Origin of the sequence: Haematobacter missouriensis (assembly GCF_000740775.1) — a bacterium.
GTDB lineage: Bacteria > Pseudomonadota > Alphaproteobacteria > Rhodobacterales > Rhodobacteraceae > Haematobacter > Haematobacter missouriensis.
Window position 1 is genome coordinate 56,598 of the sequence record NZ_JFGS01000004.1, and the last position, 56,150, is coordinate 112,747.

Consider the following 56,150-nt stretch of genomic DNA (forward strand, 5'->3'; position numbering starts at 1 on the left):
CATGGTCGCGCTGACCCGCAACATTGCGCGGAAGCAGGCATTCGAGATGCTGACCACGGGCGAATTCATCGACGCCCCCCGCGCGAGGGAGCTGGGCCTTGTCAACCGGGTCGTCCCGGCCGAACGGCTGTCGGAGGAGACAGCACGGCTTGCCGCCACGGTTGCCGGCAAGCTCGGCGCTGCGGTGCGGATCGGCAAACGGACCTTCTACGACCAAATCGGTCTGCCTCTGGAGGAAGCCTACGCCCTTGCAGGCGGCGTCATGGTGGAGAACATGCTCCACGCCGACACGAACGAGGGTATCTGCGCCTTTCTGGACAAGCGCAAACCAGACTGGGCGGTCTAGCAGGCTGATAAAGAGCTCTAAAATCCGGAAATCAGCCCCGGAACTACCGATAATGCGCGGACTTCCCCCGATTGCGGAGGATTTCCGCTCCCGCGCAGACTCGGCGGCCTTTCCACCCTGCTAGGCGGCGCCCCGAAGCCGGGCGAGGCTTTCCGCCAGCAGCGTCGCCGCGGCCACCCCGTCCACCAGCGGCATGGAAAGCCGCGCGGCGAGCCGCGGGCGCAGCGCGCTCATCCCTGCGCAGCCCAGTACGACCGGATCCTCTCCCCCGGCGCCCCGGATCGCGGCGGCGAGGCGATCCACCACCTCCTCCGTGCCGCTGTCGAGGTCCAGCACCGGGATCCCGCTGGCATGCAGACCCGCGCAACGCGGCGCGAACCCATAGGCAGAGATGTTCTGCCCGATCACCGGCAGCGCCGCCTCTACCGAGGTCATCACGCGGAAGCGGGGCGCCATCAGGGCCGCCATGTGAAACGCAGCCTCGCCGATGCCGATCACCGGGCAATGGGCACTGGCGCGGATCCGCTCAAGCCCGGTATCGTCGAAACAGGCGATGATGATCGCATCCGCCCGCCACTCCCGTGCCTCCTCCAGCCGGGAGAGAACGCCCGGAACCGCGCGTTCCCCGTCCTCTGCTCCCTCGATGGCCGGAGGTCCGTCGTGGTTGGTCCAGCCGGCGACCTCTGCCGTCGTCAGCGCGCGGGCGGTCGCCACTACCGCCTCCGTCATGCTGACCGTGGCGTTCGGATTGATGAACAGCAGTCGCAAACCCTAGACCCCTTGCCCCGCATCGGAGAGAAGCTTTGCCCGCCGTTTCGCGGCAATGGCAAGGGCCAGGACGAAAACGCCGATCACGAGGAAGGAAAACAGTGTCGTCAGCGTCCCCAGCGCAAAGATCACCGGCGTCGTGACATTGGTCGTCATCCCGTAGATCTCCAGCGGCAGCGTGTTGTAGCTGCCCGCCGTCAGCAGCGTCCGCGCGAATTCGTCATAGGAGAGCGTGAAGCCGAACAGCGCCACCCCGATCAGCGACGGCGCGATGATCGGGATGACCACATGCCAGAGCGTCTGCCATGCCGTCGCTCCCTGATCGCGCGCCGCTTCCTCATAGGCCGGGTTGAAGCGGTTGAAGATGGCGAACATGATCAGCAGCCCGAAGGGCAGCGTCCATGTCAGCTGCGCGCCGAAGCCCGACGTCGCCCAATGCACCGTCAGCCCCGATTGGGAGAAGATCAGCCCGACCCCGAGCGAGACGAGGATGGAGGGAATGACGAGGCTGGTGATGATGAGATAGAATACCAGCCCGGACCCGGTGAACCGCTTGCGGAACGCCAGACCGCCCATGACGGAGATCACCACCGTCGCCACCATCACCATGAGGCCGAGCACCAGGCTCCGCCGGAAAGCACCCCAGATGTCGCCGACCGCCTGCTGCTCGAACAGGTCGCGGAACCAGTGGAGCGAGACGCCGCGCATCGGAAAGGTGAGCCCGCCCTCCGGCCCCTGAAAGGACAGGATGGCGATGGTGATGGTCGGCCCGTATAGAAACAGCAGGAACAGCGCAAAGAACGCCGCCAACGCATAGAAGGACCACGGACGCCGTTCCATCACAGCTCCTTCCTGATATCGACGAAGCGCAGCATGATGCCGATCACGATCAGCACCGTGCAGAGCAGCACCACCGCCGTCGCCGCGGCCGACGGATATTGTAGCAGGGCGATATCGTTGGATATGAGCCGCCCTACATTGGCCGATTGCGAGCCGGACATGAACCGGACGGTGATGAAATCGCCCATCACCAGCGTCACGACAAAGATCGTGCCGATCATGATGCCGGGCTTGCAGAGTGGAATGATGACATTCCACAGGATCTGCCAGCCGGAGGCGCCCGCATCGTTCGCCGCCTCGATCAGGCTACGGTCAATCCGCATCATCGTGTTGAAGATCGGCACGACCATGAACAGCGTGTACAGATGCACGAAGGCGAGGATCACCGAAAAGTCGGAGAACAGCAGCCATTCCAACGGCTCGTCGATCACCCCCCAGGAGATCAACGCCGAATTGGCCAGCCCGTTGCGTCCCAGAAACGGGATCCAGGAGATCATGCGGATGATGTTCGATGTCCAGAACGGTATCGTGCAAAGCAGGAACAGCACGGTCTGCCATCCCTGGCTGCGCACGTGGAAAGCCAGGAAATAGGCAACGGTGAATCCGATGAGCAGCGTTGCCGCCCAAGTGATGAGCGCATATTTGAACGTATTGAGAAAGACCCGGTAGGTTACCGGGGAACCCAACAGGAATTCATAGTTTTCAAAGGAAAAATCGGGAACGATGGTAAATTCGGTGGCACTCCAGAAGCTCACCGCCACGATCATCGCGATGGGCAGGATCAGAAAGGCCAGCAGCACCACCGCCAGCGGAGAGGCCAGCAGCCAGCCGGTGAAATTGGCCGACCGCGCCCTCCGCACGGGGGCCGTCAGACTGCCCCTGTCCGGCCCGGAAGGGGAGACGGCCTGCCGGGCCGCCTCCGCCGCCATCGCCTGAAGGGGAGAGACCTCAGGCCGCGATGAACTCATTCCATTTCCTTACCATGTACTGGTTTTCATCCATGACGGAGTTCCAGCAGGCGACATGGCCCATGCGTTCGTAGAACGAACCGCCATCACGGCTTTCGCCCGCCTTGGCCATGACCTGACCATAGGGATTGGCGATGTCGGCCGTCGCTGGCTTGCCCTCGAACCAGTAGCCCCACTCGTTGGCGTCCATGTGCTCCTTCGAGGTTTCCGGCACGGCGGAATAGTAGCCCTGCCGCATCAGGAAGCCGCCGACCCAGCCGGAGAGATACCAGTTGATATATTCATAGGCCGCGTCCAGCTTGGCCCCTTCCAGCGCCTTGGACAGCCCGATCCCGCCGCCCCAGCTGCGGTAGCCTTCCTCCAGCGGCTGATACACGCAAGGTATGCCGCGCGTCTTGACCGCCGTGATCGCCGGCGACCACATGGACTGGATGACCACCTCTCCCGAGGCCATCAGGTTCACGCTTTCATCGAAGGTCTTCCAGAAGGAGCGGAACTGTCCCGCGCGCTTGGCCTCCGTGAAGATCGCAAGGGTCTTGTCGATCTCCTCGCGCGTCATGTTGCCCTTGTCGCCGTATTTGATCGCTCCCATCGACTCACATACCATCGCGGCGTCCATGATCCCGATGGCGGAGATGTCCAGGATGGAGGTCTTGCCCTTGAACTCCGGGTTCAGCAACTCTTTCCACTGGGTGATGGGGCGGTTGATGATGTCCGGCCGGATGCCCAGCGTGTCTGCGTTGTAGATCGTGGGGATGAGTGTCATCCACTGCGTCGGTTCCTTGGCAAAGGTCTTGGACCCCTGCGCCTCCACGAAGCCGACCGTATGCGGCGCGGTGCCCTGCGCGATCACCGAATCCGGCGTGAGCTTGCCGGTCGTGAACAGCGGCACGATCTTGTCGTAGAGCTTGATCTTCGTCGTATCCATCGCCTGAAGGTTGCCGGTCGGCCAGACCTTCTTGCAGATCCAGTATTCGATATCGGCGATGTCGAAGCTGTTGGGCTGGGTCGCGGCGCGCTGCGTCACCGCGTCGCTGTCGAGCGCGGTCATTTCCAGCGTGAATCCCAGATCCTCCTTCACCTTCTGAGCCACTTCGTTGATGTTGGACACACCCGTGCCAAACTGGCGCAGCGTGATGTTCCTGATCTCCTGCGCCCAGATCATCGGCGCGGGAAAGGCGGAGGCCGCAGCCGCAGCCGCCCCCGCCTTCAACACGCCGCGCCGGCTGTAACCGATCTTGCTCATGTTCCTTGTCCTCTCCGTTGGATCAGGCCAGAAGGCGGTGCTGCCGCCCTTCGTCCCAGGCAAGACGCACGGCGTCGCCCGGTTGCTTCGGATCTCTGTAAAAGACGCCCTCGGGGATCAGCGCGAGGATCTCCTGCTCACCTGCCGCCATGCTGGTGACGGCGACATGCGCGCCCTGATATTCGACGCTGCGCACGACGGCATCCGTCCCCGATGGCGCGATCCGCACCTCGTCCGCGCGGACGGCGAACCGCCCCTGCGGCAACGACACCACGTTGTGCCCGCCCATGAAGCGCGCGACGAATTCCGTGCGCGGGGCGTTGAACATCTCCTGCGGGGTGCCGGACTGTTCGATGACGGCATTGTTCATCAGCACCATCTCGTCGGCCAGCGCCATCGCCTCGTCCTGGCCGTGAGTGACATGGATGAAGGTGATGCCCAGCTCCCGCTGAAGCCGCTTCAGCTCCGCCCTCACCTTCAGGCGCAGGAACGGGTCCAGCGCCGAAAGCGGCTCGTCCAGCAAAAGAACCTGCGGATCGGTGATGAGCGCGCGCGCCAGGGCCACGCGCTGCTGCTGCCCGCCCGAAAGCTGCGCCGGCCTGCGCTCCGCAAAGCGCGACATGTCCACAAGCTCCAGCATCTCGCCCGCGCGCTTGCGCCGCGCCGCCTGATCGACGCCCTTCATCTTCAGGCTGAATGCCACATTGTCGGTCACGCTCAGATGGGGGAACAGCGCATAGCTCTGGAACATCATCGCCGTGCCGCGCCGCGCGGGGGGCAGATGCGAGATGTCGGCGCCCGCAAGGACGATCGCCCCGTCCGACACGCTCTCATGACCCGCAATCATGCGCAGCGTGGTGGATTTCCCGCAGCCGGAGGGGCCCAGCAGGCAGACATAGGTTCCCGCCGGAAACAGGTGGCTCACCCGGTTGACGGCGGTGGTCTGGCCGTATCGCTTGGTGAGGCTGACGAGTTCCAGATCCTGTCCGCTGCGCATGGCCTTGCTCCCGATGTCGGTCTCTGGATCATGCGTGACTCTTCCGGCCCCGCGAACGGATTTCGCTCCCGCGGCAGGCCGAGACAGGAATTGCGGCAAATTTGGGCAGGTGGCTGGCAGCGGCGCGCAAAGCCGCGTCGGAAATCGTATACAATCCTGTTGCCAATCTTCGCCTCTTGCCGAGTCCCCGCAGAACCTGTGGAGTCGGAAAAGTGGAACAGTCGTCACCCCTCTCCTCCCTCTCCACAGCGAGCAGCGACGCCATCGCCGCCCGCTTGGCGGAGGCCATCCATCAACACCGCGTCCTGCCCGGCACGAAACTGTCGGAGGACGAAGTGGGAGAGGTTTATGGAGTAAGCCGGACGGTGGTCCGCGCGGCCTTTCAGCGGCTGGCGCATGACCATCTCATCGTACTGAAACGCAACCGCGGCGCGTTTGTGGCTCAGCCCTCCGCCTCCGAGGCGCAAGAGGTGTTCGATGCCCGGCAGATCCTCGAACCCCGAACCGCCTGCCTCGCCGCCGAACGGGCCACACGGGCAGATATCGACCGGCTGGCGGGCCATATCGCCATGGAACAGGCGGCGCTCGCGGCAGGCGATACGGGTCGGGCGCTGTACCTCTCCGGCGGGTTCCACGTGGAGGTCGCGCGGCTCGCCGGCCAGTCGATCATCTGCGAATTCGTGGCCTCGCTTGTGTCGCGCTCATCACTTATCATCGCGCTCTACTGGCAGCGGCGACAGGCCATCTGCGACAGCCACGCACATGGTGACCTCCTGCACGCCATGGCGGCAGGCGATGGTGCGCGGGCGGAGATCGCAATGGCGCATCACCTGTCGGACCTGCTCTCCTCGCTCGATCTCAGTCGCCCCGCACTGCCTGCGGGATCGCTGCGCGAGGCGCTAACCAGTCACAGGTCGTAAAGCCGCCCGAACTTGGCTTCCAGATAATCGAGCAGCGGCCCCTCCGACGGCGGCTCTCCGGTGGCGCGGGCGATGAGGTCGCGCGGCTCGTAAAGACCGCCATGCCGCTGAACCGCCTCCTTGAGCCAGTGCAGCGCCGCCGCAAGATCCCCGCGCTCGAGGTCGCCGTCCAGTTGCGGCAGATCGCGGCGCATCGCCGAATGAAGGCAGCCCGCATAGACGTTGCCAAGCGCGTAGGTCGGGAAATAGCCGAACAGCCCCACCGGCCAGTGAACGTCCTGAAGTACCCCCTGACTCGGACGGGTGATCTGCTGGCCGAAGTCGCGGGCGAAGCGTGCGTTCCACGCCTCCTCCAGATCGGCGGCCTCCATCTCCCCCCGGATCAGCGCGCGTTCCAGATCGAAGCGCAGCATGATGTGCAGGTTGTAGTGCACCTCGTCCGCCTCCGTGCGGATGAAGCCGGGATGGACACGATTGACGGCGCGGTCGAACTCCGCCGGATCGGAAGGCGCGTTATCTCCGAACAGTTCCACCATGCGGCCGGACAGCCAGCCGGTGAAGGCGCTGCTGCGGCCAAGCTGGTTCTCGAAGATGCGACTCTGGCTCTCATGCACGCCCATCGAGGCGCCGTGGCCGATGGCGGTGAGCAGGTAGGCCGGATCGACCGTTTGCTCATAGACCGCATGGCCCGTCTCGTGGATAGTCGAATAGATGCAGTTCAGCGGATCGGCGGGATCGGTGCGGGTGGTGATCCGCACATCCTGACCGGAGCCGGAGGAGAAGGGATGCACGGCCTTGTCCAACCGCCCGCGCCCCCAGTCATAGCCGAAAACACCTGCCAGTTCGGCGGCGAGCGTCATCTGCGTCGCCTCATCGAACCGCCCCGACAGGGTGGGCGCGCTCCGGTCCGATGCAAGGATCGCCTCACGCAACGCGACGAGGCGGGGCCGCATCCGCCCGAACAGGGCGGCGGTCTCCTCCCCCGTTGCGCCGGGCTCGTAATCCTCCATCAGCGCATCGTAAGGGTCGCCGCCCGCTGCCAGCGCCTGCCCCTCCTCACGCTTCAGTGCGACCACTTCGGAGAGCGTGGGCAGGAAGCCCGCCACATCCTCCCGCGCGCGCGCATCGGCCCAGAGCCCCTGCGCCATGCTCGTGGTCCGCGCCAGCGCCGTGGCCAGCCGCAGCGGCACGCGCATCTGCCGCTCATGCGCGCGCCGGATCCGCTGAACCTGCGCCGCCTCAGCCGGAGCAAGCCGGGCGGTATCGAGCGCCGCCAGCCATTCGCCGATACGGGGATCGGTGCGGCGCGCGTGCAGCACCCCCTCCAGCGCCGCCGTCTCCTCCCCCCGCTGGGCATAGGCGCCGCGGGGCATGACGGTCTCCTGATCCCAGCCCAGCCGCTCCGCCACCTGGGCCAGCGCCTCCGTCTCCCGCTGGAAGGCGAGCAGATCGGCCAGCGCGCTCATGCCCGCGCCCCCCGAATGGAAGTCTGGATAGGATACTGCGACAGATACCGCGCCCGGATGATCATCACCCAGAGCAGGATTGCGCCGAGCTGATGGGTGATCGCCGCGTGAAGCTGCGCGCCCGTCAGCACCGCGACGATGCCCAACACCACCTGCAGGAGCAATGCCGCCAGCACCATGTTGAAGGCGGTACGGGTCGCGGCATGGCTGCTCCGCCGCCCGCGGACCCAGACCACCACACCGAAGACGAACAGCAGATAGGCCACCATGCGGTGCATGAACTGCACTATGCCCGGATTCTCGAAGAAATTCCGCCAGAACGGCTCGATATAGAACCCGCCAGGCGGAAAGAACCCGCCGTCCATCAGGGGCCAGTCGGTGAAGCTGCGGCCCGCGTCGATCCCCGCGACCAACGCGCCGACGAGGATCTGGAGGAAGGCGAAATGCATCAGGCCGGTGGACATGGAGAACAACTTCGGCTCCCGCGCACGGCGCGCCTGAAGCAGATCGGCCTCCGACCGCCCCAGAAGCAGCGCATACCACCACAGGAAGCCGAGAATCACGAAGGCAAGGCCAAGATGGATCGCCAGCCGGTAGGAGGCGACCGAGGTCATCTCTCCCGTCAGGCCGGAGGCGACCATCCACCAGCCGATCGCGCCCTGCACCCCGCCCAGCACGCCGGGAAGCAGCAGCCTGCCCGTCCAGCCCGCGGGGATCTTGCGCGCGATCAGGAAGCCGAAGAAGCCGAGCGCCCAGACCACCCCCACCAGCCGGCCCAGCAGGCGGTGCCCCCATTCCCACCAGTAGATCTGCTTGAACGCCTCAAGGCTCATGCCCGCGTTCATGTATTGATACTGGGGACTTGCACGATACTTCTCGAACTCCCCAAGCCAGGCTGCATCGTTCATCGGCGGCAATGCACCCGTGACGGGGCGCCATTCGGTAATAGACAGTCCCGCGTCGGACAGGCGCGTCAGCCCGCCCACGATGATCATCGCCGCGACGAGCGCAAAGAGGATCAGCAGCCAGATGCGGATGGCGCCGCGCGCACCGCTGCGGCCCTCTCCGATGCGGCCGGGGCGCGCGGCCTCGATCCGGGTTTCGGTCGCGACCTCTTCGAAGATGGCGCGGGTTGGGGTCTTGCGCTTCTCGGCCATGATGTCTCCGGACCCTGACTTGCGGCGGCGAACCTAGTTTCCACACTTCTCCGCCGCAAGCCCCGAAGGACGGCGCGGCACCTTGGGAAGCGCGGGGGACGCCCCCCGCGACCCCCGACGTCAAACGGCCTGCCCTAGCCCGAAGTCTCAGCCGCTTCGGCGAGTTCACGCACGAGCCGCGCCTCCTCCTCCGCCTTCGCGGGCGAGAATCCGGCAAGAAGCAGATACACCACCGGAGTGAGATAAAGCGTCGTCACCATGGCAAGCCCCAACCCGCCCACGATGATCCAGCCGAGCGCGGCCCGAGCCTCCGCCCCCGCGCCGGAGGCGAGCACCAGCGGCACGCCGCCCAGCACGGTCGCGGCCATGGTCATCACCACCGGCCGGAGGCGTATGGAGCAGGCCTCCTCCACGGCGGAGCGCACGCTCTGCCCCTTGTCGCGCAGACTATTGGCGAATTCGACGATGAGAATTCCATTCTTCGCCATGATCCCCACCAGCAGGACCAGGCCGATCTGGCTATAGACGTTGAGCGACGTGCCGCTAAGCAGCATGGCAAACACGGCACAGGCCAGCCCGAGCGGCACGGTCGCCATCACGATCACGGCCGAGACAAAGCTCTCGAACTGGGCGGCGAGCACCAGAAGCACGATCAGCAGGGCGAAGCCGAAAGTGGTGATGAGCCCGGCGGAGGTCTCTCCCAGCGTCGCGGCCTCGGCGAGCGGAATGACCCGCATCGTCTCGGGCAGGGTCTCGGCAGAGAGGGTGCGCACGTCTTCCCACGCAGCTCCGAGGCTCTTGTCCGGCGTCAGGTTCGCGGCAATCTCCACCGAGCGGAGCCGGTCCTCCCGCCCGAGATTGGGGGCAACGGCCCGCTCCGTCATGGTGACGAACGTCGATACAGGAACCATGTCGCCGTTGGAGGTCCGCACAAAGATCCGCTCCAGGTCGGAGGGATCATCGACGGGATCGGCCGTGGACACGAGCTTGATGTCGAAGCTCCGGTCGGCGACGAAGACGGTGCCGACCGTCCGACCGTCCAGCATGGCCTGCAACGCTTCACCCAAACCGTCTATCGGCACGCCAAGATCGCTTGCCCTGTCGCGGTCCACCTCGATGAACAGTTGCGGATCTGTCGTCTCGTAGCCCAGTCGCACCTGGCCGAAGCCGGGATCCTGCTCCATGCGCTCCACAAGCTGTGCGGCGACTTTGGCCAGTTCCTCGTACGTCGGCCCCAGCAGGGCGAAGCGCAGTCCCTGACCCGCGCCACGGATGCCGAGCGAGTTCGGCTGGTTGGTGAAGATGCGCACGCCGATGATGGCGCGCATCCGCTCCGTCAGATCGGCGAGGATCTCCGACTGGCTCCGTTGCCGCTCGCCCCAGGGCGCGAGCGTCAGCACCATGAAGGCCCGGTTCTGTGAACTGGCCGCGCCGATGATGCCGTAGCTGTGAAGCACCTCGCCTGCAGCGCGCAGCGGGGCCAGCGCCTCCTCGATCTCGCCCACTTTCGCGGCGGTGAAGTCGAGCGAGACACCCTGCGGCGCCCAGACGGAAAGGATCACCGTCGCGCGATCCTCATCCGGCGTGAGTTCCTGCCGCAACTGCCCCCAGAGGAGGAAGGCCAGAAAGCCGAACAGCGCCGCCACCGTCAAGACGACGAGCGGCGCATTCAGGCATGACTTCAATGTCCGATCGTAAGTGCCTTGGAATACATTCCATATTCTCCCACCTTCCGCCTCCTTCACGTCGGTCTGCGGAAGGCGGCTCGCCATGACCGGACACAATGTCAGCGCAACGATGGAGGACAGGAGGATGGAGACGGCAAGGGTGAAGCCAAACTCCCGGAACAGCCCGCCGGTCTGACCCGGCAGGAAGGAAATCGGCACGAACACGGCGGCCAGCGTCAGCGTCGTCGCGATCACGGCGAAGAACACCTGCCGCGTACCAAGCACGGCCGCCGCCCGGGGGCCAAGCCCCCCCTGCCGCCGGCGGACGATGTTCTCCAGCACCACGATGGCATCATCCACCACCAGACCCGTCGCCAGCACGATGGCGAGCAATGTCAGGATGTTGATGGAGAACCCCATGATCCAGATCGCCGCAACCGTGCCGATCAGCGCCACGGGCATGGCGATGGCGGGGATCATCGTCGCGCGCCAGTCCCCGAGGAACAGGTAGATGATCCCGACCACGATCAGCACCGTCAGGATCAGGGCGATCTGCACCTCATGGATCGCGCCCTGGATGAAGGAGGCGCTGTCCTGCGTGATGACGATGCGCACATCGGGCGGCAGGGTCCGGTTCAGCCCCGCGACGATGCGGGTGATCTCCTCCGAAATGATGAGCGTGTTGCTCTGAGCCTGCCGGATGATGCCGATGCCGATGCCCCGCTGGCCATCGACACGAAGCTCCGAATTGGCGATGTCGGGGCCAAGCGTCACCCGCGCCACATCGCCCAGCCGCACATTCCCCTTCAGCTCCAGAGCCTCGAACTCCTCCGGTGTGGTCACCGGGGCGGTGGTGCGCACGACCAGCGTCTGGGCCGCGGCGCGCAGTGTGCCCGCGGGCGCATCGAGCGACGCATTGCCGACCGCGTTGCGTATGTCGGCCAGCGTCAGGCCCCGGGCGGAAAGCTGCATCTGGTCAATGTCGATGCGGAACACCTGATCCCGGTCGCCGCTGATCTGCAGGTCGGCCACACCGGGCGCGGAGATGAGCTGATCCTCCACCGCGTCATCGACAAGCCGCGTCAAGTCGTCGATCTGGCGGGTGTCGGAGAGCACGGCCAGCCGCATCACCGGATCCGAATCCGCATCCGCCTTGACGATCTGCGGCTCCTCCACATCATCGGGCAGTCTATTGCGGATGCGGGAGATCGCGTCCCGCGTATCGGAAGCCGCCACGTCGATGTTGACGTCCTGATTGAACTCGACCGTCACGCGGCTCTGTCCGAAACGCGAGGTGGAGGAGATGGAGGAGACGCCGGGCACCCGGCCCGCCGCGCCCTCGATCTCCGCCGTCACCTCCCGGTCGATGGTCTGGGCGGAGGCGGAAGGAAAGCGCGTTGTGACGGTCAGCACGGGACGGTCCACGGAGGGTAGCTCCCGCACCTCCACGGCAAAAAGCGCGGCCAGCCCCGCCAGCACGATCAGCGCATTCAGGACGAAGGCGAGAACCGGGCGCCGGATGAACAGCGCGACGCCGGAATGGGCCTCAGATGTCGCGTCCGCCATCGGCCCTCCGCGTCTCGGTTGCGGGCGTCGTGCCCGCCGGAACGCGGGAGGCCGCCGTGGTCGGTGCATCGGGCGGCGCAACATGCACCTGCTGGCCGGGGCGCAGGGTCTGCGAGCCCTCGCTCACCACCAGATCGCCGGGAACGAGCGCGGCCTGCACCAGCACCCTGTCCGCATCGCGCTGCAGGATGCGGATGGCCACGCGCTCCACCACGTTGCTGCGCACTACCCAGACATAAGAGCCCGCCGCGTTCCATTGCACCGCGAGCGGGGGCACGGCGGGCAGGCTTTCCCCCGGAAAGCGCATGTCTATTCGGAAGGCCATGCCGGAGCGGAAACGGTCATCCGCATTGCCGATCTCCCCCTGTACCCGGAAGCTGCGAGAGGCGGGATCGACCCGGTTGTCGATGGCGTGGACCTTTCCCTCCGCTGCCTCGGCCTCCATGACGGAGAGCGTGGTCGTGGTCAGCGCATCCCCCACCCGCACACGGCCCGCAAAACGCTCCGGCATACGGAACTCCACCAGGATCCTGCTCCGGTCGTCGATCACGGTAATGTCCGTGTTGGAGGTGACCTGATCGCCGACGTCAAGATCCAGCAGACCCACATGACCGGCGATCGGCGCCCGGATCGTGCGCTGCTCCAGCGCATGTGCCGCATCCCGCAACTCAAGTTCCGCCGTCTCCACAGTCAGCCGGGCGGCGATGAGCTGTATTTCATTGGTCGTGCCGCTGGCATGCAGCCGCTCGATCCGCTCCAGTGCGGTCTGCGCATCCGCCCGCACCAACCGCGCCCGTTCCAGCGCGATCCGCTGCACCTCATCATCCAGTGACACGATGATCTCTCCCGCCGCGACGAGCGCGCCGGAGGCGACGGGCACCGCGACCACACGGCCCGATACTTCTGGCCGGAGCGTGACCGAGCGGAAGGCGCGGCCATCACCGATGGCGGTCATCTGGTCGGCGACAGCAGCCAGCCGCACCGGCTCCGCCACCACCGTAGGGATGCCCACGGGCAGTTCGGCCTGATGTTGCGCCGCTGGCGCTCCGGCAAGCCAACCCAATCCCAGTGGCTCCAGCCGCGCATACGCCCCCGGATCCAGCCGCACCCACGCCGCAGCACCCACAACGGCAAGCGCAAGCGCGGTGGCGATCTGACGGCTCGTTTTCATGCGCGCTTTCCTGATGGCGGGAAGAAGTATCTGACCCTTCCCTGTCTCCCCGATTCTTCGCACAGAGTGCAATCTCGCGCGACATAAACTAATGGTGTGCCGGGACATTTGCCTCAGGATGAGGCACCGGTCTCAGGAAACCGGCCTCAGGAAAGCTGCGCGATCCGGGTCGCGAGGATCTGGATGGCGCGCGCCTGCGCCGCCGCGATCGCGGCCGGCCCCTCGCCGGCGAGCGGAACGGCGATGTCGAAACTGCGCTGCTGATCGCTGCCGGAGAACCCGGCGGGCGAGACGAAATACTGCCCCGACAGATGGAACAGCCCGTCCGCTCCCGCCAGCATCCGCGACACCCGAACCTCCAGACGCCGGGCGGGCGGTTCGGCGAATGGCCATGGCTCGGCGATGGCGGTGGCGCCGCTGGCTGCCTCTATCTGCCGGGCGAGCGTGCGTGTCACGGCGCGCTGCGGCGTATCGGCCCAGATGTTCCGCGGATTGCTGCGCACCGCACCATCCGCCGTCTGCCAGCCGATTTCCTGCCCGGAAGCATAGTCGGGAAGCTGCACGTCCCGCACCTCCACCCGGCCGATACGGTTCGGAACCGTGGCCGTCAGCGGGGGCGGTTCCAGCGTGAATCGCGCCGTATCCTCAGGTTTGGAACAGGCGGCGAGCGCGGCAAGCCCCACCAGCAGAACGGGTTTCAGGCGCATGATACCTCCTTAGCGGCCGGTGAGGATGGAGCTGGGATTGCGTTCGATGGTCTGCGCCAGCGAACCGACGGCGGAGGCTGCACGGCGAAGTTCGCGCAGTGCGCTCAGCGTCTCGGTGCTGAAGCTGGAGCGGGCACCATAAGTCTGGATCAACCCGTCGAGATTGCGCACCACCGTGTCGAGCCGCTGGCTGATCGCGGGCAGCTGATCGGAGGCCCGTGCTACACCGTCGGCAGCGGCCTGCGCGCTTTGCAGCGTACGGTTCAGCGTCTCCGCGGCGCCACCGTCCCGCAACGTCTGCAGAAGGCTGGCGAGCTCATTCAGCGTTGCGCCGAGCTGCGCGGGCAACGCTTGTGTGCCCTCCTGCCCCGCAACCTCCTCCAGTCTTGCGAGCAAGCCGCTCATACGGTCGCCCAACTCCCGGTAGTTGAGCGCGGCCACCTGATCGGTCAGCGTCTGAAGCCGGGTGACCAGATCCGGCAACCCCTCGCCCACCTCCGCCACGGTGGCGGCGGCGCGCGCGGTCTCGTCGAGCGCAATGCCGACCTTGCCGCCGATCTCCTGGCTGCGCAGGTCGGACACCAGCCCCTGCACTTCACCGACCAGTTCCCGGACGGCGGCTGGAGCGCTGCGCATCTCCTCCGAACCGAGCAGCGCCCGCGCCTGATCCAGCAGGTCGCGGGCAGCAGCCGGCGTCTGGCGGAGATCATCGCTCATCATGAAGGCGGTGGCGGAATTCATCAGGCCGGTAGCGGCCTCGATCAGTTGCTCGATCGGCAGATTGCCGAGCCGGGTGAGAAGCCCCTCCGCAGTGGTGGTCACGTCGCTCAGATCGGCGGGCGCGCTGGGGATCGCCGGGAACGGCTGCGCCGCCCTGTCCAGCGCACCGCCCTGGGCACCCTCCACCCGCGCCAGTTCCATGATCATGGTATTGCCGAGGAAGCCTGTGCCGACGGCCCGTGCGCGCAGCCCCTGTGCGATCTGCTCATCCAGAAACTCGTACATTCCCTCCGGCGTGGTATCGGGCGGCAGGCCCATGCGCTCCGGCACCAGTGAAAGAATGACGCGCTGGCGCACCTCCTCCGATCCGTCCGGCGCGCGGTCGATCTGCACGGCAAGGTTGGTGACCTCTCCAACGGGAAGGGCCTCGTAATGCACTGCCGCCCCCTGCGTCAGCCCCCGGACAGAACTGTCGAGCAGGACGGAGACCTCGATCCGTGTCCCTTCGGACTTGGTGAACAGGCTGTCACGCGCCGCACTTTCGCTGGGGAACAGCCGGTATTCCTCCCCCGAACGGCTTACCCCCCCGCCAGAGATCGGTGTGGTGAACTCCACACCTCCCTGCACGAGCGCGGCAAGGCTGGAGACATTCAGGTTCACACCGCTCGGCCCGACGGACACGGAAAAGCCGGAGGTGTCCCAGAAGACGCTGGCCGTTGTAAGAAGCTTGTCATGCGGCTCGGAAACGAAGGCATCCACCAGAACCGTGTCCCCCGTCGGGGCGAGGCGGATGTTCTGCAGATGCCCGACCGTGATGCCGCGGTAGAGTACCGGAGCCCCTTCGGCCAGTCCGCGCGGGTCCGCGACGCGGAGAGTGACGGTCGTGCCCGGCCCGTTCAGAATGCCGGGCGGCATCTGCTCGAGCCCTGTGAATTCATAGACGGGTGGCCCATCGGGATGCGCGTTCCAGAAGCCTTCGACGAACACCCCGGAAATCACCGTATCGAGCCGCGAAATACCCTGCGCTGAAACCTCGGGCCGCACGATCCAGAACCGCGCGTCCTTGTCAACGAAAGGCGCGATGTCCCGATGCACCCGGATACGGAGCACGACGTGCGAAAGATCTTCGCTGAAGCCGATGGACTCCACCACCCCGACATCCACATCCCGGAAGCGGAGCGCGGTCTGTCCGGGCGTCACCCCGGTGGCATTGGCAAAGGTCACCTCGATCAAGACGCCCCGCTCGCTGTATGCACGCCAGGCGATCCCCAGCGTTACGAGCAGCGCTACGAGCGGTACGATCCAGATCCAGGCGATACGCCGCCAGAACGGCTCCCGCGTGGGGCGTTGGTCAAGGGGCGCGGGGCCGTCGGAGCCATTGCCCCGGCCGGTGCCGTGATCAGTCATGGAGAAACACCTGTTCGGTCGTTCCGGGAGGCTGGCCCTTGGGGCCGATCGTGGAATTCCTGCCAGATTTCCGCGCCTTGCGCCAGACAAGTCGGCTGTCAAAACTATGCGCGGACACCATGGTGAACGCAACGCTCAAGGCAAAGGCCGCCGCCGCCGTTCCGGGATGTATGGAGGCGACGAAACCCAGTTGCACGAGCGCCGACAGGATGGCCACAACGAAGACGTCGATCATCGACCAGCGCCCGATGAAATCCACTACCTCATAGACATGCTGATATCGCACGCCCCCTGCCTGTCCGCGTTGCACGCTGATGGCAAGAAAGGCGATGACCGCGAATTTGCAGATCGGAATCAGGACGCTTGCGATGAAGATCACCGAGGCGACGAAATAATCGCCGTACTGGAAAAACTCTATCACACCGCCCAGGATCGTCGCGCCGGAACTGTAGATCAGCGTGTCGGTGTAAAGCATCGGAAACATGTTTGCGGGGATGTAGAAGATCAGCCCGGTAATCAGCCAGGCCCAGACCCATTGCAGGCTTGCCGTGTCCGGGCTGTAGAGGCGACTGCCGCACAGACCGCAGTGCTCCTGCCCCTTTGGCCAGGCGCGGCAGCACATCCTGCAGCCAACCAACCCTGCCTCATCGGCAGTCAGGATCTGTTCCGTGTTTCCAGCGCCGACCATATGGACCATCTGTTGATATAGCCATCGGCGATGGCCACGGTGAAGATCATCGCGGCAAAAGCCCAGAAGGCAGGCCCGAGTGTGATATTGGCCAGCCCGGCGACCTTGACGAGTGCCACAGCGGTGCCGATCACGAAAACCTCCACCATGGACCAGGGGCGCAGCCGCTCCGCAATGCGGAACACCCGCACGGCGTGGCGGAGCGGCGGGCGGCCGAGCGTCAGGGGGAGCAGCGTATAGATGAGCGCGATGCAGCGGGTGACCGGCAGCAGGACAATCATCAGAAGCACGGCAAAGGACAGCGGCCGAAGATCGCCGTGAAAGGCCAGCGCCGCCCCGAAGACCGAGCTTTCATTGCTCATCCCGTAGCTGGATACGCCCAGAAACGGAAAAAATACGCCGCCACTCATGAGGATGAGGGACGTGATGGACAGAACGGAGACCAGAAGCGGTGCATTCGGCCGGTTGCGGATCAACGTGGAGCCGCAACGCCGGCACAGCGCCCGCCCGCCCGGCTCGACGGGCGCCAGCTCGTGCAGCGCGTCGCAATAGGGGCAGACGATGAAACTGGAGGCCGGGTTCAACGGGGCGGAGGTCATGCGGCGAGCATGTAGCGGAGTACACCGTCTTTCAATGGCGTAACGCGTCTCTTCTCCCAGAGTGGAGCGAATGCGGCACGGTCACCCCCCGCAAGGTCACCGCCGATATCACGTTCGCTTGTCAGTTAGCACGCGAGCGGAGCGCGCCGAACACCATGCCTGCGAGCATTCCGAGAAAGCCGAAACCGAAATACGACAGTGCCGCAACGAGCAATCCATATCCCCCGGCGAGCGACGCTCCCGCGGAGAGAACGCCCATCGAACAGCCCAGAATCACGAAGATTGGCATTGGCCTATTCCTTGCTTCGACATCCTCATAAAAAAGTCACGAGCATTTGCCCGCATCGGCGATAACCTGCCTAATTCTATTTAATGTACAAACTGACCCTGCTCAATCAACCTAAAGAGGAGAAATTTACACGTTTTGTTCAGGCTGCCCCGTTCAACGTGCCAATTCCTTGATTCCGCGCGACAATCCTTCAAGGGTCAGCGGGAACATCCGATCATCGAAAATTTTACGGATCAGCGTGGTCGAGTGCGCGTGCCGCCAATGCGCCTCCGGCACCGGATTCAACCAGATGTTGGACGGCCACTGCAGGCGGGCACGATGCAGCCAGACTTCTCCCGGCTCCGCGTTCCAGTGCTCATTGGCGCCACCCGGGTGAGTGACCTCATAGGGCGACATCGCGGCGTCGCCCACGAAGATGCACCTGTAGTCCGCACCGTAGGTCCGCAGAACCTCCTCAGTCGGGATCTGCTCGTCCCACCGGCGGCGGTTTTCCCGCCAGACGCCTTCGTAAAGGCAGTTGTGGAAGTAATAATATTCGAGATGCTTGAATTCTGCCCGCGCGGCGGAGAACAACTCCTCCACCAGCTTCACATGGGGGTCCATGGAGCCACCGACGTCGAAGAAAAGCAAAAGCTTCACGGCATTGCGGCGCTCCGGGCGGGTCTGTACGTCGAGATAGCCGTGTTCCGCCGTGGCGCGGATGGTTCCATCCAGGTCCAGTTCCTCCTGCGCGCCATCCCGCGCCCATCGGCGGAGCCGCTTCAAGGCGACCTTGATGTTGCGGGTGCCGATCTCCACCGTGTCGTCAAGATTTCGGAATTCCCGCTTGTCCCAGACCTTCACGGCGCGTTGATGGCGGCTCTCATCCTGCCCGATGCGAACACCCTCGGGGTTGTAGCCATAGGCGCCGAACGGCGAGGTACCCGCCGTTCCAACCCATTTGGAGCCACCCTGATGGCGGCCTTCCTGCTCCTTCAACCGCTGGCGGAGTGTCTCCATCAGCTTCTCGAACCCGCCCATCGCCTCGATCTGGGCGCGTTCCTCGGGCGTCAGGAACTTCTCTGCACGTTTCTCCAGCCAGTCGGGCGGCAGTGACAGCGCCTCCAGCACCTGGCCCACCGAAATCTGCTCCAGCCCCGCAAAGGTCTGGGCAAAGGCGCGGTCGAAACGGTCCAGATGCCGCTCGTCCTTCACCATCACCGTCCGGGCGAGGTAATAGAAGCCCTCCACATCATAGATCACCAGATCGGCGCGCAGTCCTTCCAGAAAGGCCAGATATTCCCTGAGACTTACCGGAATGCCCGCGCCGCGCAGTTTCTCGAAGAAGGGCAGGAACATCAGCCGGCACCGTGCCGCAGCAGCCAGATAGTGACGAACACCATCAGCACTCCGCCGATCAGCGCGTGAACCGCAGCGTATTGCGCGATGTCGAAGCCGTTGCCTCCCCGCGCCCTCGCGCGAAAACCGCCGACGACGGCGCCAACCACCGCCCCGAGCAGAACGTAGAGCATCCTCACCCCTTCTTGCGCCCGTTCACCGGGCCGAGCGCCGAGATCTCGGACAGGCGCTCCCTGACCGCCTGATCGGCACCGAAGCCGTAACGCGCCCAAGCGAGGCTGTCGAGCCGCACAACTCCCGCCTCTTCGCCGCGCCCGAGCCTGTCGAGCGCCTCCGCCTTCATCATAAGCAGGGTGGAGAGCAGCGCGGCATTTTGCCACTTCTTCGCCTCCTGCAACTCCGGCTCCACCAGCCGCAGTGTCTCCTGCGGATCGCCGGAGGTCAGGGCAAACGCGGCGAGCTGCATATCCACATGCGCCTTGTGCGTGGCGCAGGACGGCAATCCCTCATAAAGCCTGCGCGCGGACATCAGACTGGTGACCGCCGCCTCCGGATCGACCGCCATGGCGGTCCGCGCATAGGTGAAATGGCTGAAGGCCAGCCGCGCATCCACCCAGCCGTTGCGCTGCGCGATGGTGACAGCCCGGCGCGCGGCATTGGCCCGCGTTTCCGCCGAACCGCTGCTCAGCGCCGTATTGATCGCGTCGCGCCAGTCGGGTGTGGTGGGGCCGGCGGGCTTGCGGGCCACGTTCCGTCCCGGCGGGTTCAGCCGGTCGAGGATGTTCGGCAGCCGCTCCGCCACCTCCGCCCGCGTCATGCCGCTGGCCAGCTCGGGTGAATAGTAGGCGCGCAGCATCAGCATGTCGAACCCGGTCAGCGCGCCGTGGAAGTTATCGTCGTTGAATACGCTGTCCGGCAGACGGTAGAGGTCGTTCAGCGGCCCCATGGCCTGCGCCGTTTCTTCGTGCAGGCAGTCGCGGATCTCCTGCGGGCTGGCATCGGCGGGGATGAACACCCCTGCCCGCGTACGCGTGGTGAGCTTTGTCCAGTCCACCCGGTCGGTGCGGCGGGCGCTCAGATAATCGCTCCAGCTCGTCACATTGGGAGCCACGAAACAGGCCGCGTCGGGGGCGGCGTTGCGGAGCCTGCTTTGCGGGACGAACTCGACCACGATCCGCGCGGCGGCGGGATCCGCAACGCGGGTGATGTCGATATGCGCCTCGCGCCGGAACCGGGTCAGGAGCTTGTCCACCTCGCCGGACGCGCTCGGCGGAACCGGGCCTGTCAGGGCCAGCGTCACCGGGACTTCGAACCGGGTCAGCACCGGCAGCGCCCGCCCGCTTTCCATCTCGAACGAGAGTTCCAGAAAATCGTCCACCATATCCGCATTGGCGCGGCGTGGCGGATCGATCCGTTCCACCCCGAACGCTTTCATGGCGGGAAGCGCTGTCACAGGCGCGGCAAGGCGGGTGGGCTGATCCCTGACCTGCCCGCAGGCGGAAAGCGCCAGCCCCATCGCGAGCGCGATGGAACCGGGACGGAAGGGAAAGTGTTTGAACATGCGGCCTCCGGGCTGTTGGTCGAGGGCCGCTTGCGGCCCCGCGACACTTTGCCCGGGTTTTGTGGGTTCTCCGTGTCGCTTAGTTCAAAATCTATTGTATTTGATGAACGGCGTCACCTTGCCAATTCGGTCATAAAGCTGTCGCGCAGTCGTGTTGAACTCCTGCGTCAGCCAATAGACTTGGGGCGCCCCTTCCCGGTCCGCCGCAGCATAGACTGCCTCGATGAGCACGCGGCCCAGCCCGGTTCCCCGCGCAGCCTTGTCCACAAACAGGTCCTGAAGGTAGCAAACCTGCTCGACCCGCCAGCAATGCGGGTGAAAGACATAGTGCACAAGCCCCAGCAGCCCATCGCCCCGGTCCGCGACCAAGGCCCGGAACGTGGTGGCCTCATCGCTGAGAAGCCGCTTGAAGGTCGTCTCGTAAACCTCCTCGGATACTGAGCTTTCATAGAATTCCAGATAGAGCGTCCACAGCCTGCGCCATTCAGCCTCGTCCGAGGCGCGAAGCGGTCGAACCGCCACCGTCTGATCCACCTTTGTCATGATCTCGTCATTTTCCAGTCAAGCCCATCGCTCAGCGTTGCCCGCGGGCCATGAAGGCCAGCCTCTCGAACAGGTGAACATCCTGCTCGTTCTTCAGAAGCGCGCCGTGAAGCTTTGGCAACAGGCTGCGCGACTCCTTGCGCAGATCCTCCGCGGTCATGTCCTCCGCCAGCAACAGCTTCAGCCAGTCCAGCACCTCGGAGGTGGAGGGCTTCTTCTTCAGGCCGGGCTGTTCGCGGATTTCGTAGAATCGGGTCAGCGCGGCGGCGAGCAGATCTTCCTTCAGATCGGGAAAATGCACGGCCACGATTCGCCGCATCGTCTCCGCATCCGGGAAACGGATGTAGTGGAAGAAGCACCGTCGCAGGAAAGCGTCCGGCAATTCCTTTTCGTTATTGGATGTGATGATCACAATTGGGCGATGGATGGCCCGCACCGTCTCCCCCGTCTCGTAGACGTGGAACTCCATCCGGTCGAGCTCCTGGAGCAGATCGTTCGGGAATTCGATGTCGGCTTTGTCGATCTCGTCGATCAGCAGGACGACCTTTCCGGGGGCGTCGAACGCCTGCCACAGCTTCCCCTTGCGGATGTAGTTGCCCACGTCCCGCACCCGTTCGTCGCCAAGCTGGCTGTCTCGCAGCCGGCTCACCGCATCATATTCGTATAGGCCCTGCTGCGCGCGGGTGGTGGATTTGATGTTCCATTCGATCATCGGCAGGCCAAGGCCCGTCGCCACCTGACGGGCCAGTTCGGTCTTGCCCGTCCCAGGCTCCCCCTTCACCAGCAACGGCCGTTCGAGCGCCACTGCCGCGTTCACGGCGATCGTCAGATCCTCCGTCGCAACGTAATCCTGAGTACCGAGAAACTTCATCCTGCCCGCCGATCTCCCTGATGCTGGCATGAGGGTAACACGCACCTTCTTCGCTGCAAGTGCAGGATCAAAGCTAGTGACAGGTGCTACATCTTGCGGTAATGCACCCTCCCAAGGAGTGCCTGTATGCCGATAAGCGAACCCAGTGCACGGCCCGGTCTGACCAAGGGGGCTGACATGAAGGCAGAAGTCTTTCTACCCGAAGACTATCGACCCGCCGAAGACGAACCATTCATGAATGAGCGACAGCTCGAATATTTTCGCAGAAAATTGATTGCGTGGAAGAATGACCTGCTCTCGGAAAGCCGGGAAACGATCGAAGGTCTTCAGGACAGCACCCGCAATATCCCCGACATCGCAGATCGTGCCAGTGAGGAGACCGACCGCGCGCTTGAACTTCGGACCCGTGACCGGCAGCGCAAACTCGTGTCCAAGATCGATGCCGCGCTGCGGCGCATCGACAATGGCGAATACGGCTATTGCGAAGAAACGGGAGAGCCCATCTCCCTCAAGCGGCTCGATGCCCGCCCCATCGCGACGCTCAGCCTTGAAGCGCAGGAACGCCACGAACGTCGCGAGCGGGTTCACCGCGACGACTGACCTTCCGGCGCCCGCCCGGCCGATTGCCATTTGGGCGCCTGCCGGAGACATGACTGGAAACACCGGCGGCAGTGGCTGCCGGTGTTTCGTTTTGGAGGCGAGAGGATGGAGCTGAGCGGCCGGGAGATCACGGTGGTCGGCGCGGGCGTTGCGGGGCTGGCGGCAGCGCTGGCGCTTTCGCGCCGGGGTGCCCGGGTGACCGTGCTCGAACAGGCCGAAGCGGTGCGGGAGTTCGGGGCGGGTTTCCAGATCACCCCCAACGGCGCGCGCGTGCTGGAAGCCCTCGGCCTCGGAGAGCAGCTCTCCACCCTGTCGCTCCGCTCCCGCGGGGTGGAGATCGTGGACGGCCCGACGGGGCGGCGCGTGATCCGGCTCGACCTCGCCCGGCTCAGACCGGAGGAGCCGCACCGCTTCGTCCGCAGGCCCGATCTCATCGCCCTCCTTTTCAACGCGGTCCGGGAGGCGGGCGTCACTCTCCGCCTGAAGACCCGCGTGCTGGCTGCCGATGTGACCGGCCAGACCGTACGCCTCAACCTTGCCGGCGGCGAGAGTCATGAGGCCCACCTCCTCATCGGCGCGGACGGTATCCATTCCCCCGTGCGCACAGCGGTTGAGGGGGAGGACACCACCCAGCCCTTCTTCACCGGTCAGGTCGCCTGGCGGGCCGTCGTGCGGGGAGAGGCGGAGCCGGTCGCACGGGTCCATACCGGACCGGGGCGGCATCTGGTCACCTATCCTCTGCCCCGTGGCCTGCTGAACATCGTCGCGGTGGAGGAGCGGGCCGCATGGGCGGCGGAGGACTGGCGGGCGGTGGACGATCCCGCCAACCTGCGAGCCGCCTTTGCCGGGTTCGCGACGCCCGTGCGCAGTCTGCTTGCAGAGGTTGACGAGGTGCATCTCTGGGGCCTGTTCCGCCACGGCCTCGTGCAGCACTGGTACCGGGGCGCGGCCATCGTCATCGGCGATGCCGCCCATCCCACGCTCCCGTTTCTCGCCCAGGGGGCCAACATGGCGCTGGAGGATGCGTGGCTGATCGCAGCAGCGCTTGCCTCCGCGCCGGATGCGGAACAGGGATTCGCCGATTTCGTGCGTCTCCGCCGCGCGCGAGTCGCCCGTCTCGTCGCGGCGGCAAATGCGAATGCGCGCAACTACCACCTGACGGGCGCGTCCCGGCAGGCGGCGCACATGGTCCTGCGGCTGGGCGGACTGCTGGCGCCCTCGGCCGCCATCGGCCGATTCGACTGGATCTACCGCTACGATCCCGTTGCGGCCTGCCGGATGGATGCCTGACGGGACGTGTCCAGTCCCCGATAGGGGTCAGGAGGCTCGCTTGATCCGTTCTTCCAGTTCGCCCGCCAGCGCCTCCGCCCGCGCCGCGATTTCCGAAAGCGTATCTATCACGATTTCCGGTATCACCGGCACCTCGATCCGCGCAGGCTCCGGCGCTGGTCGCGAGAGCGCCTCTTCCAGCGCCGCCTCCGCCTCCGTCGCGCGCATTTCGGCGAGACGCAGCCGCTCTTCCAGCCCCGCCGTGCGGTCGGCCAGCATGAGTCCGGCCATCAGCAGAAGCCGGGGCTCCGGTATGCGCGCGCTCTGCTGGACCAGAACCTGCGCCTGATCGTCCAGAAGCGCCGCCGCGGTTTGCACGAAGGACTCCTGCCCCTCTTGGCATGCGACGGCGAATTCACGGCCGCCGATCGAAACGGTCACTTCAGGCATCAGTTGGCTCTCCGATCAGAGGACGTAGTTCTTCCAGGATTTCCTCCACTTGCGCAAGATCCGCCGCACGACGGCTGCGGAGTTCCTCCGCCTCGGCAAGCAGAGCGCGGTTCAGCACACTCGCCTCCGGGTCCCGCGCCTCGCGCAGCTCGCGCATCGCCTCCGACAGTGCCGCGTTCACATTGCGAAGCCGGCCCATTTCTTCCGTCGCGAGGTCGAGCGCCCCCGCCAGATCCGCAACCCGCCGCTCCAATTCCGCGACCAGAGCCTCCTGCTCCGACCGAATCGCGTCGGCCCGCGCCTCCAGCGTACGGTTGCGCTCCTCTTCTGCCACAAGAGCGGCGCGGAGTGCGCCGTCACCATCCATATCGGGGGTGGGAATGTCCTCCATTCCCCGCCGCAGACGTTCCAGCGCGGTCGTGATCCGTCTTTCCAGATCGGCGATCTCGTTCATGGGCCCCCCGTTAGGCTGCGACTGTCGCTCCAATGCGTTTCCATGATGTCGCGGCACCTTCGCGGACAAACTTCGACCAAAGCGGCAGCCGGTTCAAGGCCGCATCTGCGCGCCGACGATCATCGGCGGCCCTTCGCAGCCTTGAACTTGGGCGACAGGCTGCTATCACGCCCCGGAAACCGCCGCGGGAAGGACCGATTTCCGGCGGCCCTGCGAAAGGAAAGCGCATGGATATCGCAACGCTCCGCGACCGCTATCCCGAACACTGGCAGCAGGCGGCCGCGGTCCGCGCTCTGGCAATGGACGCGGTTCAAGCGGCAAATTCCGGCCACCCCGGCATGCCGATGGGCATGGCCGACGTGGCCACGGTGCTGTTCACCCGGCACATGAAATTCGACGCCTCGCACCCTGACTGGGCGGACCGCGATCGGTTCATCCTCTCGGCGGGTCACGGCTCGATGCTGATCTACGCGCTCCTCCACCTGCTGGGCTACGAGGAAGTGACGATCGAGGAGATCCGCAACTTCCGCCAATGGGGGGCCAAGACGGCCGGGCACCCGGAATACGGCCATGTGAAGGGGGTGGAGACGACCACCGGCCCGCTGGGCCAGGGGCTGGGCAACGCCGTGGGCTTCGCCATCGCGGAGGAGGCGCTCCGCGCCCGTTTCGGCGCGAAAGCGGTGGATCACCACACCTATGTCATCGCGGGCGACGGCTGTCTGATGGAGGGCATCAGCCAGGAGGCCATCGGCCTCGCCGGGATGCAGAAGCTCTCGAAGCTCATCGTGCTGTGGGACAACAACGGCATCTCCATCGACGGCAAGGTCTCCCTCTCCGACATCACCGATCAGCGGGCGCGCTTTGCTGCCTCGGGCTGGAAGGTGCTGCATTGCGACGGGCACGACCCCGCGGCGATAGACGCCGCGCTGACGGAGGCCAAGCGCTCCGAGCAGCCGGTCTTCATCGACTGCAAGACGCATATCGGCTTCGGCAGCCCGAAGAAGCAGGACACGGCCGGCGCGCATGGCTCGCCCCTCGGCCCGGACGAAATCGCCGCCGTTCGGGAGATCTACGGCTGGAACCACGCGGCCTTCGAGATCCCGGATGATATCCGGGCAAGCTGGCGCGAAGCGGGCCTGCGGGGCTCCGCCGACCGGCAGGAGTGGGAGAGCCGCATCGCCGCCCTGCCCGCCGGTCGCCGGACCAGCTTCGATCGTGCGCTCTCCGGCGAGCTGCCGGCAAAGGTCGCGGGCCTTATCCGGGGTCTGAAACGGCAGGCGGCGGAGTCGAAGCCCAAGGTCGCGACGCGGAGATCGTCGGAGATGGTGCTTGAGGTGTTGAACCCCGCGATCCCGGAGATGCTCGGCGGTTCCGCCGACCTCACCGGCTCCAACAACACCAGGACGGCCGATCTGGGCATCTTCTCGCCGGAGAATCGCAAGGGTCGCTACATCCACTACGGCATCCGTGAACACGGAATGGCGGCAGCGATGAACGGCATCCAGCTTCACGGCGGGTTCCATCCCTATGGCGGCACCTTCTTCGCCTTCACCGACTATGCGCGAGGGTCCATGCGGCTTTCGGCGCTGATGGGTCTGCCGGTCATCTATGTAATGACCCACGATTCCATCGGTCTGGGGGAGGACGGCCCCACGCACCAGCCGGTCGAACATCTGGCGATCTGCCGCGCGACGCCCAACACGCTGACCATCCGTCCCGCCGACACGGTGGAGACGGCTGAGGCGTGGGAGATCGCGCTGAACCAGAAGGCGACGCCGACGGTGCTCGTCCTCTCCCGCCAGAACCTGCCGACGGTTCGGACCGACTTCACCGCGAAGAACCTGACCCAACAGGGCGCCTATATCCTGCGGGAAGCCACGGGCAAGCGTCAGGCCATCCTGATGGCCACCGGCTCGGAAGTGGAGATCGCGCTCGCCGCGCGGGAGGCGCTGGAGGCCGAAGGCATCGGCACCCGCGTCGTCTCCATGCCCTGTGCTGAACTGTTCGCCCAGCAGCCGGAAGCGTATCGCCGCAAGGTGCTGCCCGCAGGCCCCGTCCGGGTGGCAGTGGAGGCCGCAACCGGCTTCGGCTGGGACCGCTGGCTGATCGGTGAGCGCGGGCGCGACGGCAAGGCCGCTTTCGTCGGCATGACCGGCTTCGGCGCCTCCGCCCCTGCGGAACGGCTCTATCAGGAGTTCGGCATCACTGCCGAGAACGTGGCGGCGCAGGCGCGCGCCCTGCTTGGCCGCAACAGCTAATGCCCGGGGGGCCGGTCCCGCTTCGGATCGGCCCTTCGCCACAGATGCAAGGCGCTGTCCTCCCCTCCTCAGGTCGCCATCCTATCCGGGTGACCGTCCTCCTCAGGTGACTTCCCCTTCAGGCCACAGCATTCCTCAGGTCGCCGTCGTTCACAATCAATGGCCGGCCTCCGGCGCGGTCTTGCGGAACAGCCCCGCCACCGGCGTGATCACATATTTTGCCAGCGGGATCAGGACAAATCCCAGCGCCAGCCCGAAGATCCCATCGAAAAGCGCCGTGACGATCCAGTGGGTCGCGCTGTGAATCGTCCCCGTCTCCTCGATCGCATCGGCGGCGGCATCAGCCATATCCTCGATCTCGTGCCCGATCACGCCGAGTCCGAAGCTCTCCAGCCCGTGGATGACGATGGAGCCGCCCACCCAGATCATCGCCGCGGTGCCGACGATGGTCAAAAGCTTCATGAAGACTGGCATCCCCCTGACCAGCCCGCGCCCCAGCGCGCGCACGATGCCCGATGCACCCGTGAACCCCTCATAGCGGCTGAGCGACAGGCCGATGTCATCCATCTTCACGATGATCGCCACGCCGCCATAAACCACGGCGGTGATCATGATGCCGACGATGGCGAGTATCAGCGCCTCCATCCACAGGCTCTCCGGCGGAATGGCGGCAAGCGCGATGGTCATGATTTCCGCAGAGAGGATGAAGTCGGTCTTGATGGCGCCTTTCACCCGCGCCTCCTCCAGCAAGCGCGCTCCGTCCTGACCCGCCGCAACAGAAACCGCGGCCTCCGTGCCGTGATCCTCGGACGGGAACAGCCAGTGGTGGACCTTCTCCGCGCCCTCGAAACACAGATAGGCCCCACCCAGCATGAGCAGCGGCGTGATCGCCCAGGGCGCGAATGTGGAGAGCAGGAGTGCCAGCGGCAGCAGGATCACCAGCTTGTTGACGAGCGACCCCATGGCGATCTTGCCCACGATGGGCAGCTCCCGCTGCGGCGCAAAGCCCTGGACGTATTTCGGCGCGACCGCAGCATCGTCGATCACCGCGCCCGCCGCCTTTGCGCCCGCCCGTGCCGCCTGCCCGGCCACATCGTCCAGCGAAGCCGCGGCCACCTTGGCGATGGCGGCCACGTCATCCAGCAGTGCCAGCAATCCACTCATCTTGAATCCACTCCCCGTATCAGGGCAGAACTAGCGTCGCGACCGAATGTCGCAAGGATGTCCGGCTGTTGGCGCAAGCGTTTGCGCTAACTTTCAGAGATTGCGCTAACATATTGGAGTATCGCGGGTTTCGGCTTTCAGGCTGAACGGATCAAGCCTATATTGGTGCCCAATTCCGATACTTTCGGACGATCCCATTCCCCGCGACGGAGCATTCCATGACGATCACCCTCGGCATCAACGGTTTCGGTCGCATCGGCCGCTGCACATTGTCCCACCTTGCGCAAAGCGCGCGCAACGATGTGAAGGTCGTCAGGATGAACGCGACCGGGCCGATCGACACCGCCGCGCATCTGATCCGTTATGACAGCGTCCATGGCCGCTTTCCCGGGCTGGTGAAAGTGGAGGGTGACACGATGGATCTGGGCCAGGGCCCGATCGAGGTGATGTCCACCTACAACCCGGAGGAGCTGGACTGGACGGGCGTGGACGTGGTGCTCGAATGCTCCGGCAAGTTCAACGACCGTGACAAGGCCGCCGTCCACCTGGAGCGGGGGGCGAAGCGGGTGCTCGTGTCCGCCCCGGCGAAGAAAGCCGACCGGACCATCGTCTTCGGCGTGAACGACGGTGTTCTGACGACAAGCGATCTTGTCGTCTCCAACGGCTCCTGCACGACCAATTGCCTCGCTCCGGTAGCGAAGGTGCTGAACGACGCCATCGGCATCGAGCGTGGCATCATGACCACCATCCACTCCTATACCGGCGATCAGCCGACGCTGGACCGCCGCCACAAGGATCTCTACCGCGCCCGCGCCGCCGCCATGGCGATCATCCCGACCTCCACCGGCGCGGCGAAAGCGATCGGAGAGGTTCTGCCCGATCTCGCCGGCAGGCTTGACGGCACCGCCCTCCGCGTGCCGACGCCCAACGTCTCCTGCGTTGACCTGACCTTCGAGGCGAAGAAGGACGTGACGGTCGAGGATGTGAACGAGATCGTCCGCGAGGCCGTTCAGGGCCCCATCGGTCGCGTGCTCGCCTATGACCCGGAGATGAAGGTCTCCATCGACTTCAATCACACGGAATACTCCTCCATCTTCGCACCGGATCAGACCAAGGTGGTGGGCAAGCGCACCGTGCGGGTGTTGGCATGGTATGACAACGAATGGGGCTTCTCCTGCCGGATGGCCGATGTCGCGGCGGCTATGGGCCGGCTGATCTGACTTTCCGCTAACCGACTGAAAACAGGCCCGTCGCGCGATGCGGCGGGCCTTTGCCATTGCGAACGCATGATCTTGCCCAGGGGGTGCGGACTTTCTGACCACAGTCCCGGAAACTCTGCCACAACACTGGAAATATCGCAGCCGCTGGCCTATCCTCTCCTCACGAGCGTTTTTCGGGGCTACGGCAAGGACCGCAATGGGCAAGGACGGGCTGCGCAGAATCGCCTTCTTCCTGCTGGTGGCGCTCATGTTCTACGTGGCCACGGCAGGCGCAGGGCCTGCCTGATGGCGGAAAGGTATCGCGGCCCTTACAGCCCCGGTGGCGACGGCGCTGACACGCCCCGTCCGGAAGGTTCTGCCCCGTCACGCACCATCCCGCCGCGCCGCCGCAGGCGTCGTGCGGGAGGTCGGGCGAATTTCCTGTTTCTCGCCCCCGTGCTGTTCCTGCTGACCGCGTTCGGCAAGGAGCCTGTGGGCATGGCTCTTGGCTTGGCGGCCTTCGGGGTGCTGGAACTTGCCGCCTGGCTCACCCATCAGGGCCTGGTGGCGGAGGAGGCATATGAGGCGCGCAACATTGCCCGCCGCCCCGCAATCCCGCGCAAGCTCTTCGGCAGCGTACTGACTGCGGCGGGCCTGTTTCTTGGCGGCTACGCCCCCGGGGGAAGCATCGTCAACCCGGCCATCTTCGCCGTGCTGGGCTTTGCACTGCATTTCTTCGCTTTCGGTCCCGATCCCATGCGCGACAAGGGGATGACCGGCATCGACCGGTTCGAGGGCGACCGCGTCGCCCGCGCCGTGGACGAGGCGGAGAGCCATCTCCGCGACATGAAGGACGCGATAAAGCGTGCGGGCGATCGAAGGCTGGAATCGCGTGTGGACCGTTTCGCGGAGACCGCCCGCGCCATGTTCCGCCGGGTGGAGGCCGACCCCCGCGACCTGACGGGTTCGCGCCGTTACCTCGGCGTCTATCTGCTCGGCGCGCGGGACGCGACCGTCAAGTTCGCCGATCTCTATGCCCAGAACCGCGACCCGTCGGCCCGATCGGCCTATGAGGCGTTGCTGGACGATCTGGAAACCAACTTTTCCAGCCGGACGCAGGATCTGCTGCTCAACGACAGGACCGATCTCGACGTGGAGATTGACGTGCTGCGTGAGCGGCTCCAGCGTGAAGGCGTCAAGACCGACTGAAACGATACCGACAGACTGACGAGGGAGAAGCACATGGCCGAAAGCGTCCGCCGTCAGGCGACCGACACCCAGAAGGAACTGAACGACGTGGTGGAGGTGACGCTGCCCCCGCCCGCGCCGGAGGTTCCCGCGCTCGAACAGGCCCGTCCGGAGCTGCAGGATCAGATCCGCAAGCGCATGGCCGAACTCGACATGTCGAACACCCAGTCGATCATCGGTTTCGGCTCCCGCGCTCAGGCCGGGCTGCAGGAGATCAGCCAGTCCATGCTGGCCGATGTCCGCAACAAGGATGTCGGCCCCGCCGGGGACAGCCTGCGGGAGATCGTGACCACGATCCGCGGCTTCTCCGTCTCCGAACTCGACATGCGCCGGGAGCGGAGCTGGTGGGAGAAGCTGATGGGCCGCGCCACCCCCTTCGCCAAGTTCGTCGCCCGGTATGAAGACGTGCAGGGCCAGATCGACCGCGTGACGGACCAGTTGCTGACGCATGAGCACAAGCTCCTGAAGGACATCAAGTCGCTCGACATCCTCTATGAACGCACGCTGACCTTCTACGACGAGCTCGCGCTCTATATCGCGGCGGGGGAAGCGAAGCTGGCGGAGATCGACACGACCGACGTTCCTGCCGCCGAACATCGGGTGGAAGCGGCGGCGGAGGATCAGAAGGTGCTCCGTGCGCAGGAACTCCGCGATCTGCGCGCCGCGCGGGACGATCTGGAACGCCGGGTGCATGACCTGAAACTGACCCGCCAGGTAACGATGCAGTCCCTCCCCTCCATCCGGCTGGTGCAGGAGAATGACAAGTCTCTGGTAACCAAGATCAACTCCACCCTCGTCAACACCGTGCCGTTGTGGGAGACGCAGCTTGCGCAGGCGGTCACCATCCAGCGCTCGCGCGAGGCGGCGACCGCTGTGAAGGAAGCCAACGACCTAACCAACGAACTGCTGACCAAGAACGCGGAGAACCTGCGCGAGGCCAACAAGGTCGTCCGCACGGAGATGGAGCGCGGCGTCTTTGACATCGAAGCGGTGAAGAAGGCCAATGCAGAACTGATCGCGACCATCAATGAAAGCCTTCAGATCGCCGATGACGGCAAGGCCAAGCGCGCTGCGGCGGAGGCCGATCTGGAGAAGATGGAAATTGAACTGCGCGAGACGCTCGCCTCCGCCAAGTCACGGGGCGACGGTCTGGGCGCCACGGCGGGCGGCGCAGTCCCGAAGGGTTGAAATGCTGGCTCCCCTGCTGCGCCGCGGTCTTCTCCCGGCGCTCCTCCTCCTGCTGGCCGCCTGTGCGAAGCCGCCTTCGGATGTCCTGACCGCCCCGCAGGCGCATGCACGTCCGAAGCCGCGCCCCGTGGAAGCTCCCGTAGCCGTTACGCCGCGAAGCGCGGAAAGTGAGGCGCTGGTGCAATATTATGCCCGCGTCCAGAACGACCTGCTCTCGCAGGGCCTGATGCGGATGGATGGCGGCGGTGTGGACACGCCGTTCGACGCGCGCATTCTGGCCGAAAATTTCATCCGCATCGCCCTTTACGATGAATATACCACGTTGCCGGGCGGTACTCGCGTGGCTCGTGTCACGCCGAGCGTGCTACGCCGTTGGGACAAGCCAATCCGCATGAGCGTCGAGTTCGGCGCCTCCGTTCCGCGACCCCAGCGGGAACGAGACAGTACGATGGTGGCGGGCTACGCCATGCGCCTGTCGCTGCTCACCGGCGTGCCCCTGACGATGACCCGGCCCGAACATGCGAATTTCCATGTTTTCATTGTGAATGAGGATGAGAGACGCGCCATGGGAGAGCGCCTTGCCCGCTTGGTTCCAGGGATCAGCGGCGCCGATATCCGCTCCGTCACCGATCTGGATCGCGCGACCTTCTGCTTTGCCTATGCGTTTTCCGAGCGGGGTCAGTCCACCTACCGTCAGGCCCTTGCGCTGATACGGGCGGAACATCCCGACCTCCTCCGCCGTTCCTGCGTGCATGAGGAGCTGGCGCAGGCCATGGGGCTTGTGAACGACAGCCCGCAGGCGCGGCCGTCGATCTTCAACGATGACGAGGAATTTGCCCTGCTGACCCGGCAGGACGAAATGATGTTGCGCATCCTCTACGACCCTCGGCTACGCCCCGGAATGACCCCGGAGGAAGCCCGTCCCATAGTGGAGGAGATCGCGCGGGAACTGATGGGAGAAACCTCGGTCTGAAGCCCCGGGTCTAAAGCTCCAGTGTCCCGGCGACCCTTGCCGGCAGGAGTTGCCGGACCAGCGCCTCTGACGTGGCTGCGGGGTCGGCAAGGTCTCCCGGATCTGCCAGATCTGCGGGGACCGCGAGGTCGGCAAGGTCTGCGGGGTCGGCAAAGTCGGCAAGGTCTGCGGGGACCGCGAGGTCTGCGGAGTCGGCAAGGTTGGCGAGGACTGCGAGGACTGCGAGGACTGCGAGGACTGCGAGGACTGCGAGGACTGCGAGGACTGCGAGGACTGCGAGGAGATTGCAGCACCTCAGCCGCCTGACGCAACGGCAAAAGTCGGCTCAAGGCAACCCGCTAAGACCGGCGCATTCGCTGCGGGAAAAAGCTCTCGGGCCTGCGGTAGCAGAAATCGCTCGCAATCCGATCAGCGGGAGAGAGACACATTCCGGATCATTCCGCCCCATCTCGAGTCCCGGATCATGGGGATAACCATCCATCGGTCAAAACGACACATTTCGTAGCTTTTTCAAGATTTTGTCAGGACAGCCGTAAGCACCCGCGTCCACATCTCGACGACTTTACCTTGATTCCGGGCCGACAGTCCCCGCGAACCCCCGACTTGTCCCTGCTCACGACAACGTCGCCCGAACGCTCAAAGCCCCGAGCAGCCCTCGTCCTCCGGAGTCGCCAGAACGTGAAGAGCAGAGCCACAGAGGTTTCGTCGCCAATATGGCCCGCTCCAACCCGGGACTGAACCCTCGGCCCCGACGCGAATCCGCGGACCGCGGATTATGGCGAGCGGGTCAAGCAAGCCCCCGCTCCCTCAAGGGCAGCGGCGCAACAGGAGAGCCTCTCCGTCACAATCTCTCGGATCTGCCGGAGGCAACAAGCTTGGCCGACGATCTCGGGACACCCCGGCGGTCAAGGTGGCCTGCATGCAGTTCCAAGGGACGCTCGGGAGTCTGCCACACCCGGTCATGCGCCCCGTCAACGCTCCGCCCCTTACGGAAGGACACGGGCGCAACCTTCACGCCCGCGCCTGCCCCTGCCAACCTGCCCTCGGTTGTCAGTCGCCTTCGATCATCTGGTCCATCAGGATAGAGGGATGCAGACACCCCGCCTCCCCGACCACCCGCGCCGGCACGCCCGCCACGGTGGAGTTCCGCGGCACATCGGCCAGAACCACCGAACCCGCGGCGATACGGGAGCAGTTGCCCACGCGGATATTGCCAAGAACCTTGGCTCCCGCGCCGATCAGCACGCCGTCGCCGATCTTCGGGTGACGGTCGCCGTCCGCCTTGCCGGTTCCGCCCAGCGTCACCGAATGGAGCATGGAGACGTTGTCCCCCACCACTGCGGTCTCGCCGATCACGATGGAATGCGCGTGATCGATCATCACGCCCCGCCCGATCCGCGCGGCGGGATGAATGTCCACGCCGAAAACCTCTGACACGCGGGTCTGCACGAAATAGGCCATGTCGCGCCGCCCCTGCTGCCAGAGCCAGTGGCCGATCCGATAGGCCTGCAACGCCTGATAGCCCTTGAAGAACAGCAGCGGCTGAAGAAAGCTGTGGCAGGCGGGATCGCGCTCGAAAACCGCCACCACATCGATCCGCGCGGCCTGAGCAAGGGAAGGGTCAGCGACATGGGCCTCATCCGCGATCTCGCGCAGGATTTGCTCCGACATCTCGCCCGAGGCCAGCTTCAGCGAAAACCGGTAGGCCAGCGCCCGCTCCAGCGAGGCATGATGCAGCACGCTCGAATGGATCAGGCCGCCGAGCAGCGGTTCCCGCTCGACGGCTTCATGCGCCTCGGTGCAAATACGCGACCAGACGGGATCGACCTCGGCCACCGTTGCTTTCACCTGCGCCATGACGCCCTCCGTTTTCCTCAGTCTAGCCGAGATAGGGCGCAATTGGCAGGTCGGAAAGAAGGATCAGGCCGCCGGGAGGGTCAATTCCAGAAAATGTGCCGCGATACGCACCTTTCCGCCAGAAAAATTACCCCCTGCCGCGGTCAGCAGCAGCCGCGTGGCCGCCCAGCGGGGGGCCGGCGCAGTCGGTCCCATCGCCCAGGATCCCGCGCCGGTGCCAAGCTCGGAGCCATAACGATCCACCCCGTCCGACTCACCCAGCTTCCATGAGGCAAGCGTACCGGTGAGCGGCTCCAGCACCCGCGCAGTCACGCCGAAGACGGTGGCGTGGCTCGGGATCAGCGGGGTTGTCAGGTTGCTTGCCCCCGGCGTGACGACATGGTCGATCTCCGCGACCCGCCATACCGGCCCCGCGCCATTGGGAGAGCTTGCCAGCAACCCCGCACGCCATCCCTGCCCGTCATGCAGCCGCTCCGCCCCCTCGTCCGCCACGAAGGCACGCCATCCCGCGCGCGGCATCAGGAACTCCCACCCGCCGTTCAGCCGGAGCGCGACCTTCCCCGCGGCGCCCGCCCAGCCGCCGGTGGCTCCCGCGGGCACACCATAGGCCGCGCCCTCATCCGGCATCTGCGGCTCACCCCCCGTGATGGAGCGGAGCGTAAGCTGACAGAGCGCATCGATCCGGGCCAGCGCCTCGTTCACGGTGACATGTTTCTGGGCCTGACCGGGCGCGATCAGCGGCAGGCGAAGGGTCGGTGTCTCGGTCATCATCGTCTCCATCGTTGGAATCTCAGGCGGGGTGGTCAGGTCAGTCAGGATGTTCGGATCGGGCGGGGTGGTCAGATTGTCAGGCTGGCAAACGGGCCGGGACCGAAGCGGTCGGACAGTTGCGCGACCTCCAGCCGGAGCGCGGGGCCGTCGGCCGCGCGCATCTGGGCGCTGTAGCGCCACTCCGGCATGGTGGTCTCCGCCTCCCGCATGACGCCCGAAGCGCCGATGACCCGGAGGAGATAGGCCTCCCGCGTCTCGCCAAGCGGGATGTCGCGGCTCTCCCAGTCGTCGCCGTCCAGCCGGCTGCGGCGGATCCAACGGAAGGCCAGATCGCCCCCCTCCGGTCGCATCCGCAGGTGCACGGGCCGGTAGGGGCGCAGACCCACCCCCCGGAAGGCCGCCGTGAGATGGACAAAGGCCGGGTCGTCATAAGCCAGTCCCGCAGGGCCGATCCGGTAATGCCGCTCCATCCCGCGACGGGCGGGGTCGAGCGCGATCTGCCCCACACGGTGGTCGAGCAGCACGAACCGGCTTCCTGCAGGCCAGACATGGCCCTCCCGCTCCGTCCCGGCCTGCCCGCGCAGCAGATGGGTCAGCTCGTAGGTGTCGGGCGCGGTCAGCGTCGCGGTGGCGAACTGGATCACCTCCCATCCATCGGGCGAGCCATCCCCCACCGCAGCCGCATTCGCGCCGCTCAGGACGGAGAGCCGCTCCGCCGATGACAGCGCCCCCGACATGCGGACGCGGAGCCGCCCCCTGTCCCACAACCCCGGATGGCGCGCGCCGAGCGGCTCCAGCGTCTCGCCAATCACAGCCGCGCGCTCCACATTGCCGTTCAGCCGGTAGCCGCTGTCCGTTGGCGCATCCAGCACCGCGATGTCGCCCGGCCAGGGGCTGGCGGTGACGGCAAGATGTGGCGCGTGCGGAACCTCCGCGCCGGAGAGCAGCGGCAGGTCCAGAAACAGCGCGGCCACGGGTGCGGGCGGTACAAAGGGGCGCGGCTTCGCGGGCGGTTCCTCCACCGGCGGTGCGGAATAGAGCGCAGGCTCAACCCGCACGGCCTCCACCTCCGCGCCATGTCCCTCCGCCAGCCGGTCGATGCGGTAAAGACCCCGCGCGCCGCCTGCCTCCAGCCGCACCACCTCCCCCGCGCCGATCCCGGCGGAGGGCGGCAGGACAAAGCGCGCGGTATCCCGCGCCACCCGCGTCTCCGCCAGCCAGCGTTCGGCAATCGCCACCGCCTCTCCCGCCGTGAGGGCGAGCGGGAGTTCGGTTTCCGAGACGGCATCGCCTTCCTCGCCGGGATGGGTGACCTCCACGCTCCGCGCCTCGTAATCGGCCTCGGCGTCGATATGGCCGATGCGGAGGCGGGGCGGGATTTCGGTTGCGCCCGCGCGCTCCTGCTGCACATCGCCGCCGTCCTGCGCAATGATCGCGTCGGCATCGATCACCCGCACCGCCTCCGCGCCCCGGCGGCTGAAGACAAGACGCCCGTCCCGCTCCGCCGCATCCACGCCATAGGCCAGCATCAGCGCCTGCAACGCCCCCCGAGCGGTCTGCTCCGTCAGGGAAAGACCGCGCACCAGCCCGTGCAGACGCGCGACATCCACATCGCCCACCCCCGCCCGCGCACAAATCTCCGCCACCACGGCGCCAAGCGGCTGCGCCGCCGTCCGCCCGGTGATCCAGTGGCCGCGGGCGTGGTTTTCACCATCGCTCCAGACATCGGTGGCCTGCGGAAAGGCGGGCCAAGGCCGCGCATCCCACGCCCAGACATGCGCCCGCGCCATATCCACCATTGGCCCGCCATAATGCGGCGAGACGGGGTTGGCCGCGGGATCGCTCCAATACCGGGCCAGCGCACGCAGATACTGCATCTGGATCAGGTCGTCCCGCGCCCCGGTCGAGAAATGCGGCAGCGCGGATTCGGAGGACTTCGGATCAAGGAACTTGTTGGGCTCGTTCGTGCCCTTGTCCACGGCGGCGCAGCCGATCTCGGTGAACCATATGGGCTTCGACATCGGCACCCACGGGCTCGCCGCCGCCTGCCGGGCACCGCCCACCCGGTCGTGATGCGGATTGCTCCACCAGTTTAGGATGTCCTTGTAGCGCCAGATCCACGGTTCCCCCTCACCATCGGTGATCGGGATGCGCCGTTGGGCCGCGCGATCCTCCGGCGTCGCGTAATACCAGTCGTAGCCCTCGCCGCCCGCGACATTCGCGGTCAGGTAGTCAAGATCATGGATGGTTCCCGCTGCCGCATCCGCATGGCCGCTGCCGTCGCGCCAGTCGGAGAGGGGCATGTAGTTGTCGATCCCGATGAAGTCGATCGCCGGGTGGGCCCAGAGCGGGTCGAGGTGGAACCAGCGGTTGCCCTCCGGGTCGGTCGTGCCGAAATACTCGCTCCAATCCGCAGCATAGCCGATCTTCGCGTCCGGCAGGATCGCGCGGACATCCGCGGCCAGACGGCAAAGCTCCGCCACGGCGGGAAAGCCCCCCGCGTCGCGGATGGCCGTCAGCGCCACCATCTCGGAGCCGATGCAGAACGCATCCACCCCTCCCGCCAGCGCGCAGAGATGCGCGTAATGCAGGATGAACCGTCGATAGGACCACTCCGGCGGACCGGTATAGACGATGGTCGTGCCGGTCGCAGTGAAATCCTCCACCCGCGCGGAGCCGAAGAACCGCGCAACCTCCGCCTTGGCAGCAATGGTGCCGAAGGGAGAGCCGACCTCGCCCGGCGCGCGCGACAGCGTGATCCGCCCCCGCCACGGCAGGGCGGGTTGCTCGCTGCCGCCCCATGGGTCGGGTCGGGCATTGCCCCGAAGCTGCTCCATGAGGATGAAGGGGTAGAACACCGCCCGCTTCCCCGCCTGGGCGAGCGCGGTCAGCGCCTCGATCACCGAGCCGTCGGAAGGCGTGCCGCCATAGACGGGGCGGCCCTCTCGCGTCGCGACCACCTCCGCGTTGCGGCGGGCAAGGCCGCTCACCCGCCAGGGCTGCGCCGCCTCCGCCGTGACCTGCTCCACCTTCGGGCTGATCGTGCAGTCGCCGCAGCGCAGGTCCGTCCCGAACCAGGAGACGACCAGCGACACGGAGCCGACCTTCGGCAGCTCCCGCCCCATCTGGTCGAGAGAGGCCCTGAAATCCGTAACGCCTGCGGGTGAGTTCACGTTCGCGACCCGGTTCCGCCCCAGCCTGTCGGAAAAGACGGCGGGCGTGGTGGCCAGCGCATATTCCCCGGTGCCGGGGATGAGCGCCACGGCCCGCGTGACCGCGCCGATGCCGCCCTCCGCCTCCGGTACGCCCTGCGCGGGGCGCATCACCTCGAAGCTGAATTGCGGCACCCGGTTACCGAACCGGTCGAGCGCCAGATCCTCGATCACCACATAGGCGGTGCCGCGATAGGCGGGCGCGTTCTCCGCCCCCTCCTCCGCCACGATGCGCGCGTCGGGAAGCTGCGCGTCATCGCCGCGGTAAAGGCGGAGCGTGACGCTGTTCCGCGCGATCTCCACCCCATCGGCCCAGATCCGGCCGATGTCGGTGATGACCCCTTCGCAGAGCGCGATGGCAAGGCTCACGGTATAGGAATACTGCCGCACCTCCGGCCCGGCGCCGCCCTTGCCGCCCCGCGCCGAACTGGCGTGTTCGGTGAAGGGAGAGGCCCAGATCACCTGCCCGCCGATCCGCATCCGGCCGAAGACCAGCGGCAGGGGCGCGCCCTCGCTCGCCCCGGTGACCCGGAACCGCTCTATGCGGCCGTGCTCCACCGTCTCTGACCCCGCGCCCAGCAGCCGCTGGTCGATGACGCGTCCCACCGTCGCGCCCAGCGCCCGCCCGGCGACCGCCCCGGTCAGCCCCATGACCGTGCCACCCATCGCGCCGCCCAGCGATGCGCCGACCGCGCCCAGCATTATGGTTGCCATCAGATCGTTCCCTTCGGATAGCCGAACCGCGCCACGATGCGCCGCGCCCAGGGCTCGGAGAGCGGGCTTTCGACGACGGCATGGCCGCTGTAGGCATGGATGAATGTGGGTGCCGCGCCGGTTTCGGCGGCGATGCCCAGATGTTTGGCGATGCCGCCCGTGCGCAGGCGGAAAAGCAGCACGTCGCCCGGTTCCGGCAGGCCCGGTTCCTGCAGGCCCGTGGCAAGTAGGCCGCTGCCAAGCGGGCTGGCATCAAGTGGGTTGGCGGCAAGCGGAATAAGGTGGCGGGTGGCGGCGGACCAGAGCACCTCATGCCGCCCCGTCTCCCCCCAGTCGGGGGTATAGGCGGGGGGCGCTTCAGGCTCCGGCCCGCACAGATCGCGCCAGACCCCCCGGATCAGGCCGAGGCAATCCGCGCCCGCCCCACGACAGGAGGCCTGATGGCGATAGGGCGTGCCCAGCCACAGCCGCGCGGCGGCGACGACATCCCCCCTCATCGCCCCATCCTCCGGGCGGGCGAAGCGACGAGCCAGTCCTCCCCCGGTACATGCGGAAAGCCTCGGAAATTCAGCGTATTGCCAAATTTGCCGCCGCAGGTGTGAAGCCGCTTGTCACAGCCCGCCGTGAGCCGCACCCTGTCACCGGGTTGAAGCGGCGCGCGCAGCTCCTGCCAGAGCTCCACCTGTCCGCCCGCCTGAATCTTCACCAGCCCGACCAGCCCCGAGGCCGCGCCCGAAAGGACGGTGAGGCTTCCGCGTTCGAACCAGCGGGCGGGATGGCCGCCCAGCGCATCGCCAAGCTGGACGACGCGCGCGCCCGTCACCGAGAGAACAACCCCCTCGCAGCCATAGCGCGGATCGCCAAGGTCGATGCCACAGGCCGCATCCCCCAGCCGCGCGGTGCAGCCTCGCTGGATCGCGCGCCCGCCCCGCTGGTTGAGCCGGTCGGCAAGCCCGCGCAACTCCGCCTCGAACGCACCGGCGCCGCGCCGGATCTCTCCGATCTCCCCCCGGAAACGCAAGGCGCGCTGGCCCACATCGGCCCAGTTGACCAGCCATGACCGGACCTCCGCCCCGTCATAGCGGCCTGCGGCAATGTCCTCCTCCGTGATCCCTTGCGCGGTGAGTGCGCCGGAGGCGGCGGTGTTGTCCACGGCCAGCCCCGTCACCTGCTCAAGCTGCGCGGCGGTCATACCGGTCGCGGCGCGGAACAGGATCCCGTCGAAGCTCAGGTCTGTATCGTGGTCGGTGAATCCCATGCGGACCCCGTCCCGCCGTTCCACCGCCCAGCAGCGGCAGACGGTGGTCGCCCCGGTCTCCAGATGGGCCTGAAGCGTGCTGCTGCTCATGTCATCTCCCCTCTCCCTCCGCCAGTGTGCGGCGGGCCCCCCGCACCGGGGCGCCCCTCGCACCAAGGCATCTTGCCCACGGGCCTTCTGCTGGTTCGGGCCACGCCGTTGTGTGGTTGGCCCTCCACATCGGACCGCTCTCCGTATCGGACCGCTCTCCGCATCGAGGTCCATTGCCCAAGGGCCTGCTGCCAGCCGGGTCCCGCGCCAGTGCGTGACTGGCCCTCCCGCACCGGGTCTCCCCTCGCGCCACGCCCCGTTGCCCGATGGCCTGCTGCCAGTCCGGCCCGATGCAGAGTGTCGTTCACCCTCTGAATCGGGTCTTCCCTCGCATCGGCGTCTGCCGCGCCATGAGCCGTTGCCGAGAGGTCTGCCGCCGGCCACCGTATGGGCGATGCCGTGCGGAGGCCCGCCGGCCGCTGCGGGCGCGTGAAACGGTCTCCCGCGTCTCACAGCCGCAGCTCCACAACTGGCACATCGGGCACCTCGCCTGCCTGAAAGGTCGCGACGGAAGTGCGGATCTGATCGGTGTCGAAGCGCACCGGCACGTCGAACTCATAACCTGCGGTGATACTCACCCCCCGTGCCGGCGGCGCGGCGAAGGTCACGACGCCGCTTTCCCGGTCCACCTCCCAGGCAGTGACCTCTCCGCCCTCCAACGCGACGCGGAGGCTGCCCGCGACGGGCTTCGTGATCGGGCGGAGATAGGCCGACCCGGCGGAGGCATAGCGCTTCGTCAGGCGGAACGACCGTTCCACCCCGTCGCCCAGGCCGATCTGCTGGTCCGTGGCGCTGATCGCGGCGCTGGGCGGGCAGGATTTGTAATCGGCCCAGTCCTTCCAGCGGAAGCCATGCAGCCGCCCCATCCGCGCCTCGAAGAAGGCGACGAGCACCGCCACATCGTCAAGCGACCGCAGGCCGCCGCCTGCGTCATACCGCCTCCGGGAATGAGCCCAGGGGGTGTTGCGTTCCTCGAACCCGTTGGCGAGCGTGACGATCTCCGTCCGCCGCTCCGGTCCGCCGGTGGAGCCGTAGCTCAGCCGCGCGGGGTAGAGCACTTCGTGAAAGGCCATGATCCCTCCTTACCGGTTGCGTTGCCCGCGAGAGAGGGCGCGCCCCATCTCCGCGGCGATCTGGCTCCGGCTGCGGCGGAAGCCGTCCACATCGGGCGTGGTGACATTGACGGTGACGTTGACCGCCTGCCCGCCGCCCGCACGCACGCCGAGACTGCCGTCCGCGCCGCGGGCGAGCGGCAGGATCGCCTCCGGCCCCGCCTCTCCCATCAGGCCGGTGGCGCCGCCCCGCATCGGGAAGGTCGTCGGTGCGGAAACCACACCTCCCCGGGCAAAGGGCATGACCCTGCCGCCCGCGAATCCGCCGCCCGTGGCAAAGGGCAGGAAGGCTGCCAGCGCGGCCTCCATTCCCCCGGAAAGCATGTCCCCCGCCGCACGCTGCACCGGCTGCATGGCCATGTTGTAGACCGTGCCCACCATGGAGCGCCCCAGCCCCTCCAGCGCATCCGACAGCTTCTCGCCGTTCAGCGCGATGCCGTCGAAGGCGCGGCGCACGCCCCGGCCCATGCCGTCCGACAGCCGCGCGCTTTCACGGGCGGTCCCGGCGAGGCTTGTCCGCATCCCCTGCAACTCGCCGTCAAAGGCCGCGGCCATCGTTCGGGCACCGCCGAGGCTTACCTCCAGCGCCGCGATCTCATCGGCCAGTGCATCAATCGCCGTCATCCTGTCCCTCCATCCGTTCATCCGTAGGGTCGTTTCCCATGCGGTCATCAGGCGCGGTCATGGGGCTCTGGTCGTGGGGCACGGGGTCATCGGGCACGGGGTCATCGGGAAAGGCGTGCATCAGCGCCTCCAGACCCGTCCGGCCCAATGTCGACTGTGCGCCGCCGCGCCCGGTGAGGAGCGCCAGTTCCCAGGGAGTAAGCGTCCAGACCTGTGCTGGCAGCAGCCCCGCGCGCAATCCGGCGCGAAGCAATCCTGCCCAGTCAAAGCCCCCCTCACGCATCGGGAGCAAAGGCCGCGACCAGCAGCCGTGCCGCAACCTTCGCCGCCCCCGCGGGACCGCCGGCGATCTCCGCACCGCGCAGATCCGCGGCCGTGCCCTGCCAGCCGCCGCCGCGCAGCCCCGCCACGATCAGCGCGAGCACGTCGCGCGTGGTGAAGCGCCCCTCCTCGAACCGGCGGACAAGGGCGGGAAGGCTCTCCTCCGGCAGCGCGGCCTCCATCTCCGCCAGTACGCCCAGCGTCAGTTTCAGCACATGCCGCCGCCCGTCGATGACCAGCGCGACCTCTCCCGCCCATGCATTCGCCATCAGAGCGCCGTGAAGCCGATCTGGCCCGCCGAGGCGAGCGATAGCTCATAGGTCGCCTCGCCGTTGTGGCTGCCGGAATATTCCAGCGCGGTGATCTGGAACGCCCCCTCCACCACGCCGAAACTGGGGATCACCACCTGGATGCGGGGGATCTCGCCCGAGAAGAACAGCGCGCGGGCGCGTTCGTCCGCTGCCGTGTCCCGGAACACCCCGGAGCCGGAGACGCTCGCCGAGCGCACCCCCGCCCCCGCCAGCAGCTCCCGCCAGCCGCCCGAGCTTTCGAGGCTGGTGACATCCACCGTCTCCGCGTTGAAGGCGATGCGGGTCGCCCGAAGCCCCGCAAGGGTCTGATACGCCCCCGCCACGTTGATCTTGATGAGCAGATCCCTGCCGTTCTGTGCCGCCATCGGTCATCTCCCTTGTCCTGCGCCGCCAGAGGGCGCGTCTCGTCACTCCGCCGGTCCGTCCGGCGGCGCGAACTGTTTCAGGCTGTGCGAAAGGTCCGTCCGGGGGCGCGATCAGCGCGGAACCTGCGGGCGGATGCGGGAAGCGGGCCGCTCCACGGCGCAGGGCGTCCGCGTGCTGTTGAGGGACCACGCGCCATCGGGGTCAGACCTCCCGCCGGCCCCGACACCCGGCTCCGACACCCGGCTCCGGCACTCGGCCACGGCCACGCCCCCCCCCGACCCTGGGCCTGCGCCTCGGGTGCGGGTGTCCTCCACGAGCGTGCGGAACATCAGATTTCCACCCGCGCACCGCATCGTTGTGGGTGCTAATGCGGGAAGCGCCGGCTGCCGGATGGCCCGCCATCGGGCTCGGACCTTCCGCCCCGCGCCGACCGCGCCCACTTCAACCCTGCCCAACACTTCGACCCCGCCAGGCATTTCGACCCCGCCTGTGCTTCGACCGGCAGACGATCCGCCGTTGAAAGCAGTCCTTCCGCCCCGCGCTCCGACCGCGCCCGCCAATCCAACCCCGCATTCCCCCCCCCCCGCCGGTGCCTCAACCGGTGTCCTCCACCAGCGCGCGGAAGGTCAGGTCCACCCGCCGCCCCGCGCCATTGTCGATCCGGCGGGCACGGGCGCGGAGGAACCACAGCCCGACGACCTGCCCGCGTGCGAGGGTGAGCGGCGTCGCCAGCAGCGCGTCCGACACGCGCGCGGCGACCTCCTTCGTGCGGCCCAGACCGGCCCGCGCCGTCACTACGCTCAGCGTCACGTCATGCTCGGCGCCCCGGTGGGTCTGGTCGGACCGGTCGCGCACCTCCTCCGGACCGAGGGCCACGTAGGTCTCCGGCAGCGGGCCGGGGGGCAGGGCATCGTGCACGGCCCCGCCGATCAGCGCCGAGAGGGCCGCATCGCCCGCCAGCCGCTCCCAGATCGCCGCCTGCAACGCGCCTGCGGTTCCATAGCTCATGACGGCACCTCCTCATGGCAGTGACAGGTGAGGTAGAGCCCCGCCCGATCCGCCTCGGCTACGGCAAGGATGCGGAGCGCGCGGCTTCCCGCCCGGAAGCGCTGCCCCGCAAGCGGGCGGCGCGGATCGCCGGGAGGCGCGGCGCGGACGGTGACGCGATAGGGCACGGTGGCGATGGTCAGAAACTCCGCGCCCGCCTCGCGGCCCGCGCCGGGTTTCACCTCCGCCCAGACGCGGCCCAGCCTGTGCCAGCGGCTCGCGTATCCGCCTGCGCCATCGGCTGCGCGCTCCTCCCCCTCAAGATCCAGACAACGGGTAAGCCGCCTCATCACGCACCCCCCAGCAGACGGACGGTGCGCCAGGGCTGGAGCAGCGCCTCCACCCCGAAGGGCATCGGGCGGCCGGTCTCCCGTTCCTCCCGCAGTTCGTGATACTGGGCGGCGAGCAGCAGCACTGCCTGCGCCAGATCGCCGGGCACCTGCGCCCAGCCGCCGAAACCGGCCTCGAACACCACCTCCACGCCGCCGCCCTGCGGCACCGCGGGCAAGGCCGCCCCGGTTGCCGCGAGGCGCGGACGCTGGAGATCGCGGATCAGCCGCCAGCGGCTCTCCGCCACCGCGCTCTCCCGCCCCGTCCGGTCCGTCATCGTGACGGAGATCACCCGGCTCACGGGGGCGAGCGGCAACGGCTCCGCCGCCGCGTCGCGCCAACAGGAGAGCGTGAGCGCGAATTCCCGCGTCAGCAGCGCCTTGCCCGTCCGCCGCTCCACGGCCGCCATGGCACGGCGCAGATACCCTTCCGCCAGCGCATCGCTCCGCGCCTCCTCCTCGAAGCCGGTGCCAAGGCGCAGGTGGTCGATCAGCGCGCCTACCGGCAGGGCGGAGGCTGGCACCGCCGCGCGTTCCGTCAACATCATCGCTTGTCCCCCGATTTACGCATGTCCGTGTTCCTTCTCCGCACTGGTCCGCCGCCCTCCTCCGGCGTGCCGGACGCGCGCCTCCCGTCCGCCCGGGCGGAGGAGGAGACTGGACGACGGGATCCCCGGCGCGCGTCCGTTCGCCCGCGCCCGAAGGCGCGGGACTCACGGGCCGCCCAAAAGCCGCCCGCGATGGCTGTTTCCGTTACTGCGTCGCAAACTTCAGCAGCTTGATCGCGTCGAAGTCGCTCACGTCACCGCCGACGCGCTTGGAGGCGTAGAACAGCACATGCGGCTTGGCCGAGAACGGATCGCGCAGCACTCGCAGGTCGGGCCGTTCGGCAATGGTGTAGCCCGCGTGGAAATCCCCGAAGGCGATGGCCGTGGCGCCGGGACCGATGTCCGGCATGTCCTCCGCGATCAGCACCGGATAGCCCATGAGCCGCGCAGGCTCCGCCGCCGCCAGCCCGTCCGACCACAGGAAACGGCCGTCCGTGTCCTCCATCTTGCGCACGGCACCGGCGGTCTTGGAGTTCATCACGAAGGTCGCGTTCGCGCGGTAGCGGGCGGAAAGCGCATAGACGAGGTCCACGATCGCATCCGCCGGGTTCACGTCGGCGAAGTCGCCCGCGGCCCCGGTCGGCACATAGCCGATCCGGCCCCATTCCCAAGCATCGGCGGGAACGGTCGGATGGGCGAGGATTCCTTTCGGCTTCTGCTCCCCGTCACCGGAGATGAAGGCCTGCGCCTCCGCCCGCGCAAAGCGGTCGGCAATGCGTTCGGCCAGCCAGCCCTCGATATCGAAGGCGCTGTCGTCCAGCAGCCGCTGCGAGGCCTTGGGCATGGCGGACAATTCATGCAGGCGGATGGAGATGCGCTCGATCTGCGGGGTGTGGGCGTCCTCCATCACCTCCGTCTCCGCCATCCAGCCGGAGCCGATGTCGGACTGATCGACGAGCACGTCGAAAGAGCCCGCCTCGACATTCACCACCGTCGCGACCGCACGAAGGGAAGCGGTGCCGCCCAGCGTTGCGCGGATCCGGTCCGCGGTCTGACCGTCCACCAGGAAGCCGCCCTCGCCGTTGACCTGCGTGTTGAGGCCCTTGCCCTCCAGCACCAGCCCACGCAGGCCCGCATCGTCACCGGTGCGCAGATAGGCGTCGAATGCCTTCAGATGGGGGGCGCCTGCCTCCTCCGCGCCGGAAAGGGCGGGACGACGGGCGGTGAGAGATTTGCGATCCAGCATGTTCAGACGCTCTTCCTGTTGTTGCAAAGCCTTGGCGATGTCGCCCTGAAAGTCCTTGAATTCACTCATGAAGCCGGTGATGGCCATATCGAGTGGCCCCGGCGTGGTCTGTGTCATTCGTCCCTCCTGGTGATGGTCGTTCCGCTGCTGGCGAGCCGCATGCGGGCGGCGCGCATCTCTCCGGTCATGCGCGCGAGAAGCGACGCCATGTCCGTCTCCGCCGCCTTCTGGGCGACCCGCGCCTCCGGCAGCATCGGGAAGGTGACGAGCGACACCTCCCACAGATCGAGCGCGTGAAGCCGGCGCTCCCCCTCGGGCCCGCGATCGCTGCGGAGCGTGCGGTAGCCGATGGAGAGCCCGTCGATAGCCCCCGCCTCCAGCAGCGCCACCGCCTCGCGGCCCCGGCCGACCTCGGCCAGCAACCGGCCCTTGACGCGAAGACCGTGGGCGTCCTCGACGATCTCGTCCCAGATGCCGATGGGCTGGGCGGCGTCGTGCTGCCACAAGAGCTTCACCCGCCGCCCCGCCGCCGCCATCCGGGCGAGCGAGGCGGCATAGGCCCCCGGCATCACCACGTCCCCTCCCCGGTCGCGGACGCCGAAGACGGAGGCGTAGCCCTCGATCCTCGTGCCGTCCGTCACCGTCAGCGCGCCCGGCACCGCGAACTTGCGTTCGAGTTCCCCTTCCGCCTGCATTCCTGATCCCCTCATCGCATGGCGGCAGCGACCAGCGCCTCCGCCCCTTTCGCCAGCATGAAGGCCGCGATCCCGTAGACCCCGACCCACATGCGCTTCTCCAGCCGCTCCAGCGCCGTTTCGATCTGGCCCAGCCGGTATTCGAGCGCGCTCCACCGCTCCTCCGCGACGCGTTCGTTCGCCTCGATCCTGAGGGCGGCAGCGTCGAAACTGTCGTAGAGGAAGCGCGATCCGCCTTTCGGGCGCGTCACGGCCTCAATCCGCGAGACGCGGCAGGCCAAGGAGCGCGCGCTTTTCCACATCCGTCAGGAAAGCCGCCTCGCCCACGCGCTTCCATTGCTGGTCGCGTTCGTCGGCAAGGGCGGGCACCTGATCCAGATCGGGGCGCAGCTCCACCGCCTCGCCGGTGAAATCGGACAGCCAGAAGGAGACGGCGGCGGTCACCTTCGTCACCAGCGGCAGCACCGTCAGGCGGAAGAAGGCGCGGTTGGCCTCCTGATAATTCGCGTAGGTCGCGTCCCCCCGGATGCCGAGCAGCATGGGCGGCACGCCAAAGGCGGTGGCGATCTCCCGCGCGGCGGCTTCCTTGGTCTGGTGGAACTCCATGTCGGACGGGCTGAAGCCCATCGGCTTCCAGTCCAGCCCGCCCTCCAGCAGCATGGGCCGACCGGCATTGCGCGCGCCTTGATGGTGCAACTCCATCTCTGTGACCAGCCGGTCATACTGATCGGGCGTCAGCGCCGCCTGCCCGTCCGCGCCCTTGTAAACGATGGCGCCGGAGGGACGCGCGGCGTTGTCGAGCAGCGCCTTGGACCAGCGGGAGGCGCTCGAATGCACATCGAGCGCGGTCGCGGCGGCCTGCAGTGGCGAAAAGCCGTAATGGTCGTCCTGCGGGTGAAACGCGCGGATATGGCAGATGGGCTGCGTCTCGCCGGTCATATCGAAGCGCAGCTTGGCGCCGCCCGCGGTGTAGTCATAGGCGACGGGCCAGCCGTCCCGCCCCGGCACCAGCACCATGCGGTCGGAGCGGAGCACATGAAGCTCCGCCGGGATGCGCGCGGAACCGGAGACTGCCTCCACATAGCCGTCGCCGGTCAGCAGGATCTGACCGAACAGCGCCTCGAACAGCTCCGCCCGCCCCTGTCCACCGTTCGGCCTTCGGATGAGGTCGAGCACCGGATGGCGGTCGTAGCGCCGCTCCGCATCCTGGAGGACGAGCGGCAGCGCGGCGGCGGATTCCGCTATGAGCTTGACCGCGCGGAAGCAGACGGGATTGCCGAGGAACCCCGCGCGGGTCAGCGAGCCGGTATCCCGCGGCGTCCAGGCGACCTGCCCGCCCGCGATGCTGCCCATCGGGCTGCGCGCCATCACCCGGCCGGCAGCCGAGGCCTTCTGTTCCTGCGGGGCCTCTGCCCCGCGCCGCAGGAAATCGAACATCATGCCGGCCACTCCCTTCACGAACCGCGTCTCGTTGAAGGCAAGATGACCGGGAAGTTCTGCGATCCCGCTAACCGACCGCGCGTTGCGCCCGCCGCTGGACGCAACACCCGCGTCTCATGCGGAAGCGCCTGCGACAGCGCGTGCGAGGGGGTCAGCAAGGGAGCCTGTGACAACGCCCGTGACGCGGCCTGCGACGGGGTCGCAGGCGCGGGGGACGCCCCCCGCGACCCCCGGCGTCACCGGGGGAAGAGGAATGACGGGCGTCTCCTTGGCTTCTCCGTTTTGACCACGGGTGACGAACTAACCCCGAAAGACGAAGACCGCACCTACCGCGATCAGCGCAAAGCCAATCGCGCGGTTCCGTTCAGCGTTTCCTTCAGGTGGAGCACCGAAAAGCCGCTGGAGACGAGGAGAGTGATGACTTCCTGTAGCGCCTTGAGTTGAGCCGCGGAATAGACCTCACGCCCGATCCGGTGGGCCGGCACCGCAAACCAGTATTCGAAGAAGGCGATCCCCCAGGAGGACATGACCGCGATCCAGAGCGGCCGCGCGGGACTTTGGAGATGGCCATACCATGCGAAGGTCATGAAGGCGTTCGAGACGGTCAGAACAGGATCGACAGCACTTAGGGAAGAGTGGGCATCGGCAGCATCCCCCGCCTGTAGGAAAATCAAACCGATATTTGCGTGCGATACCGCCCTTTTGGAAAAGGTCTTGCAGCGGCCCAGATGCTCAAGGGGGAATGCCGACAGGCAGAATGCGGCCAGGCAAGTAAAAAGCCCGCGCAAGGGCGCGGGCTTTCTTTTCACCGGAGGCGTCAGTTCCCGCCGCGCCCAGTCAGACCCGGAATACCCGGCGGTTCCGTGGATCCGCCGAGGCCCGGAATACCGCCGTCTCCCCCAAGGCCAGGGATGCCACCGCCGCCAAGACCCTCGCCGGTGGGAAGCTCGATGCGGATCGTATCCAGATCGACATTGTTCTGGCCGGGCAGCAGACCCGTGACCAGTTCAGGCCAGAAGATCACGATGCCCACCAGCAGAAGCTGCATGACGAGCCACGGGATCGCACCCATGTAGATCTCCGTCGTCTTGACGGTCCGGGGCGCGACGGAGCGCAGGTAAAACAGCGCAAATCCGAAGGGCGGGTGCATGAAGGAAGTCTGCAGGTTGATGCAGAGCAGCACGCCGAACCACACGAGGTCGATCCCCAGCGAATGGGCCACCGGGGCGAGCATCGGCACCACGATGAAGGCGATCTCGAAGAAGTCGAGGAAGAAGGCCAGGAAGAAGATGAATACGTTGACGAAGAGCAGGAAGCCGATCGGCCCGCCCGGCAGCGAGGTCAGCAGATGCTCGATCCACAGAGCACCGTCCATCCCCTGGAAGACCAGCGTGAACACGGTCGCGCCGATGAGGATGAACACCACCATCGAGGTGAGTTGCGCCGTGGCGCCGATGGCCTGACGCAGCAGGTTCCATGTCAGCCGCCGATGGGCGGCGGCAAGGATCAGCCCTCCGACAACCCCGAGCGCCCCGGCCTCCGTCGGCGTGGCAAGGCCGAGGAAGATGGTGCCGAGCACGAGGAAGATCAGCACGATGGAGGGAACGATGCCCTTGACCACCTTCCAGACCAGCGCGAGGTCCAGATCGCCGCGCACTTCCTTCGGCAGGGGCGGCACCCAGTGCGGGCGGAAGATGGCGACGAGGCCGATGAAGCACAGGAAGATGAACACCTGCACCGCCGCCGGACCCATCGCCCCGATGTAGAGATCGCCCACCGATTTTCCGAGCTGGTCAGCCAGCACGACCAGCACGAGCGAGGGCGGGATGAGCTGCGCCAGCGTCCCCGATGCCGCGATCACCCCCGTGGCGAGCCGCGGGTTGTAGCCGTAGCGCAGCATCACGGGGAGTGAGATCAGGCCCATGGTGATGACCGAGGCCGCCACCGTGCCGGTGATGGCGGCGAGCACCGCGCCCACCAGCACCACCGCCACGGCGAGGCCGCCCGGCACGCCGCCAAAGAGCTTGCCCGTCCCCTCCAGCAGATCCTCCGCCAAGCCGCAGCGTTCGAGGATCGCGCCCATCAGGGTGAAGAACGGGATCGCCAGCAGGAGGTCATTGGAGACGATGCCGAAGAAACGATAGGGCAGCGCCGACAGGAAGGCCGGGTCGAAGTGACCCGTCAGAATGCCGAGCGCGCCGAAGAACAGCCCGGCTGCGCCGAGCGAGAAAGCCACCGGAAACCCGTAGAGCATGAAGATGATCATGCACAGGAACATCAGCGGCGGCATGGGGCCATAGTGAAACATGCGTCTGTCCTGTCGGTCCTACTGGAGAGGCTTTTCGTATTTGGTCTCCAGGGTGATCATCCCCCGGAGCGCCGCGATGCGCTTGATGAGTTCAGAGATGCCCTGAAGCGCCAGCAAAGCGAACCCGGCCGTCAGCATGAGCTTCACCGGCCAGCGGATCAGGCCTCCCGCGTTCTGCGACACCTCTCCCTGCTGCCACGACAGCACGAAGACCGGCCAGTTGAGCCAGGCGCAGTAGATGGAGAACGGCAGCAGGAACACGATGATCCCGAACAGATCGACCCAGAGCCGCGCCCTCTCGGAAATCGCGCCGTAGATCAGGTCCACCCGGACATGTTCATTCTTCTTCAGCGTATAGGACGCGCCCATCAGGACGATGAAAGCGAACATGTACCACTGGATTTCGAGCCAGCCGTTCGAGCTGATATGGAATGTGTAGCGGATGAGCGCGTTGAACGCGCTGACAAGGGCGCAGAGAAGGACGAGATACTCGCCGATCCTGCCAAAGAACTCGTTGATGCGGTCAATGAGACCGCTCAGGGCGAGCAGAGCTTTCACTGGAACCTCCTGACCCGCGCGCACCGGGCCGCAAAGCAAACGGCCGGGACTGTGCCCGGCCATTCCATGTCGCCTGTCAGCCGAGCTTGCCCGACCGCTGCAGCGTCATCATGAACGTGTCGTAGGTGTATTCCGCCACCTGCATCCACAGATAAGCCTCCTTGCGGAAGGCAGCCTGGGAATCGTGCACTTTCTTGAAGTGCTCGTTCTTCGCGCCGATTTCGTCATAGAGAGCATTGGCAGCGTCGAAGGCAGCGGCCATGATTTCCTGGCTGAACGGCCGCAGCACGGCGCCATCCGCCACAAGCTGCTTGATCGCCGTGGGGTTCAGCACGTCGTAGCGGGCAAGCATCTGCGTGTTGGCATAGGCGCAGGCGTCGGTCAGCGCGCCCTGATAGGGCTTGGGCAGTTCTTCCCATTTCTGCTTGTTCATGAAGGCATGGACCACCGGCCCGCCTTCCCAGAAACCGGGATAGTAGTAGTATTTCGCCACCTTCTGGAAGCCGAGCTTCTGGTCGTCATAGGGGCCGACCCATTCGGCCGCGTCGATCGTGCCCTTTTCCAGCGACGGGTAGATGTCGCCGCCCGCGATTTGCTGCGGGACCACACCGAGGCGGGACATGATCTGTCCGGCGATGCCGGCGATGCGCATCTTCAGCCCGTCGAGATCGGCAAGCGTCTTGATTTCCTTGCGGAACCAGCCGCCCATCTGGGTGCCGGTGTTGCCCGCGGGCAGCGCATAGATGTTGTGGAGGGCGTAGAACTCGTTCAGCAGATCGGTGCCGCCCGCATCGTAGAGCCAGGCATTGGTCATCCGCGCGTTGAGCCCGAAGGGCATCGCTGTGCCGAGTGCGAAGGTCGGATCCTTGCCGACCGAGTAGTAGGAGCAGGTATGCGCCATCTCGACCGTGCCCGCGCCCACCGCATCAGCGGCCTGAAGGCCCGGTACGATCTCGCCCGCGGCAAAGACCTGAATGGTGAACTGGCCGTCCGTGGCTTCCGAGACATGCTTGGTGATGTCGATGGCAGCGCCATAGATCGTGTCGAGGCTTTTAGGGAAAGCCGACGTCAGGCGCCAGTTGATACGAGGTGCGGTCTGGGCAATGGCGGGCGCGGCAAGAAGTGCAGCACCCGTCCCGGCTACGCCAGCCCGGCGGATGAACGAACGACGATCCAAGTTTTATCCTCCCTTGATCCCGGCCCTCTTCTCCCCGGTCCGGGTAGCGAACAAAAGCACGTGAGGCGGTTGTCTCGCAAGCGTTTCGCATTATGGCCCCGTCAGAATATGCACCCCTGCAACGGTTGCCGTTGCGTCAATGCGTTGGGCGCATCGCCGCAGCGCACGGACGATTAATGAAATATTGTTTATTTACAACACATTAATCTTGACTTTTCGCCCGTTGCAAGGCATGGTCGCGGACATGCTGGAGAATTGTGCAGGCGGCCGGGGCGATCCGAGCCGCTTTTTCAATTCGCTCGGGCGGGGGCTTGAGGGGCACAGGGCGCAGCATATGCCAGACCTGACGACACACGAAACGCCACCGAGGGATGTGCTCTCGGAGGTGATGGAACTCTACGATACGGCAATCGAAGTCTTCACCGAAACCATGCGCGAAGCGCGGGAGGACGGGCGCGTGAAGGAGGCGAACTCCTACGTCCGCGAACTCGGCAAGATCGTTCTCGCAGTCATCACGGAAAGGGAAAAGATTGACAAACTTCGCAGGCAGGAAACCGGCGGGACCGGAGGAGGCGCACTCGACCTCGATGCGGCACGGGATGAGATCGGCCGCAGGCTGGCTCGCCTCCGCGACGCCGGAGACGCTTGAGTCCTTCATGGAGGGGCTTTCGCCCAATGCGCTCGCGGCTCTGCCGTGGCTTTTCGAGATCTGGGCGCTGCCGCATCAGCTTCCGCCGGAGGGGGACTGGAAGACCTGGGTCATCATGGGAGGGCGCGGGGCGGGCAAGACCCGCGCCGGCGCGGAATGGATCAGGTCGGAGGTGGAGGGGGCGCGCCCCCTCCTTCCCGGCCGGTCGCGGCGGGTTGCGCTGGTCGGAGAGACGCTCGAACAGGTTCGCGAGGTGATGGTGTTCGGCGAAAGCGGTATCCTCGCCTGCTCTCCCCCCGACCGGATGCCGGTCTGGGAAGCGACGCGGCGGCGGCTCGTCTGGCCCAACGGGGCCGTGGCACAGATCTTCTCCGCCCACGACCCGGAAAGCCTGCGAGGCCCCCAGTTCGATTGCGCCTGGGTCGATGAGCTCGCGAAGTGGAAGAAGGCCTCCGACACCTGGGACATGCTCCAGTTCGGCCTCCGGCTTGGCGATCAGCCGCGGCAGGTCGTCACCACCACACCCCGCAACGTGGGCGTGCTGCGCGACATCCTGCGTAACGCATCCACCACCGTCACACATGCGCCGACGGAGGCCAATCGCGCGCATCTGGCGGCGTCGTTCCTCAGCGAAGTCCGCGCGCGCTATGCCGGTACGCGCCTCGGACGGCAGGAGCTGGACGGCCTCCTTGTCGATGAAGCGGAAGGCGCACTCTGGACGGCGGTCCTGCTGGACCGCGCGCGGCTGCGGGAGCTTCCCCCCCTCACCCGCGTCGTGGTGGCCGTCGATCCGCCGGTGACGGGCCACGGCGGCTCGGACGACTGCGGCATCGTGGTGGCCGGGGTGGTCGCCGAAGGTCCGCCGCAGGACTGGCGGGCGGTGGTGATAGAGGACGCCTCCGTCTCCGCCGCCTCCCCCGACCGGTGGGCGCGGGCCGCACTCGCGGCGGCAGAGCGGCACGGCGCGGAACGGGTGGTGGCGGAAGTCAATCAAGGCGGCGATCTGGTCGAGAGCCTGCTGCGCTCCATCGACCCGCTGGTGCCGTTCCGCGCCGTCCGCGCCTCCCGCGGCAAGGCCGCCCGGGCCGAGCCGGTGGCCGCGCTCTACGAGCAGGGCCGCGTGCGCCACATGCCGGGGCTCGACCGGCTGGAGGACCAGATGTGCCGCATGACCGCCCAAGGCTATGAGGGGCGCGGCAGCCCAGACCGGCTTGACGCGCTCGTATGGGCACTGACGGAGTTGATGATCGTTCCGGCACAGGGTTGGCGGAAGCCGGGCATCCGGCTTCTGTGACCGCCTGAGGAACGGGCCTGAGGAACGGCTCCGAGGAACGGGCGCGGTGGCATGGGCGCGCGGGCGACGCCGGGGGTCGCGGGGGGCGTCCCCCGCGCCGCCGTAGGTTGCGGCGCCCTCTCCGTCCTTCCGTTGCCCGCATTTGCGACGCAGCCACGCGCGGCCCTACAGGCAACCCGACAACGGCAGGTGAAGCGACCCCGCCATCGCGCCCTGCCGATGAACACGCCGACAAACACGGGTGCGACAAATGGAACCGCCCTCGGCCTGTCGCGTTGCGCGAGGCTGGAACGCGCCCCGGAGGCCCCCATGAAGCTCTTTCACTGCCAGAACTGTCAGCAAGTCGTCTATTTCGAAAATACCGCCTGCGTGAAATGCGGCATGACGCTCGGCTACCTTCCCGATCAGGGGGAGATGTCATCCGTCGCGCCCGACGGTCCAAACTGGACCGCGATGGCCAATCCCGGCACACTCTATCGCTTCTGCGCCAACTGGGAGCAGAGCGCGTGCAACTGGATGGTCACCACCGACAGTCAGGATACGCTGTGCTTCGCCTGCCAGCACAACCGGACGATCCCGGATATCTCCTCACCGGAAAACCACGCGCTCTGGCAGAAGATGGAGCAGGCGAAGCGGCGACTGTTCTACAGCATCATCAAACTCGGCCTTCCCGCGCCCACGGCCGCGAGCAATGCGCCGGAGCCCCTCATCTTCGACTTCCTTGCCGATGATCCGGCAAGCGGGGAAAAGGTGGTCACGGGCCATGACAACGGTGTCATCACCCTCTCGCTGAACGAAGCGGACGACGCGTTCCGCGCCAAGATGCAGGAGGAGTTGCACGAGCCCTACCGCACGCTTCTTGGCCATTTCCGTCATGAGGTGGGCCATTACTACTGGGACATCCTGGTCCGCGATGGCGGGCATCTGGAGGACTTCCGGGCACTCTTCGGAGATGATCGGGAGAGTTATCAGGAAGCGCTCGACCGTCACTACCAGAACGGCGCGCCGCCCGACTGGCAGGAAAACTACATCTCCGCCTACGCTACGATGCATCCATGGGAGGACTGGGCGGAAACCTGGGCGCATTACCTTCATATCATCGACACGCTGGAGATGGCGCGCGCCTTCGGCATCACTGTAAACGCGGCCGTGACGGGTGATCCCGACGCAGAGATTTCGGTGGATGTGGATCCGCACCGCGCCTGGCGGTTCGAACCATTGATCGACGCCTGGCTGCCCCTGACATTCGCTGTCAACAGCCTCAACCGCGCAATGGGGCAGCCCGATCTCTATCCTTTCGTGCTGAGTCCCAAGGTGATCGAGAAGCTGAGTTACATCCACAAGCTCGTACAGTCGAACCGTATCCGACAACTTCGCGCTCAACCATAGAGTGTCAGAATTCGACGAATGCGGAAACATCGGGCGAAGGCGACGCAAAATGTCGCATTCGTCCGAAACCCGGATCGAAATCACTCCGACCGCCCTTGATCCGCGGGAAGCGATTCTTAGGCAACCTATACTTTCAGACAGGGGAGCCGCGGCCCCCGGCAGGGGTGCCGCAGGAGGTTGGAATGATGAGTGACTA

The 56,150-nt window shown here is 66.4% G+C and carries 56 protein-coding genes and 1 pseudogene (2 of these 57 cut by a window edge); 13 read left to right on the plus strand and 44 right to left on the minus strand.

All coding sequences use genetic code 11. From position 1 onward, the window contains the following. Nucleotides 1–346: the 3' portion of an enoyl-CoA hydratase gene (locus CG51_RS05945; RefSeq protein WP_035743112.1), read on the plus strand. Its footprint begins 443 nt before the window's first position; 346 of the gene's 789 nt are visible here — the last part of the coding sequence; the start codon falls outside the window, past its left edge; its stop codon occupies nt 344–346. A gap of 120 nt (nt 347–466) precedes the next feature. Here the strand turns inward: CG51_RS05945 and CG51_RS05950 are convergent, their stop codons facing one another. Genes CG51_RS05950 through CG51_RS05970 form a run of 5 tightly spaced genes read right to left on the minus strand, consistent with a single transcriptional unit; the run spans nt 467 to nt 5,165 of the window. Then, nucleotides 467–1,114: an aspartate/glutamate racemase family protein gene (locus tag CG51_RS05950; protein WP_035743114.1), complete on the minus strand. Its 648-nt coding sequence runs from the start codon at nt 1,112–1,114 to the stop codon at nt 467–469. Between the two features lie 3 nt (nt 1,115–1,117). Next, entirely contained in the window at nt 1,118–1,954 is an 837-nt protein-coding gene (locus CG51_RS05955; protein WP_035743117.1) for an ABC transporter permease, read from the minus strand. Further along, entirely contained in the window at nt 1,954–2,922 is a 969-nt protein-coding gene (locus tag CG51_RS05960; protein ID WP_233141154.1) for an ABC transporter permease, read from the minus strand. Before CG51_RS05960 ends, CG51_RS05955 begins: the two co-directional genes overlap by 1 nt. Next, entirely contained in the window at nt 2,903–4,168 is a 1,266-nt protein-coding gene (locus tag CG51_RS05965; RefSeq protein WP_035743119.1) for an ABC transporter substrate-binding protein, read from the minus strand. The genes CG51_RS05960 and CG51_RS05965 overlap by 20 nt, the downstream gene beginning before the upstream one ends. Nucleotides 4,169–4,190: 22 nt before the next feature. Then, nucleotides 4,191–5,165 carry an ABC transporter ATP-binding protein gene (locus CG51_RS05970; RefSeq protein WP_035743122.1) on the minus strand — a complete coding sequence of 325 codons (975 nt, stop codon included), beginning with the start codon at nt 5,163–5,165 and terminating at the stop codon, nt 4,191–4,193. Between the two features lie 212 nt (nt 5,166–5,377). Here CG51_RS05970 and CG51_RS05975 point away from each other — a divergent pair, with 212 nt between their 5' ends. Further along, on the plus strand, nt 5,378–6,085 hold the full coding sequence (locus CG51_RS05975; protein WP_035743124.1) for a GntR family transcriptional regulator: 708 nt from the start codon (nt 5,378–5,380) through the stop codon (nt 6,083–6,085). On the opposite strand, the gene CG51_RS05980 is transcribed toward CG51_RS05975, so the two are convergent. The 14 genes from CG51_RS05980 to CG51_RS06035 form a co-directional block, all read right to left on the minus strand. Next, nucleotides 6,073–7,551, minus strand: a complete 1,479-nt coding sequence (locus tag CG51_RS05980; protein ID WP_035743128.1) for a carboxypeptidase M32 — start codon at nt 7,549–7,551, stop codon at nt 6,073–6,075. The two genes, CG51_RS05975 and CG51_RS05980, sit on opposite strands and share 13 nt — an antisense overlap. Beyond that, nucleotides 7,548–8,708 (minus strand): heme A synthase, encoded by a 1,161-nt coding sequence (gene ctaA / locus CG51_RS05985; protein ID WP_035743131.1) that lies wholly within the window; start codon nt 8,706–8,708, stop codon nt 7,548–7,550. The genes CG51_RS05980 and ctaA overlap by 4 nt, the downstream gene beginning before the upstream one ends. 134 nt (nt 8,709–8,842) lie before the next feature. Continuing rightward, the gene (locus CG51_RS05990) at nt 8,843–11,941 is read right to left on the minus strand and encodes an efflux RND transporter permease subunit (protein WP_035743134.1); all 3,099 of its coding nucleotides are present in this window, start codon (nt 11,939–11,941) and stop codon (nt 8,843–8,845) included. Beyond that, nucleotides 11,922–13,112, minus strand: coding sequence for an efflux RND transporter periplasmic adaptor subunit (locus CG51_RS05995; protein WP_051930110.1), 1,191 nt, complete (start codon nt 13,110–13,112; stop codon nt 11,922–11,924). The genes CG51_RS05990 and CG51_RS05995 overlap by 20 nt, the downstream gene beginning before the upstream one ends. Nucleotides 13,113–13,258: 146 nt before the next feature. Further along, the gene (locus CG51_RS06000) at nt 13,259–13,819 is read right to left on the minus strand and encodes a PqiC family protein (RefSeq protein WP_035743137.1); all 561 of its coding nucleotides are present in this window, start codon (nt 13,817–13,819) and stop codon (nt 13,259–13,261) included. 9 nt (nt 13,820–13,828) lie between these two features. Then, nucleotides 13,829–15,946, minus strand: a complete 2,118-nt coding sequence (locus CG51_RS06005; RefSeq protein ID WP_051930112.1) for a PqiB family protein — start codon at nt 15,944–15,946, stop codon at nt 13,829–13,831. After that, nucleotides 15,939–16,634: a paraquat-inducible protein A gene (locus tag CG51_RS06010; protein WP_051930115.1), complete on the minus strand. Its 696-nt coding sequence runs from the start codon at nt 16,632–16,634 to the stop codon at nt 15,939–15,941. The genes CG51_RS06005 and CG51_RS06010 overlap by 8 nt, the downstream gene beginning before the upstream one ends. Further along, nucleotides 16,601–17,233, minus strand: coding sequence for a paraquat-inducible protein A (locus tag CG51_RS06015; RefSeq protein ID WP_051930117.1), 633 nt, complete (start codon nt 17,231–17,233; stop codon nt 16,601–16,603). The genes CG51_RS06010 and CG51_RS06015 overlap by 34 nt, the downstream gene beginning before the upstream one ends. Before the next feature lie 121 nt (nt 17,234–17,354). Next, nucleotides 17,355–17,522 carry a hypothetical protein gene (locus tag CG51_RS19955; RefSeq protein WP_156961333.1) on the minus strand — a complete coding sequence of 56 codons (168 nt, stop codon included), beginning with the start codon at nt 17,520–17,522 and terminating at the stop codon, nt 17,355–17,357. Nucleotides 17,523–17,675: 153 nt separating this feature from the next. Further along, the gene (locus CG51_RS06020; protein WP_035743139.1) at nt 17,676–18,860 is read right to left on the minus strand and encodes a vWA domain-containing protein; all 1,185 of its coding nucleotides are present in this window, start codon (nt 18,858–18,860) and stop codon (nt 17,676–17,678) included. After that, a complete protein-coding gene (locus CG51_RS20355) occupies nt 18,860–19,033 on the minus strand; it encodes a hypothetical protein (protein WP_088233408.1) in 174 nt (57 codons plus the stop codon). The genes CG51_RS06020 and CG51_RS20355 overlap by 1 nt, the downstream gene beginning before the upstream one ends. Before the next feature lie 2 nt (nt 19,034–19,035). Next, nucleotides 19,036–20,421, minus strand: coding sequence for a DUF2927 domain-containing protein (locus CG51_RS06025; protein ID WP_051930119.1), 1,386 nt, complete (start codon nt 20,419–20,421; stop codon nt 19,036–19,038). Between the two features lie 84 nt (nt 20,422–20,505). Beyond that, nucleotides 20,506–20,964 carry a GNAT family N-acetyltransferase gene (locus CG51_RS06030; RefSeq protein WP_035743141.1) on the minus strand — a complete coding sequence of 153 codons (459 nt, stop codon included), beginning with the start codon at nt 20,962–20,964 and terminating at the stop codon, nt 20,506–20,508. A 31-nt stretch (nt 20,965–20,995) separates the two neighbouring features. Next, nucleotides 20,996–21,835: an AAA family ATPase gene (locus CG51_RS06035; protein ID WP_035743143.1), complete on the minus strand. Its 840-nt coding sequence runs from the start codon at nt 21,833–21,835 to the stop codon at nt 20,996–20,998. Between the two features lie 177 nt (nt 21,836–22,012). On the opposite strand from CG51_RS06035, the gene dksA reads away from it, so the two are divergent. Together dksA and CG51_RS06045 are read left to right on the plus strand one after the other, a co-directional pair. Continuing rightward, nucleotides 22,013–22,435, plus strand: coding sequence for an RNA polymerase-binding protein DksA (dksA, locus tag CG51_RS06040; RefSeq protein WP_035706764.1), 423 nt, complete (start codon nt 22,013–22,015; stop codon nt 22,433–22,435). A gap of 105 nt (nt 22,436–22,540) precedes the next feature. Continuing rightward, nucleotides 22,541–23,725 carry an FAD-dependent oxidoreductase gene (locus CG51_RS06045; protein WP_035743146.1) on the plus strand — a complete coding sequence of 395 codons (1,185 nt, stop codon included), beginning with the start codon at nt 22,541–22,543 and terminating at the stop codon, nt 23,723–23,725. Nucleotides 23,726–23,752: 27 nt separating this feature from the next. On the opposite strand, the gene CG51_RS06050 is transcribed toward CG51_RS06045, so the two are convergent. Together CG51_RS06050 and CG51_RS06055 are read right to left on the minus strand one after the other, a co-directional pair. Continuing rightward, nucleotides 23,753–24,154 (minus strand): cell division protein ZapA, encoded by a 402-nt coding sequence (locus CG51_RS06050; RefSeq protein WP_035743148.1) that lies wholly within the window; start codon nt 24,152–24,154, stop codon nt 23,753–23,755. Then, a complete protein-coding gene (locus CG51_RS06055; protein ID WP_035743150.1) occupies nt 24,147–24,608 on the minus strand; it encodes a hypothetical protein in 462 nt (153 codons plus the stop codon). The genes CG51_RS06050 and CG51_RS06055 overlap by 8 nt, the downstream gene beginning before the upstream one ends. Nucleotides 24,609–24,835: 227 nt before the next feature. Between CG51_RS06055 and tkt the strand changes: the two genes are divergently transcribed. Then, nucleotides 24,836–26,866 carry a transketolase gene (gene tkt, locus CG51_RS06060; RefSeq protein WP_035743152.1) on the plus strand — a complete coding sequence of 677 codons (2,031 nt, stop codon included), beginning with the start codon at nt 24,836–24,838 and terminating at the stop codon, nt 26,864–26,866. A 156-nt stretch (nt 26,867–27,022) separates the two neighbouring features. On the opposite strand, the gene CG51_RS06065 is transcribed toward tkt, so the two are convergent. Next, a complete protein-coding gene (locus CG51_RS06065; protein WP_035743154.1) occupies nt 27,023–28,030 on the minus strand; it encodes a DUF808 domain-containing protein in 1,008 nt (335 codons plus the stop codon). A gap of 218 nt (nt 28,031–28,248) precedes the next feature. Between CG51_RS06065 and gap the strand changes: the two genes are divergently transcribed. The 4 genes from gap (at nt 28,249) to CG51_RS06085 (ending at nt 32,638) form a co-directional block, all read left to right on the plus strand. After that, nucleotides 28,249–29,250: a type I glyceraldehyde-3-phosphate dehydrogenase gene (gene gap / locus CG51_RS06070; protein ID WP_035743156.1), complete on the plus strand. Its 1,002-nt coding sequence runs from the start codon at nt 28,249–28,251 to the stop codon at nt 29,248–29,250. A gap of 285 nt (nt 29,251–29,535) precedes the next feature. Next, complete coding sequence (locus CG51_RS06075) at nt 29,536–30,438, plus strand: 5-bromo-4-chloroindolyl phosphate hydrolysis family protein (protein WP_035743159.1); 903 nt, start codon at nt 29,536–29,538, stop codon at nt 30,436–30,438. A gap of 33 nt (nt 30,439–30,471) precedes the next feature. Then, complete coding sequence (locus CG51_RS06080; RefSeq protein WP_035743162.1) at nt 30,472–31,665, plus strand: toxic anion resistance protein; 1,194 nt, start codon at nt 30,472–30,474, stop codon at nt 31,663–31,665. Between the two features lies 1 nt (nt 31,666). Further along, the gene (locus tag CG51_RS06085; protein WP_035743165.1) at nt 31,667–32,638 is read left to right on the plus strand and encodes a DUF2927 domain-containing protein; all 972 of its coding nucleotides are present in this window, start codon (nt 31,667–31,669) and stop codon (nt 32,636–32,638) included. Between the two features lie 1,050 nt (nt 32,639–33,688). On the opposite strand, the gene cysE is transcribed toward CG51_RS06085, so the two are convergent. The 22 genes and pseudogenes from cysE to CG51_RS06195 form a co-directional block, all read right to left on the minus strand. After that, nucleotides 33,689–34,495, minus strand: a complete 807-nt coding sequence (gene cysE, locus CG51_RS06090; RefSeq protein WP_035743167.1) for a serine O-acetyltransferase — start codon at nt 34,493–34,495, stop codon at nt 33,689–33,691. Nucleotides 34,496–34,558: 63 nt separating this feature from the next. Further along, nucleotides 34,559–35,263, minus strand: a complete 705-nt coding sequence (locus tag CG51_RS06095; protein WP_158212514.1) for a DUF2793 domain-containing protein — start codon at nt 35,261–35,263, stop codon at nt 34,559–34,561. Between the two features lie 71 nt (nt 35,264–35,334). Continuing rightward, nucleotides 35,335–39,192 (minus strand): baseplate multidomain protein megatron, encoded by a 3,858-nt coding sequence (locus CG51_RS06100; protein ID WP_035743169.1) that lies wholly within the window; start codon nt 39,190–39,192, stop codon nt 35,335–35,337. Then, on the minus strand, nt 39,192–39,689 hold the full coding sequence (locus tag CG51_RS06105; RefSeq protein WP_035743170.1) for a C40 family peptidase: 498 nt from the start codon (nt 39,687–39,689) through the stop codon (nt 39,192–39,194). Before CG51_RS06105 ends, CG51_RS06100 begins: the two co-directional genes overlap by 1 nt. Next, complete coding sequence (locus CG51_RS06110; protein WP_035743172.1) at nt 39,686–40,540, minus strand: DUF2163 domain-containing protein; 855 nt, start codon at nt 40,538–40,540, stop codon at nt 39,686–39,688. Before CG51_RS06110 ends, CG51_RS06105 begins: the two co-directional genes overlap by 4 nt. Before the next feature lie 449 nt (nt 40,541–40,989). Continuing rightward, nucleotides 40,990–41,613: a DUF2460 domain-containing protein gene (locus tag CG51_RS06115; protein WP_035743174.1), complete on the minus strand. Its 624-nt coding sequence runs from the start codon at nt 41,611–41,613 to the stop codon at nt 40,990–40,992. A 9-nt stretch (nt 41,614–41,622) separates the two neighbouring features. Then, on the minus strand, nt 41,623–42,276 hold the full coding sequence (locus CG51_RS06120; protein WP_035743175.1) for a phage tail tape measure protein: 654 nt from the start codon (nt 42,274–42,276) through the stop codon (nt 41,623–41,625). Beyond that, complete coding sequence (locus CG51_RS21025) at nt 42,263–42,559, minus strand: rcc01693 family protein (protein WP_084695068.1); 297 nt, start codon at nt 42,557–42,559, stop codon at nt 42,263–42,265. The genes CG51_RS06120 and CG51_RS21025 overlap by 14 nt, the downstream gene beginning before the upstream one ends. Next, complete coding sequence (locus CG51_RS06130) at nt 42,552–42,866, minus strand: gene transfer agent family protein (protein WP_035743176.1); 315 nt, start codon at nt 42,864–42,866, stop codon at nt 42,552–42,554. The genes CG51_RS21025 and CG51_RS06130 overlap by 8 nt, the downstream gene beginning before the upstream one ends. Then, nucleotides 42,866–43,273: a phage major tail protein, TP901-1 family gene (locus tag CG51_RS06135; RefSeq protein ID WP_035743178.1), complete on the minus strand. Its 408-nt coding sequence runs from the start codon at nt 43,271–43,273 to the stop codon at nt 42,866–42,868. The genes CG51_RS06130 and CG51_RS06135 overlap by 1 nt, the downstream gene beginning before the upstream one ends. A gap of 111 nt (nt 43,274–43,384) precedes the next feature. Further along, nucleotides 43,385–43,603: a hypothetical protein gene (locus CG51_RS06140; protein ID WP_035743179.1), complete on the minus strand. Its 219-nt coding sequence runs from the start codon at nt 43,601–43,603 to the stop codon at nt 43,385–43,387. A 265-nt stretch (nt 43,604–43,868) separates the two neighbouring features. After that, complete coding sequence (locus CG51_RS06145; RefSeq protein WP_035743180.1) at nt 43,869–44,282, minus strand: DUF3168 domain-containing protein; 414 nt, start codon at nt 44,280–44,282, stop codon at nt 43,869–43,871. Further along, nucleotides 44,279–44,611, minus strand: a complete 333-nt coding sequence (locus tag CG51_RS06150) for a head-tail adaptor protein (RefSeq protein ID WP_035743182.1) — start codon at nt 44,609–44,611, stop codon at nt 44,279–44,281. Before CG51_RS06150 ends, CG51_RS06145 begins: the two co-directional genes overlap by 4 nt. Further along, a complete protein-coding gene (locus CG51_RS06155; protein ID WP_345995629.1) occupies nt 44,611–45,195 on the minus strand; it encodes a head-tail connector protein in 585 nt (194 codons plus the stop codon). Before CG51_RS06155 ends, CG51_RS06150 begins: the two co-directional genes overlap by 1 nt. Nucleotides 45,196–45,403: 208 nt before the next feature. Further along, complete coding sequence (locus tag CG51_RS06160; protein ID WP_035743185.1) at nt 45,404–46,561, minus strand: phage major capsid protein; 1,158 nt, start codon at nt 46,559–46,561, stop codon at nt 45,404–45,406. Continuing rightward, nucleotides 46,558–47,139 carry an HK97 family phage prohead protease gene (locus CG51_RS06165; RefSeq protein WP_051930121.1) on the minus strand — a complete coding sequence of 194 codons (582 nt, stop codon included), beginning with the start codon at nt 47,137–47,139 and terminating at the stop codon, nt 46,558–46,560. The genes CG51_RS06160 and CG51_RS06165 overlap by 4 nt, the downstream gene beginning before the upstream one ends. 11 nt (nt 47,140–47,150) lie before the next feature. Then, complete coding sequence (locus CG51_RS06170) at nt 47,151–47,390, minus strand: GTA head formation protein, RCAP_rcc01685 family (protein WP_035705421.1); 240 nt, start codon at nt 47,388–47,390, stop codon at nt 47,151–47,153. A gap of 4 nt (nt 47,391–47,394) precedes the next feature. Further along, nucleotides 47,395–48,579, minus strand: coding sequence for a phage portal protein (locus CG51_RS06175; RefSeq protein ID WP_035743186.1), 1,185 nt, complete (start codon nt 48,577–48,579; stop codon nt 47,395–47,397). Nucleotides 48,580–48,879: 300 nt separating this feature from the next. After that, nucleotides 48,880–49,166 (minus strand): annotated as a pseudogene (locus tag CG51_RS06180) (DMT family protein). A 230-nt stretch (nt 49,167–49,396) separates the two neighbouring features. Then, complete coding sequence (locus tag CG51_RS06185) at nt 49,397–50,887, minus strand: TRAP transporter large permease (RefSeq protein WP_035743187.1); 1,491 nt, start codon at nt 50,885–50,887, stop codon at nt 49,397–49,399. 18 nt (nt 50,888–50,905) lie between these two features. Then, the gene (locus tag CG51_RS06190; RefSeq protein WP_035743188.1) at nt 50,906–51,445 is read right to left on the minus strand and encodes a TRAP transporter small permease subunit; all 540 of its coding nucleotides are present in this window, start codon (nt 51,443–51,445) and stop codon (nt 50,906–50,908) included. A gap of 76 nt (nt 51,446–51,521) precedes the next feature. Next, a complete protein-coding gene (locus CG51_RS06195) occupies nt 51,522–52,622 on the minus strand; it encodes a TRAP transporter substrate-binding protein (RefSeq protein ID WP_035743189.1) in 1,101 nt (366 codons plus the stop codon). Between the two features lie 334 nt (nt 52,623–52,956). Here CG51_RS06195 and CG51_RS06200 point away from each other — a divergent pair, with 334 nt between their 5' ends. The 4 genes from CG51_RS06200 to CG51_RS06215 all read left to right on the plus strand — a co-directional run. After that, nucleotides 52,957–53,271: a hypothetical protein gene (locus tag CG51_RS06200; RefSeq protein ID WP_143412975.1), complete on the plus strand. Its 315-nt coding sequence runs from the start codon at nt 52,957–52,959 to the stop codon at nt 53,269–53,271. Next, a complete protein-coding gene (locus CG51_RS06205) occupies nt 53,222–54,565 on the plus strand; it encodes a DNA-packaging protein (RefSeq protein WP_051930125.1) in 1,344 nt (447 codons plus the stop codon). The genes CG51_RS06200 and CG51_RS06205 overlap by 50 nt, the downstream gene beginning before the upstream one ends. A 309-nt stretch (nt 54,566–54,874) precedes the next feature. Next, nucleotides 54,875–55,954 carry a zinc-binding metallopeptidase family protein gene (locus CG51_RS06210; protein ID WP_035743190.1) on the plus strand — a complete coding sequence of 360 codons (1,080 nt, stop codon included), beginning with the start codon at nt 54,875–54,877 and terminating at the stop codon, nt 55,952–55,954. Nucleotides 55,955–56,139: 185 nt separating this feature from the next. Beyond that, nucleotides 56,140–56,150, plus strand: the 5' portion of a protein-coding gene (locus tag CG51_RS06215; RefSeq protein WP_035743289.1) for a DUF1045 domain-containing protein. It continues 691 nt past the right edge of the window; only the first 11 of its 702 coding nucleotides appear in the window; its start codon is at nt 56,140–56,142; its stop codon lies off the right edge, out of view.

Bases quoted from the DNA above. Each gene is read 5' to 3' on its own strand.
- CG51_RS06020 (WP_035743139.1), bottom strand. From the start codon at position 18,860: ATGTTCCTGCCCTTCTTCGAGAAACTGCGCGGCGCGGGCATTCCGGTA.
- CG51_RS06055 (WP_035743150.1), bottom strand. From the start codon at position 24,608: ATGAACGAGATCGCCGATCTGGAAAGACGGATCACGACCGCGCTGGAA.
- CG51_RS05995 (WP_051930110.1), bottom strand. From the start codon at position 13,112: ATGAAAACGAGCCGTCAGATCGCCACCGCGCTTGCGCTTGCCGTTGTG.
- CG51_RS19955 (WP_156961333.1), bottom strand. From the start codon at position 17,522: ATGCCAATCTTCGTGATTCTGGGCTGTTCGATGGGCGTTCTCTCCGCG.
- CG51_RS06010 (WP_051930115.1), bottom strand. From the start codon at position 16,634: ATGGTCGGCGCTGGAAACACGGAACAGATCCTGACTGCCGATGAGGCA.
- CG51_RS06105 (WP_035743170.1), bottom strand. From the start codon at position 39,689: ATGAGGGGGGATGTCGTCGCCGCCGCGCGGCTGTGGCTGGGCACGCCC.
- CG51_RS06210 (WP_035743190.1), top strand. From the start codon at position 54,875: ATGAAGCTCTTTCACTGCCAGAACTGTCAGCAAGTCGTCTATTTCGAA.
- CG51_RS06115 (WP_035743174.1), bottom strand. From the start codon at position 41,613: ATGGCCTTTCACGAAGTGCTCTACCCCGCGCGGCTGAGCTACGGCTCC.
- CG51_RS05970 (WP_035743122.1), bottom strand. From the start codon at position 5,165: ATGCGCAGCGGACAGGATCTGGAACTCGTCAGCCTCACCAAGCGATAC.
- CG51_RS05965 (WP_035743119.1), bottom strand. From the start codon at position 4,168: ATGAGCAAGATCGGTTACAGCCGGCGCGGCGTGTTGAAGGCGGGGGCG.
- CG51_RS06185 (WP_035743187.1), bottom strand. From the start codon at position 50,887: ATGTTTCACTATGGCCCCATGCCGCCGCTGATGTTCCTGTGCATGATC.
- CG51_RS06160 (WP_035743185.1), bottom strand. From the start codon at position 46,561: ATGACACAGACCACGCCGGGGCCACTCGATATGGCCATCACCGGCTTC.
- CG51_RS06045 (WP_035743146.1), top strand. From the start codon at position 22,541: ATGGAGCTGAGCGGCCGGGAGATCACGGTGGTCGGCGCGGGCGTTGCG.
- CG51_RS06150 (WP_035743182.1), bottom strand. From the start codon at position 44,611: ATGAGGCGGCTTACCCGTTGTCTGGATCTTGAGGGGGAGGAGCGCGCA.
- CG51_RS06085 (WP_035743165.1), top strand. From the start codon at position 31,667: ATGCTGGCTCCCCTGCTGCGCCGCGGTCTTCTCCCGGCGCTCCTCCTC.
- CG51_RS20355 (WP_088233408.1), bottom strand. From the start codon at position 19,033: ATGCTCTACGTTCTGCTCGGGGCGGTGGTTGGCGCCGTCGTCGGCGGT.
- CG51_RS05990 (WP_035743134.1), bottom strand. From the start codon at position 11,941: ATGGCGGACGCGACATCTGAGGCCCATTCCGGCGTCGCGCTGTTCATC.
- CG51_RS06130 (WP_035743176.1), bottom strand. From the start codon at position 42,866: ATGGCGAATGCATGGGCGGGAGAGGTCGCGCTGGTCATCGACGGGCGG.
- CG51_RS05955 (WP_035743117.1), bottom strand. From the start codon at position 1,954: ATGGAACGGCGTCCGTGGTCCTTCTATGCGTTGGCGGCGTTCTTTGCG.
- CG51_RS06200 (WP_143412975.1), top strand. From the start codon at position 52,957: ATGCCAGACCTGACGACACACGAAACGCCACCGAGGGATGTGCTCTCG.
- CG51_RS06035 (WP_035743143.1), bottom strand. From the start codon at position 21,835: ATGAAGTTTCTCGGTACTCAGGATTACGTTGCGACGGAGGATCTGACG.
- dksA (WP_035706764.1), top strand. From the start codon at position 22,013: ATGAAGGCAGAAGTCTTTCTACCCGAAGACTATCGACCCGCCGAAGAC.
- CG51_RS06175 (WP_035743186.1), bottom strand. From the start codon at position 48,579: ATGATGTTCGATTTCCTGCGGCGCGGGGCAGAGGCCCCGCAGGAACAG.
- CG51_RS06080 (WP_035743162.1), top strand. From the start codon at position 30,472: ATGGCCGAAAGCGTCCGCCGTCAGGCGACCGACACCCAGAAGGAACTG.
- CG51_RS06000 (WP_035743137.1), bottom strand. From the start codon at position 13,819: ATGCGCCTGAAACCCGTTCTGCTGGTGGGGCTTGCCGCGCTCGCCGCC.
- CG51_RS06075 (WP_035743159.1), top strand. From the start codon at position 29,536: ATGGCGGAAAGGTATCGCGGCCCTTACAGCCCCGGTGGCGACGGCGCT.
- tkt (WP_035743152.1), top strand. From the start codon at position 24,836: ATGGATATCGCAACGCTCCGCGACCGCTATCCCGAACACTGGCAGCAG.
- cysE (WP_035743167.1), bottom strand. From the start codon at position 34,495: ATGGCGCAGGTGAAAGCAACGGTGGCCGAGGTCGATCCCGTCTGGTCG.
- CG51_RS05980 (WP_035743128.1), bottom strand. From the start codon at position 7,551: ATGAGCGCGCTGGCCGATCTGCTCGCCTTCCAGCGGGAGACGGAGGCG.
- gap (WP_035743156.1), top strand. From the start codon at position 28,249: ATGACGATCACCCTCGGCATCAACGGTTTCGGTCGCATCGGCCGCTGC.
- ctaA (WP_035743131.1), bottom strand. From the start codon at position 8,708: ATGGCCGAGAAGCGCAAGACCCCAACCCGCGCCATCTTCGAAGAGGTC.
- CG51_RS06005 (WP_051930112.1), bottom strand. From the start codon at position 15,946: ATGACTGATCACGGCACCGGCCGGGGCAATGGCTCCGACGGCCCCGCG.
- CG51_RS06120 (WP_035743175.1), bottom strand. From the start codon at position 42,276: ATGACGGCGATTGATGCACTGGCCGATGAGATCGCGGCGCTGGAGGTA.
- CG51_RS06155 (WP_345995629.1), bottom strand. From the start codon at position 45,195: ATGTTGACGGAACGCGCGGCGGTGCCAGCCTCCGCCCTGCCGGTAGGC.
- CG51_RS06065 (WP_035743154.1), bottom strand. From the start codon at position 28,030: ATGAGTGGATTGCTGGCACTGCTGGATGACGTGGCCGCCATCGCCAAG.
- CG51_RS05960 (WP_233141154.1), bottom strand. From the start codon at position 2,922: ATGAGTTCATCGCGGCCTGAGGTCTCTCCCCTTCAGGCGATGGCGGCG.
- CG51_RS06135 (WP_035743178.1), bottom strand. From the start codon at position 43,273: ATGGCGGCACAGAACGGCAGGGATCTGCTCATCAAGATCAACGTGGCG.
- CG51_RS06050 (WP_035743148.1), bottom strand. From the start codon at position 24,154: ATGCCTGAAGTGACCGTTTCGATCGGCGGCCGTGAATTCGCCGTCGCA.
- CG51_RS06015 (WP_051930117.1), bottom strand. From the start codon at position 17,233: ATGACCTCCGCCCCGTTGAACCCGGCCTCCAGTTTCATCGTCTGCCCC.
- CG51_RS06140 (WP_035743179.1), bottom strand. From the start codon at position 43,603: ATGTTCCGCACGCTCGTGGAGGACACCCGCACCCGAGGCGCAGGCCCA.
- CG51_RS06030 (WP_035743141.1), bottom strand. From the start codon at position 20,964: ATGACAAAGGTGGATCAGACGGTGGCGGTTCGACCGCTTCGCGCCTCG.
- CG51_RS06110 (WP_035743172.1), bottom strand. From the start codon at position 40,540: ATGAGCAGCAGCACGCTTCAGGCCCATCTGGAGACCGGGGCGACCACC.
- CG51_RS06165 (WP_051930121.1), bottom strand. From the start codon at position 47,139: ATGCAGGCGGAAGGGGAACTCGAACGCAAGTTCGCGGTGCCGGGCGCG.
- CG51_RS06025 (WP_051930119.1), bottom strand. From the start codon at position 20,421: ATGTTCAAACACTTTCCCTTCCGTCCCGGTTCCATCGCGCTCGCGATG.
- CG51_RS06205 (WP_051930125.1), top strand. From the start codon at position 53,222: ATGAGATCGGCCGCAGGCTGGCTCGCCTCCGCGACGCCGGAGACGCTT.
- CG51_RS06100 (WP_035743169.1), bottom strand. From the start codon at position 39,192: ATGGCAACCATAATGCTGGGCGCGGTCGGCGCATCGCTGGGCGGCGCG.
- CG51_RS21025 (WP_084695068.1), bottom strand. From the start codon at position 42,559: ATGCGTGAGGGGGGCTTTGACTGGGCAGGATTGCTTCGCGCCGGATTG.
- CG51_RS06095 (WP_158212514.1), bottom strand. From the start codon at position 35,263: ATGACCGAGACACCGACCCTTCGCCTGCCGCTGATCGCGCCCGGTCAG.
- CG51_RS06145 (WP_035743180.1), bottom strand. From the start codon at position 44,282: ATGAGCTATGGAACCGCAGGCGCGTTGCAGGCGGCGATCTGGGAGCGG.